Source organism: Flavobacterium psychraquaticum (genome assembly GCF_034497725.1).
Lineage (GTDB): Bacteria > Bacteroidota > Bacteroidia > Flavobacteriales > Flavobacteriaceae > Flavobacterium > Flavobacterium psychraquaticum.
The window spans coordinates 1-57671 of sequence record NZ_JAXKVR010000029.1 but is presented as its reverse complement, the minus strand read 5'-3'; the positions used below and the strand labels follow the sequence as shown (position 1 = coordinate 57671).

Annotated in this window: 50 protein-coding genes, 1 tRNA gene and 1 pseudogene; 43 read left to right on the top strand and 9 right to left on the bottom strand. The window is 31.6% G+C overall.

Features of this window, described 5'->3' with window-relative positions; genetic code table 11:
* Positions 1-143: 143 nt before the first annotated feature.
* The 3 genes from ychF to T1L09_RS08330 all read left to right on the top strand — a co-directional run bounded on the left by ychF (position 144) and on the right by T1L09_RS08330 (position 2829).
* A complete protein-coding gene (ychF, locus tag T1L09_RS08340) occupies positions 144-1238 on the top strand; it encodes a redox-regulated ATPase YchF (RefSeq protein ID WP_322550495.1) in 1095 nt (364 codons plus the stop codon).
* A gap of 173 nt (positions 1239-1411) precedes the next feature.
* Complete coding sequence (locus T1L09_RS08335) at positions 1412-2152, top strand: hypothetical protein (RefSeq protein WP_322550494.1); 741 nt, start codon at positions 1412-1414, stop codon at positions 2150-2152.
* 2 nt (positions 2153-2154) lie between these two features.
* A complete protein-coding gene (locus T1L09_RS08330) occupies positions 2155-2829 on the top strand; it encodes a TIGR02117 family protein (protein WP_322550493.1) in 675 nt (224 codons plus the stop codon).
* Positions 2830-2842: 13 nt separating this feature from the next.
* Here T1L09_RS08330 and T1L09_RS08325 read toward each other — a convergent pair whose 3' ends face one another.
* A complete protein-coding gene (locus T1L09_RS08325) occupies positions 2843-4027 on the bottom strand; it encodes a GAF domain-containing sensor histidine kinase (RefSeq protein WP_322550492.1) in 1185 nt (394 codons plus the stop codon).
* A gap of 151 nt (positions 4028-4178) precedes the next feature.
* On the opposite strand from T1L09_RS08325, the gene T1L09_RS08320 reads away from it, so the two are divergent.
* The 7 genes from T1L09_RS08320 to T1L09_RS08290 all read left to right on the top strand — a co-directional run bounded on the left by T1L09_RS08320 (position 4179) and on the right by T1L09_RS08290 (position 13297).
* Positions 4179-6035 carry a DNA topoisomerase IV subunit B gene (locus T1L09_RS08320; protein ID WP_322550491.1) on the top strand — a complete coding sequence of 619 codons (1857 nt, stop codon included), beginning with the start codon at positions 4179-4181 and terminating at the stop codon, positions 6033-6035.
* A 196-nt stretch (positions 6036-6231) separates the two neighbouring features.
* On the top strand, positions 6232-6642 hold the full coding sequence (locus tag T1L09_RS08315; protein WP_322550490.1) for a nucleotidyltransferase substrate binding protein: 411 nt from the start codon (positions 6232-6234) through the stop codon (positions 6640-6642).
* Positions 6642-6956 (top strand): nucleotidyltransferase domain-containing protein, encoded by a 315-nt coding sequence (locus tag T1L09_RS08310; protein WP_322550489.1) that lies wholly within the window; start codon positions 6642-6644, stop codon positions 6954-6956. Before T1L09_RS08315 ends, T1L09_RS08310 begins: the two co-directional genes overlap by 1 nt.
* A complete protein-coding gene (locus T1L09_RS08305; RefSeq protein ID WP_322550488.1) occupies positions 6943-7275 on the top strand; it encodes a DUF3024 domain-containing protein in 333 nt (110 codons plus the stop codon). The genes T1L09_RS08310 and T1L09_RS08305 overlap by 14 nt, the downstream gene beginning before the upstream one ends.
* Positions 7276-7336: 61 nt before the next feature.
* The gene (locus tag T1L09_RS08300) at positions 7337-10042 is read left to right on the top strand and encodes a DNA gyrase/topoisomerase IV subunit A (RefSeq protein WP_322550487.1); all 2706 of its coding nucleotides are present in this window, start codon (positions 7337-7339) and stop codon (positions 10040-10042) included.
* 79 nt (positions 10043-10121) lie between these two features.
* The gene (locus T1L09_RS08295) at positions 10122-11519 is read left to right on the top strand and encodes an alpha/beta hydrolase family protein (protein WP_322550486.1); all 1398 of its coding nucleotides are present in this window, start codon (positions 10122-10124) and stop codon (positions 11517-11519) included.
* Positions 11520-11623: 104 nt separating this feature from the next.
* Complete coding sequence (locus T1L09_RS08290; RefSeq protein WP_322550485.1) at positions 11624-13297, top strand: formate--tetrahydrofolate ligase; 1674 nt, start codon at positions 11624-11626, stop codon at positions 13295-13297.
* A gap of 156 nt (positions 13298-13453) precedes the next feature.
* On the opposite strand, the gene T1L09_RS08285 is transcribed toward T1L09_RS08290, so the two are convergent.
* From T1L09_RS08285 to T1L09_RS08250, 8 genes are all read right to left on the bottom strand, one after another.
* Positions 13454-14227 carry a TerC family protein gene (locus T1L09_RS08285; RefSeq protein ID WP_322550484.1) on the bottom strand — a complete coding sequence of 258 codons (774 nt, stop codon included), beginning with the start codon at positions 14225-14227 and terminating at the stop codon, positions 13454-13456.
* A gap of 35 nt (positions 14228-14262) precedes the next feature.
* Positions 14263-14634 carry a DNA topoisomerase IV gene (locus T1L09_RS08280; protein ID WP_322550483.1) on the bottom strand — a complete coding sequence of 124 codons (372 nt, stop codon included), beginning with the start codon at positions 14632-14634 and terminating at the stop codon, positions 14263-14265.
* A 1-nt stretch (position 14635) separates the two neighbouring features.
* Entirely contained in the window at positions 14636-14875 is a 240-nt protein-coding gene (locus T1L09_RS08275; protein WP_322550482.1) for a DUF6095 family protein, read from the bottom strand.
* Positions 14875-15342 carry a hypothetical protein gene (locus tag T1L09_RS08270; protein WP_322550481.1) on the bottom strand — a complete coding sequence of 156 codons (468 nt, stop codon included), beginning with the start codon at positions 15340-15342 and terminating at the stop codon, positions 14875-14877. Before T1L09_RS08270 ends, T1L09_RS08275 begins: the two co-directional genes overlap by 1 nt.
* An 8-nt stretch (positions 15343-15350) precedes the next feature.
* Positions 15351-16169 (bottom strand): N-acetylmuramic acid 6-phosphate etherase, encoded by an 819-nt coding sequence (murQ, locus tag T1L09_RS08265; RefSeq protein ID WP_322550480.1) that lies wholly within the window; start codon positions 16167-16169, stop codon positions 15351-15353.
* A 4-nt stretch (positions 16170-16173) separates the two neighbouring features.
* Positions 16174-16554, bottom strand: a complete 381-nt coding sequence (locus T1L09_RS08260) for a PH domain-containing protein (RefSeq protein ID WP_322550479.1) — start codon at positions 16552-16554, stop codon at positions 16174-16176.
* 98 nt (positions 16555-16652) lie between these two features.
* Positions 16653-17387 (bottom strand): ZIP family metal transporter, encoded by a 735-nt coding sequence (locus T1L09_RS08255; protein WP_322550478.1) that lies wholly within the window; start codon positions 17385-17387, stop codon positions 16653-16655.
* Entirely contained in the window at positions 17387-18130 is a 744-nt protein-coding gene (locus tag T1L09_RS08250; protein WP_322550477.1) for an SAM-dependent methyltransferase, read from the bottom strand. The genes T1L09_RS08255 and T1L09_RS08250 overlap by 1 nt, the downstream gene beginning before the upstream one ends.
* Before the next feature lie 110 nt (positions 18131-18240).
* Between T1L09_RS08250 and T1L09_RS08245 the strand changes: the two genes are divergently transcribed.
* The 33 genes and pseudogenes from T1L09_RS08245 to T1L09_RS08090 all read left to right on the top strand — a co-directional run bounded on the left by T1L09_RS08245 (position 18241) and on the right by T1L09_RS08090 (position 57556).
* Positions 18241-19404: a THUMP domain-containing class I SAM-dependent RNA methyltransferase gene (locus tag T1L09_RS08245; RefSeq protein ID WP_322550476.1), complete on the top strand. Its 1164-nt coding sequence runs from the start codon at positions 18241-18243 to the stop codon at positions 19402-19404.
* Positions 19405-19511: 107 nt separating this feature from the next.
* A complete protein-coding gene (locus T1L09_RS08240; RefSeq protein WP_322550475.1) occupies positions 19512-19745 on the top strand; it encodes a hypothetical protein in 234 nt (77 codons plus the stop codon).
* A 164-nt stretch (positions 19746-19909) separates the two neighbouring features.
* Positions 19910-19994: transfer RNA gene (locus T1L09_RS08235), tRNA-Ser, on the top strand.
* 272 nt (positions 19995-20266) lie between these two features.
* Positions 20267-21508 (top strand): site-specific integrase, encoded by a 1242-nt coding sequence (locus tag T1L09_RS08230; protein ID WP_322550474.1) that lies wholly within the window; start codon positions 20267-20269, stop codon positions 21506-21508.
* A 43-nt stretch (positions 21509-21551) separates the two neighbouring features.
* The gene (locus T1L09_RS13820) at positions 21552-21878 is read left to right on the top strand and encodes a DUF6660 family protein (RefSeq protein WP_422718496.1); all 327 of its coding nucleotides are present in this window, start codon (positions 21552-21554) and stop codon (positions 21876-21878) included.
* Positions 21879-21986: 108 nt separating this feature from the next.
* The gene (locus T1L09_RS08225; protein ID WP_322550473.1) at positions 21987-26327 is read left to right on the top strand and encodes a CusA/CzcA family heavy metal efflux RND transporter; all 4341 of its coding nucleotides are present in this window, start codon (positions 21987-21989) and stop codon (positions 26325-26327) included.
* Between the two features lies 1 nt (position 26328).
* Positions 26329-27606, top strand: a complete 1278-nt coding sequence (locus tag T1L09_RS08220) for an efflux RND transporter periplasmic adaptor subunit (RefSeq protein WP_322550472.1) — start codon at positions 26329-26331, stop codon at positions 27604-27606.
* Between the two features lie 40 nt (positions 27607-27646).
* Entirely contained in the window at positions 27647-27976 is a 330-nt protein-coding gene (locus T1L09_RS08215) for a heavy metal-binding domain-containing protein (protein WP_291108034.1), read from the top strand.
* Between the two features lie 139 nt (positions 27977-28115).
* Positions 28116-28523 carry a SpoIIAA family protein gene (locus T1L09_RS08210; protein WP_276976192.1) on the top strand — a complete coding sequence of 136 codons (408 nt, stop codon included), beginning with the start codon at positions 28116-28118 and terminating at the stop codon, positions 28521-28523.
* Between the two features lie 42 nt (positions 28524-28565).
* Entirely contained in the window at positions 28566-29963 is a 1398-nt protein-coding gene (lpdA, locus tag T1L09_RS08205) for a dihydrolipoyl dehydrogenase (RefSeq protein WP_291251510.1), read from the top strand.
* A 28-nt stretch (positions 29964-29991) separates the two neighbouring features.
* Positions 29992-30459 (top strand): MgtC/SapB family protein, encoded by a 468-nt coding sequence (locus T1L09_RS08200; protein WP_322550471.1) that lies wholly within the window; start codon positions 29992-29994, stop codon positions 30457-30459.
* Positions 30460-30491: 32 nt separating this feature from the next.
* Positions 30492-31391: a cation diffusion facilitator family transporter gene (locus T1L09_RS08195; protein WP_291251508.1), complete on the top strand. Its 900-nt coding sequence runs from the start codon at positions 30492-30494 to the stop codon at positions 31389-31391.
* Positions 31392-31639: 248 nt separating this feature from the next.
* Entirely contained in the window at positions 31640-33769 is a 2130-nt protein-coding gene (locus T1L09_RS08190) for a heavy metal translocating P-type ATPase (protein ID WP_322550470.1), read from the top strand.
* A 72-nt stretch (positions 33770-33841) separates the two neighbouring features.
* Positions 33842-34201 (top strand): hypothetical protein, encoded by a 360-nt coding sequence (locus T1L09_RS08185; protein ID WP_322550469.1) that lies wholly within the window; start codon positions 33842-33844, stop codon positions 34199-34201.
* A gap of 183 nt (positions 34202-34384) precedes the next feature.
* A pseudogene (locus T1L09_RS08180) lies at positions 34385-34720 on the top strand (heavy-metal-associated domain-containing protein); the annotation flags it as partial.
* A 132-nt stretch (positions 34721-34852) separates the two neighbouring features.
* Positions 34853-38677, top strand: coding sequence for an efflux RND transporter permease subunit (locus T1L09_RS08175; protein WP_322550468.1), 3825 nt, complete (start codon positions 34853-34855; stop codon positions 38675-38677).
* Positions 38670-39890: a TolC family protein gene (locus tag T1L09_RS08170; protein ID WP_322550467.1), complete on the top strand. Its 1221-nt coding sequence runs from the start codon at positions 38670-38672 to the stop codon at positions 39888-39890. Before T1L09_RS08175 ends, T1L09_RS08170 begins: the two co-directional genes overlap by 8 nt.
* A 2-nt stretch (positions 39891-39892) precedes the next feature.
* Positions 39893-41674 (top strand): efflux RND transporter periplasmic adaptor subunit, encoded by a 1782-nt coding sequence (locus T1L09_RS08165; RefSeq protein ID WP_322550466.1) that lies wholly within the window; start codon positions 39893-39895, stop codon positions 41672-41674.
* A gap of 10 nt (positions 41675-41684) precedes the next feature.
* Positions 41685-41945 (top strand): heavy metal-binding domain-containing protein, encoded by a 261-nt coding sequence (locus T1L09_RS08160; protein ID WP_300058763.1) that lies wholly within the window; start codon positions 41685-41687, stop codon positions 41943-41945.
* 4 nt (positions 41946-41949) lie between these two features.
* Positions 41950-42513, top strand: a complete 564-nt coding sequence (locus T1L09_RS08155) for a helix-turn-helix domain-containing protein (protein ID WP_322550465.1) — start codon at positions 41950-41952, stop codon at positions 42511-42513.
* 176 nt (positions 42514-42689) lie between these two features.
* A complete protein-coding gene (locus T1L09_RS08150) occupies positions 42690-45212 on the top strand; it encodes a heavy metal translocating P-type ATPase (RefSeq protein ID WP_322550464.1) in 2523 nt (840 codons plus the stop codon).
* Between the two features lie 101 nt (positions 45213-45313).
* Positions 45314-46159 carry an RteC domain-containing protein gene (locus T1L09_RS08145; protein ID WP_322550463.1) on the top strand — a complete coding sequence of 282 codons (846 nt, stop codon included), beginning with the start codon at positions 45314-45316 and terminating at the stop codon, positions 46157-46159.
* Positions 46160-46456: 297 nt separating this feature from the next.
* Positions 46457-46744 carry a helix-turn-helix domain-containing protein gene (locus T1L09_RS08140; protein ID WP_322550462.1) on the top strand — a complete coding sequence of 96 codons (288 nt, stop codon included), beginning with the start codon at positions 46457-46459 and terminating at the stop codon, positions 46742-46744.
* Between the two features lie 65 nt (positions 46745-46809).
* Positions 46810-47670: a transcriptional regulator gene (locus T1L09_RS08135; protein WP_322550461.1), complete on the top strand. Its 861-nt coding sequence runs from the start codon at positions 46810-46812 to the stop codon at positions 47668-47670.
* Positions 47671-47923: 253 nt separating this feature from the next.
* On the top strand, positions 47924-48550 hold the full coding sequence (locus T1L09_RS08130; protein ID WP_322550460.1) for a P-loop NTPase family protein: 627 nt from the start codon (positions 47924-47926) through the stop codon (positions 48548-48550).
* A 163-nt stretch (positions 48551-48713) separates the two neighbouring features.
* Complete coding sequence (locus T1L09_RS08125) at positions 48714-49334, top strand: hypothetical protein (RefSeq protein ID WP_300058748.1); 621 nt, start codon at positions 48714-48716, stop codon at positions 49332-49334.
* Positions 49335-49684: 350 nt separating this feature from the next.
* Positions 49685-50416: a DUF6577 family protein gene (locus tag T1L09_RS08120; protein WP_322550459.1), complete on the top strand. Its 732-nt coding sequence runs from the start codon at positions 49685-49687 to the stop codon at positions 50414-50416.
* On the top strand, positions 50409-51452 hold the full coding sequence (locus T1L09_RS08115) for a nucleotidyl transferase AbiEii/AbiGii toxin family protein (RefSeq protein ID WP_322550458.1): 1044 nt from the start codon (positions 50409-50411) through the stop codon (positions 51450-51452). Before T1L09_RS08120 ends, T1L09_RS08115 begins: the two co-directional genes overlap by 8 nt.
* Positions 51453-51455: 3 nt before the next feature.
* A complete protein-coding gene (locus T1L09_RS08110; RefSeq protein WP_322550457.1) occupies positions 51456-52769 on the top strand; it encodes an ABC-three component system protein in 1314 nt (437 codons plus the stop codon).
* Entirely contained in the window at positions 52753-53448 is a 696-nt protein-coding gene (locus T1L09_RS08105) for an ABC-three component system middle component 1 (protein WP_322550456.1), read from the top strand. Before T1L09_RS08110 ends, T1L09_RS08105 begins: the two co-directional genes overlap by 17 nt.
* Positions 53438-55762 carry an AAA family ATPase gene (locus T1L09_RS08100; protein WP_322550455.1) on the top strand — a complete coding sequence of 775 codons (2325 nt, stop codon included), beginning with the start codon at positions 53438-53440 and terminating at the stop codon, positions 55760-55762. The genes T1L09_RS08105 and T1L09_RS08100 overlap by 11 nt, the downstream gene beginning before the upstream one ends.
* On the top strand, positions 55755-57155 hold the full coding sequence (locus T1L09_RS08095; protein ID WP_322550454.1) for an nSTAND3 domain-containing NTPase: 1401 nt from the start codon (positions 55755-55757) through the stop codon (positions 57153-57155). The genes T1L09_RS08100 and T1L09_RS08095 overlap by 8 nt, the downstream gene beginning before the upstream one ends.
* Before the next feature lie 47 nt (positions 57156-57202).
* Positions 57203-57556: a transposase gene (locus T1L09_RS08090; RefSeq protein WP_422718495.1), complete on the top strand. Its 354-nt coding sequence runs from the start codon at positions 57203-57205 to the stop codon at positions 57554-57556.
* Positions 57557-57671: the final 115 nt, after the last annotated feature.

Below are 57671 nucleotides of genomic sequence, written 5' to 3'. Positions count from 1 at the left end.
TAGAATGAATTTATAATATTACATAATTCCCACTTAGCTTACAATCGCGGCAAATTCCTTTAATAGTTATTCGCTTTATCACAAACATTGTAGCTTTCCAACTTTTAAACTATATTTGCAGACTTTTAAAAACACATTCAATAATGAAAGCAGGAATTGTAGGATTACCAAATGTTGGAAAATCAACCTTATTTAATTGTTTATCAAATGCGAAAGCACAAAGTGCTAACTTCCCATTTTGTACTATAGAACCAAATATCGGTGTTGTGAACGTTCCAGACCCACGTATTAATCGTTTAGAGGAATTAGTGAAACCAGAACGTGTGCAAATGGCAACAGTTGATATCGTAGATATTGCAGGTTTAGTTAAAGGAGCAAGTAAAGGAGAAGGTTTAGGAAATCAATTCTTAGGAAATATTAGAGAATGTAATGCGATTATTCACGTATTGCGTTGTTTTGATAACGATAATATTATTCACGTTGACGGCAATGTAAATCCAATTCGTGATAAAGAAACGATTGATATTGAATTGCAATTAAAAGACCTTGAAACAGTAGAAAAACGTTTGGAAAAAACCAATCGTGCTGCAAAAACAGGAAATAAAGAAGCACAAGCAGAAAAAGCATTGTTAGACCGAATTCGCCAAACTTTATTAGAAGCGAAATCAGCGCGTACAATTGTTCCTCAAAATCAGGATGAAGTTGATTTAATGGAAGATTTCCAATTAATTACTGCAAAACCCGTTTTATACGTTTGTAATGTTGACGAAGAATCAGCAGTAAACGGAAACAAATATGTAGACCAAGTTCGCGAATTAGTAAAAGACGAAGATGCTGAAGTTATCATCCTTTCAGTAGGAGCAGAAGCCGATATTACCGAATTAGAAAGCTACGAAGAACGCCAAGTTTTCTTAGAAGATATGGGTTTAAGCGAGCCAGGATCAGCAGTTTTAATTCGTGCAGCTTACAAATTATTAAAATTACAAACGTATTTCACAGCCGGAGTTAAAGAAGTACGTGCTTGGACAATCAACGTTGGCGACACGGCTCCAAAAGCGGCGGGTGTAATTCATACCGACTTCGAAAAAGGATTCATCCGTGCCGAAGTAATTGCATTTGAAGATTTCTCAAGTTTCGGATCAGAAGCAAAAGTAAAAGAAGCCGGAAAATTAAGAGTCGAAGGAAAAGAATACATTGTAAAAGATGGTGATGTGATGCATTTCCGTTTTAACGTGTAATTCTAAAAAACATATTTTTAAAGAAACCGTTGATATTTTTCAGCGGTTTTTTTTTGGGCCTATTTCCAGTTTTCCATTACAATATTTTTCAGGAATTCCTTTTTTTGCAAGCTTTAAAAAGAGCTTCTTAGGTCGCTTTTTTAAAACAACAAAAAATAGGCATTCCTCAAAAAATGATTTCCATTGCAATCTGGGGCAAAACTACTATCTTGGCACAAGAATTGTGTTTCAATCATAAACCTATTTGTATGAGAAAATTATTGGCTATTTTCGTTGTTTCATTCGTCGGTCTTTCTTGTAAAGAATCGGCATTGAACAATAGTTTTATCTATTTTTCAGAAGCACAACCTACTAATGTTGATGCAATTATCGTTTTTCCAAAAAAGTTCATCGGCACTTATTCGTTAGATTATTCGCATCGATTAACAATTGAATCAAAGTTCATTTTCATCAACGAAATTGAGACGCTTTCAATCTTAAAATCAGAATTAGATTCTTTACCAGAAGTAGAATTGCGAAACAATCAAGTCTTCGATAAAGCCGAAAATAAAACCTATAAAACTTTAATCAAGGGCGACACAATTGCCTTCGAAATTGAAAGATTAGACACTATTTTTTCATTTGCCGATAACGAAATCGCAAAAGAATACAAATCTTCATTAGTCTTAAATAAAAAAGTAGACGATAAGTATTTAACGAGCGTCATCAAACTTGCTACAATCGGAATGCAACACATTCAACTCGGAACTAAAAAAGATTTTCAAAAATTGCAAACTGAATTAAAAATCCCTTTTGTAGCAAAAATGAACGAAAAAGACACTTTAAACGTTGTACTAACGCCTTCTCGTGCCGATTTCAGAAAATTACTAAGAAAAGACGGATTTGAATATCAAAGCAATTACTTATTTAAATAGTTATGAAGATCTTTAAAAAAATTTTAAAATATATTGCAATTTTCCTGTTATCATTAATTGCTTATTTGGGAGTGGTAACTTTGCTTTCCTACATAACTGTGGCTGGCGAAATAAGAAAAGTAAAAAAAGACGTTTCCATTTACATCTTGACAAACGGAGTACATACCGATATCGTTTTACCTTTAAAAAACGAACATTTCGATTGGTCAAAGCAAGTGAATCCAGCTGATACCAAATCAAAAGATACTAGTTTTAATTACGTGGCAATGGGTTGGGGCGATAAAGGATTTTATTTAGAAACACCAACTTGGGCCGATCTAAAAGTTTCAACCGCGTTAAAAGCTACAACTGGAATAAGTACTTCGGCAATGCACGTTACTTTTTATAAAAATATGAAAGAGAACGCTTCGTGCAAAAAGATTCAAATTTCTTCCGAAAATTATAACAAGTTAATTGCTTATTTAAATAAATCATTTCAAACGCAATCGGGTAAGTTTTTAAAAATTGAAACCGATGCCGTTTATGGCAAAACCGATGTTTTTTATGAAGCTAAAGGTAGTTATTCGCTATTTTACACTTGTAATTCTTGGGCAAATCAAGCTTTGAAAGCGGCCAATCAAAAAGCTGCACTTTGGACAATTTCAGATAGTGGAATTTTTAGACATTATTCAAAGTAGTGTTTTATTCCTCTTAGTTTATGTCAGTTAATGTAAATGTAGAGCCAACGCCAATTATCGAATCAATTGCTATTTTATAATTAATTTTTTTCGCTAGATTAGCAACAATCGACAAACCTAAACCTGTTCCAAAATTTCCATAGCGGTCTTTTTTGGCTAAAGTGGTGTTGTTTTCAAAAATAGTTTCAAAATATTTTTTTTCAATACCAGTACCATTATCAATAATTTTAATAATTGATTTTCCATCAAACATCTCATATCTAATGGTTATAATCGGATTTGCTTGCATATTGTATTTTATGCCATTTGAAATTAAATTCAATAAAATCTGAGACAACGCCATTTTGTCGGTAGTCAGAAGAGTAGAGCTATCAAAATCATAAACAAATTTAATTTGATTATCAGAAGTAACCATTTGTTCAATTTCAGTTACTAAATCTTTAAGCAAAATTTTATTTTTGTTTACCACTAGTGATTCCGATTGATAGTAGGTTAATAAATTGCTTACATAATTTTTCAATTGATAAGAAGATGTTACTAATAATTCCAAATATTCGGAAGTCGCCTTTTGATTTCCTTTATCATCATTAAGCAATGTGATTAATGAAATAATATTATTAATTGGCGATTGAATATCGTGAGAAATTGTATTCGAAAATTGTTTTAATTCAGAATATTTTTCTTTTAAATCTTGATAATTTTTATTTAACTGAATATTTTTCAATCTAATTTTAAACAACTCTTCAACCTGCTTTCCTAATATTTGTAATGCTTTTATTTGATCTTGGTCTAAATTTTTACTTTCATAGTCAATTACGCATAAAGTTCCCAGCGCAACTTCATCATCATTGAAAAGGGTTACAGCGGCATAAAAGCCATTTTTTTCTAAACCATTTAGTTTTCCAATTTTACTAAATTCTGCATCTTCCATCAGATTAGGAACTACGATTACATTTTTAGATTTTGAAATTGATAAGGCACAAAATGACCGATTGAGAGGAGTTTCAGAATGCTCAAAGCCTATTTTAGATTTAAACCACTGTCTTTTGTCATCTAATAATGTAATGGTTGAAATTGGCGTATTGCAAATTTTGGAAGCCAAAAAAGTGATATTATCATATTCGATTTCAGCGTCAGAATCAAATAAGTAATAGTCTTCTAAAACTTCAACAGCATTTTTTTGGGGTAGATTTTTCAATTGCCAGTTTTAATTAGTAGTAAGCTATAAATATACAAAATAAACCGCATTATTGAAAATATATCTACCATTTATTAACCAAAAAATCTACTATAATTAGTTTTAAAATTAGAGTATAAATCTTACCTTGCACAAAATCCCAAAGTTATCTATGGTAGAGCAAAATCAGTATAACGAAGACAATATCCGTTCTCTCGATTGGAAAGAACATATTCGTATGCGTCCCGGAATGTATATCGGAAAATTAGGCGATGGTTCTTCGCCAGATGATGGTATTTATATTCTTTTAAAGGAGGTGATGGACAACTGTATCGATGAATTCGTTATGGGTGCCGGAAAAACTATTGAAGTTACTATCAAAGATAAATTGGTCACCGTTCGCGATTATGGTCGTGGTATTCCATTAGGAAAAGTGGTAGATGTGGTTTCTAAAATGAATACAGGTGGAAAATACGATTCTAAAGCCTTCAAAAAATCAGTAGGTTTAAATGGTGTTGGAACGAAAGCAGTAAATGCACTTTCAAACTTTTTCCGTGTAGAATCGGTTCGTGATAACCAAATAAAAGCAGCAGAATTCTCAGCCGGAAATCTTACGATTGAAGAAGATGTGCAAGAAAGTACAAAACGCAAAGGAACAAAAGTTTCTTTCGTAGCGGACGAAGCTATTTTTAAAAACTATAAGTATCGCAATGAGTATATCATTAAAATGCTTAAGAATTACTGTTACCTAAATCGTGGTTTAACGATTTATTACAACGGCGAAAAGTATTTTTCTGAATATGGGTTAAAAGACTTATTAGAAGAGAATATTGCAGAAGAAGATATGGTTTATCCAATCATTCACTTAGAAGGTGAAGATATTGAAATTGCCATTACACATAGTAAATCGCAGTATTCTGAAGAATATCATTCGTTTGTAAACGGACAAAATACAACGCAAGGTGGAACACATTTAGGAGCTTTTCGCGAAGCAATTGTAAAAACCATCAAAGAGTTTTACAACAAACCTTTTGAAGCGTCAGATATTCGTAAATCGATTGTTTCAGCCGTTGCTGTAAAAGTTGAAGAACCTGTGTTTGAATCGCAAACGAAAACCAAATTAGGTTCTACAGATATTGGTCCAAATGGCCCTTCAGTGCGAACGTTTGTGAATGATTTTATTAAAACTAAATTAGATAATTTCCTGCATAAAAATCCAGAATTAGCTGACGCTTTATTACGAAAAATTTTACAAGCCGAACGCGAACGTAAAGAACTTTCTGGAATTAGAAAATTAGCCAAAGACCGTGCAAAAAAATCAAATCTGCACAATAAAAAATTACGCGATTGCCGAGTGCATTTAACCGATGCCAAAAATCCAAGAAGTTTAGAAAGTACGCTTTTCATTACGGAGGGAGATTCGGCTTCGGGTTCTATTACAAAATCCCGTGATGTAAATACGCAAGCAGTTTTTAGTTTACGTGGAAAACCTTTGAATTCTTATGGAATGTCGAAGAAAATTGTTTACGAAAACGAAGAATTCAATTTATTGCAAGCCGCATTGAATATCGAAGAAGATATGGGCGATTTGCGTTACAACAATATCGTAATCGCAACCGATGCCGATGTCGATGGAATGCACATTCGGTTGTTGCTAATCACGTTTTTCTTACAGTTTTTCCCGGAATTAATCAAAGACGGCCATTTGTATATTTTACAAACGCCCTTATTCCGTGTGCGAAATAAAAAGGAAACCATTTATTGTTATTCGGATCAAGAACGTGTGGATGCAATTGAAAAATTAAAACCAAAACCAGAAATTACCCGATTTAAAGGATTAGGAGAAATTTCTCCGGATGAGTTCAAGCATTTTATTGGAGAAAGTATTCGATTAGATCCTGTAATGTTAGATAAAGCAACTCCAATTGAAATGTTATTAGAATTCTATATGGGAAAAAACACGCCGGATCGCCAAACATTTATTATCAATAATTTGAAAGTGGAATTGGATGTGATTGAGAAAAATTAGTTATGAAAAAAAATATTTTAATTTTAGGATTAATTCTAATAGGAACGATAACAGCATTAATTTTTATTCATTTTTCAAATGATCATAAAGAATGTGATACAGTTACAAACAGTCTAACAGATTCAAACGGAACTAGTGTAAAAACTGAAGAACACATTTGTAATGAAAGGTATAACTTTTAAAACTAGTGAAACTTATGGAAAATCAAGATATTCGCTGGAAGCAACGTTTTGAGAATTTTTTAGGAGCCTTAAAACAGCTAAAAAATGCAAACGAGCTAAGAAAACAAAGACCTTTTACAGAACTTGAATTGCAAGGTGCTGTGCAAGCTTTTGAAGTAACTCAGGAACTTTCTTGGAAGGTAATGAAAGATTTTTTAGAAGCCGAAGGAAGAACAGATTTGTTTGGAAGCAAAACCGTAGTAAGAGAGGCTTTTAATCTTGGACTTATTTCCAATGGTGAGCAATGGTTGAATACAATTGAAAGCAGAAATAAAACATCTCAGATTTATGATGAACAAGAGATTCTAAGGATCTTAGAGATAATTTTCGATAATTACGTACCGCTTTTTACTGATTTCGATTTAAAAATGAAAACTTTTTTATAGTGTTCGGGTTGTACCCAAATTCATATAAAGAAATGCAAGCAATTTTTCAGAAGTATGAAGCTATTGAAAAAGTTGTTATTTATGGATCTAGAGCAAAAGGGAATTATAAGGAAGGTTCTGATATTGATGTAACACTTTTTGGAGATTTGAATTATGATCTTATAATCAAGTTGAAGCACGAATTTGAAGATAGTAATATCCCTTATTTAGTTGACATATCAATTTATAAGGACTTGCAATCTGAAACTTTAAAAGAACATATTGATAGAGTAGGTAAAGTTTTTTATGAAATAAATAGGAATGAAAATAATTAGTATTTTAGAAAACAATATAAAAGCAAATGTGGAAAAAATGCGTCCACCAATTGAGATTAGAAATCAATTAGATTTAGGATATTCTTTTGAAAAAAACGTGTTAATCTTGTTTGAGATTCGTCCTAGTTTTATGGATGAATCTATAATAATGAATATAGAATTTGCGAAAGCTCGTTACTTCAAATCTCAAGAAAAGTGGAAAATTTATTGGAAACTTGCCAATCAAAAATGGGAATTGTATGAAGTTGAGCAAGTCAGCAATATAGACGATTTTTTTAAAGTTGTAAATGAAGATAAACACGGTTGCTTTTTTGGTTAAATTATAAATATTAAAGAATACTAATTCTGATAAAGATTCAGAACAAGTAAATTCAGCACAAATGAACGAAGACGAAGATAACATCATTCCAAACGAAGACGAAAATTTAGACAACCAAGACGAAGCAGCTAACGAAGCTGGTTTTGAGGATATTCGTGTTACAACGGGACATCATTTTTACGAAAACAACGAAAATCCAGAAGAAACCATTACCAAAGTTACAGGAATGTACAAAGATTGGTTTTTGGATTACGCTTCTTACGTAATATTAGAACGTGCGGTTCCGGCTATTGAAGACGGATTTAAACCGGTGCAACGTCGTATTATGCATTCAATGAAGGAGTTAGATGATGGTCGTTATAATAAAGTAGCGAATATCGTTGGCCATACGATGCAATATCATCCACACGGAGACGCTAGTATTGGTGATGCAATGGTGCAAATTGGTCAGAAAGAGTTGATCATCGATATGCAAGGAAACTGGGGAAATATCCTTACGGGAGATAGTGCCGCTGCTTCTCGTTATATCGAAGCTCGAATTTCAAAATTAGGTCACGACATCTTATTCTCACCAAAAATTACCGAATGGGGAACTTCATACGATGGTCGTCGTGCGGAACCCGTAAATCTTCCGGTTAAGTTTCCTTTGTTGTTAGCACAAGGAGCAGAAGGAATCGCAGTGGGTTTATCAACAAAAGTTTTACCGCACAATTTCAACGAATTAATAGATTCATCGATAAAAATATTAAAAGGAAAACCATTTACGTTATTTCCTGATTTCCCAACAGCCGGAATTGCCGATGTATCGAATTACAACGATGGATTGCGTGGCGGACGCGTTCGTGTACGAGCTAAAATTGCACAATTAGACAAGCAAACGTTGGTAATCAATCAAATTCCATTTTCTACTAATACTTCAACTTTGATTGATAGTATTTTGAAGGCCAACGAAAAAGGGAAGATTAAAATTAAGAAAATTGAAGACAATACGGCTGCTGAGGTGGAAATTTTAATCCATTTGCCAGCAGGTGTTTCACCCGATAAAACGATTGATGCTTTGTATGCTTTCACGGCTTGTGAATCGTCAATTGCACCTTTAGGATGTGTGATTGAAAACCATAAACCTTTGTTTATTGGCGTTTCGGATATGTTGAAAATTTCGACACATCGAACAGTTGATTTACTGAAACGTGAACTGGAAATTCAACTAGACGAATTAGAAAATAAATGGCATTTCTCTACGTTGGAAAAGATTTTCATTCGTGAAGAAATGTATATTGATTTCAAATTGTATTCCGACAGAGAAACGCTTTATGTTTATATGTACGATCGTTTTGAGCCGTTTTTAAAATCTTTTGTAAGAGCAATTAACGATGACGATTTGCAGAAATTAACGCAAATTCCAATGATTCGTATTACGCGATTTGACTCGGATAAAGCCGACGAAGGAATTGCGAAACTAGAAGCGGAAATGGAACGCGTAAAACACGATTTAGATAATATTATCGATTATACGATTGCTTTTTTCCAAATGTTGAAAGACAAATACGGAAAAGGACGCGAACGCCAAACGGAATTAAGAAGTTTCGATAATATTGAAGCTACAAAAGTGGCACTTCGAAACACAAAATTATATGTAAACAAGGAAGAAGGATTCTTTGGAACAGGTTTAAAGAAAGACGAATATGTCACTGATTGTTCGGATATCGACGATGTAATTGTGTTCCTTCGCGATGGAAAAATGATGATTTCCAAAGTAGACGATAAGAAATTCGTTGGAAAAGATATCATTCACATTGCGATTTTCGACAGAAATGACAAACGTACCATTTATAATATGATGTATCGTGATGGAAAAACGGGTTCTACTTTCATCAAGCGTTTCAATGTTTCTGGGGTTACACGTGATAAATTTTATGATTTAACACAAGAAAAACCAGGTTCAATGGTTTCTTATTTTTCAGCAAATCCAAATGGAGAAGCGGAAGTAGTAACTATATTATTGCGTCAAGTTGGAAGTGTGAAGAAACTGAAATGGGATGTCGATTTTTCTGATATTGCTATCAAAGGAAGAGCTTCCCGCGGAAATACCGTTTCAAAATATCCAATCAAGAAAATTGAATTAAAAGAAAAAGGAATTTCCACCTTACGACCAAGAAAAGTATGGTTTGATGATACGGTGCAACGTTTAAATGTCGATGGGAGAGGTGAATTATTAGGCGAATTCCGTCCGAATGACCGCTTGTTAATCGTAACGCAATCTGGAAAAATAAAAACAATTATTCCAGAAATCACTACGCATTTTGATGAAGATATGATTGTTTTGGAAAAATGGAATCCAAATAAACCGGTTTCGTGTATTTATTATGATGGTGAAAAAGAACGTTATTTTGTGAAACGTTTCTTAGTTGAAAACGAAAATAAAGAAGAAATTTTCATCACAGAACACGAAAAATCGCAATTAGAAATCATTTCTACAGATTGGCGTCCGGTTGCTGAGGTTATTTTTGCGAAAGTAAAAGGAATTCAAAAAGAGAATCAAATAATTGATTTAGAGCAATTTATTTCGGTAAAAGGAATCAAAGCTTTGGGGAACCAATTAACAGCCGATAAATTAAAACAAATTAATTTATTAGAATCTTTACCTTTCGAAGAGCCTGAAGAAGTTGTTCCAGAACAAATCGAAGTTTCTGGGGAACAAAATGTTTCCGAGGACATCAATACAGAATTAGACGACGACGGACAAATCACATTATCGTTAGATTGAATTTATAGAAAGACCTGTGAGATTATAAAATCTTGCAGGTCTTTTTTTTATTTCAACTTAAATTCTTAATACCAAGAATATGAAAACTTTTTCAATTTTATTAATCGCATTTTTAACGTCAATTCCATTGACAGCTCAAGACATTTCCGGTCAATGGAATGGTGCTTTAAAAGTGCAAGGAACACAATTGCGACTTGTAATTAACATCACCAAAACAGCGGATGGCTATTCGGCAACGATGGATAGTCCGGATCAAGGAGCAACTGGAATCCCAATAAACAGCACAACTTTCGAAAATTCGAAATTATATTTTGCGATTCCAAATGCTACGATTGAATATAATGGTGATTTGAAGGATGATGAATTTATCGGAACGTTTAAACAAAATGGACAAGAATTTCCAATGAATTTATCAAGAAATGCTATTGAAAAATTGGTTGTAAAAAGACCGCAAGAACCGATTAAGCCTTATTCTTATTATTCGGAAGATGTTACTTTTCAAAATAAAAAGGCGAATATTTCTTTAGCAGGAACATTAACGCTTCCCAAAAAAGAAGGAAATTTCCCAGCTGTAATTTTAATTTCGGGAAGTGGTCCTCAAAATAGAGATGAAGAAATATTGGATCATAAACCGTTTTTAGTGATTTCTGATTATTTAACGAAGAATGGAATTGCAGTATTGCGTTATGATGATAGAGGCGTCGGAAAATCAACTGGAAACTTTAAAGCGGGAACTTCAGCAGAGTTCGCAACGGATGTTGAAAGTGCGATTGCTTATCTAAAAACACGAAAAGAAATTAATAAAAAGAAAATTGGACTAATTGGACATAGCGAAGGCGGATTAATTGCTCCAATGGTTGCTTCAAATTCAAAAGATGTGGCTTTTATTGTTATGTTGGCTGGTCCTGGAATTCAAGGAAATAAAATATTATTACTTCAAAAAGAACTTATTGAGAAGGGGATGGGAGTTTCTGAATCCGAAATAAATAAAGGACTTGAAACCAATGCGAATTTATTTGATGTAATCATTAAAGCTACTGATGGTCAACAATTAAAAGCTGTTTTAACGACTAAATTAAATAAATTGCTTGCTAATGATCCTACTGCTGAAATTCCAAACGGAATGTCAAAAGAAGAATTTATAGCTGTGCAAGTGGATCAAATTGCAACACCTTGGATGCAATATTTCATAAAATATGATCCGGCTCCGGCTTTAGAAAAAGTAAAATGTCCTGTTTTAGCACTTAATGGAGCTAAAGATTTACAAGTTCCTCCAAATGAAAATATATCGGCAATTGCAACGGCTTTAAAAAAGGGCGGAAACATGAAAGTAACTACTAAAATATTTCCTAATCTGAACCATTTGTTTCAAGAATCAGATACGGGAATACCATCGGAATATGGAATAATTGAGCAAACAATTGCACCGATCGTTTTGGAAGAAATTACGAGCTGGATAAAATTACAAACAAAATAAAAGCCGAAATTTTTGTTTATTTACAGCAAATAAATATGATTTTCATTCTGTTTTATTCAATTAAATACTACTAATTTCGATAACTAATACAAACACAACTACGAATGGCAACATTTCCATCAGACATTGAAATTGCACAAAATGCAACAATGCTACATATTAAAGAAATCGCAAAGAAAATTAATATTGAAGAAGATGATTTAGAATATTATGGCAAATACAAAGCGAAATTACCTTTACAATTGCAACACGAACATCCAAAAGGGAAACTTATTTTAGTTTCGGCAATGTCGCCCACAAAATATGGGGAAGGCAAAACCACAATGTCAATTGGATTAACCGACGGACTGAATTATATTGGTAAGAAAGCAATTGCGGTTTTACGCGAACCTTCCTTAGGTCCGGTTTTTGGTTTAAAAGGTGGTGCCGCTGGTGGCGGATATGTTCAGGTTTTACCAATGGAAGATATCAATTTGCATTTTACAGGTGATTTTTCTGCGATTGAAAAGGCGAATAATTTACTTTCGGCTGTAATTGACAATAATCTTCAAAACACAAAATATACTTTAAACTTAGACCCAAAATCAATTGCTTGGAAACGTGTAATTGATATGAACGATCGTTCGTTACGCCAAATTATTATTGCAACAGGATCGAAGTCAAACGGCACAATGCGTGAAGATGGTTTTAACATCACTGCGGCTTCTGAAGTAATGGCGATTTTATGCTTAGCAAAAGATTTAGAAGATTTAAAATTCCGTTTAGGAAATATATTTGTTGGAAAAACTTTGGATGGCAAAGCGATTTTTGCTCGAGATTTGAAAGTAGTAGGAGCAATGGCCGCTTTATTAAAAGATGCGATTAAACCTAATTTAGTGCAAACCATCGATGGAAATCCGGCAATTGTGCACGGCGGACCTTTTGCTAGTATTGCACAAGGAACAAATACTGCAATTGCGACAAAAATGGGAATGTCGTTAGGCGATTATGCGGTTACAGAAGCCGGATTTGGTGCCGATTTAGGTGCGGAGAAATTCTTGCATATTAAATGTGAGCAAGCGGGTTTGAAACCTGATGGTGTTGTTTTAGTCGCAACGATTAGAGCTATAAAACATCACGCTGGATTAAATGCAGAAGATTTTAAAACTGAAAGTATTACAGCCATAGCAAAAGGTTTTTGTAATCTTGAAAAACATATTGAAAATATTCAAAAATTCGGGTTGAATCCAGTGGTTTGTATCAATGCTTTTCCCGATGATACTCAATTAGAGTATGATAAATTAATTGATTTGTGTGCTACAAAAGGCGTGGTTGCAATTGTGAGCACTGCTTTTGTTGCTGGTGGAAAAGGTTCGGCTGATTTAGCAAAAGAAGTAATTGCTGAAATTGAAAAAGGAACGGCTAATTACAAACCTTTATACCAACCTTCGGACAGTATTGAACATAAAATTAATACGGTTGCTAAAGAAATTTATGGTGCCAATTCGGTAGAATTCTCGGCAAAATCAAAAACACAATTGAAGATGATTAATGAACTGGGTTTTGGTCATTTTTCGGTTTGTATGGCGAAAACACCCGCTAGTTTTTCAGACAATGACAAATTAATTGGTCGCCCCACGAATTTTGACATTACGGTTCGTGAATTTGAAATTGCAAGTGGAGCCGGATTCATAGTTCCGCTTTTAGGAGATGTAATGCGAATGCCCGGTTTACCAGCGGTTCCAAACGCAGAACGCATTGATATTGATAACAATGGAGTGATTTCGGGATTGTCTTAAAAAAGGTATTCAAAGATTCAATACTAAACCTAACTAACCCTGATGGGAAAGGAAATAAAAAATGTCCCGATTGTTTTTTCGGGACATTTTTTATTGTAATGGACAGCAGGAATAGGGATTACCGATAAAGCCCAAGCCATTCGTTTCAGAGAAAAATTATTGTTTTCTTTTTCTCATTTTCATATTTAAAAACTCGGTTGCTAGTGAAAACGCAATAGCAAAATATAAATAGCCTTTTGGAACAGCTCCTACGTGTTCGCCAACTAATTCAGCATTTGACAAGTGCATACTTTCGGTAATTAGCATAAAACCGATTAAGATTAAAAACGCTAAACCTAAGATTTGAATTGATGGGTTTTCATTAACGAAATTTCCTACAGGAACTGCAAAAATCAACATTACGCCAACCGAAATAACCACTGCTGTAACCATAATTATTAAAGCACCTGGAACACCATTTGTCATCCCAACAGCTGTTAAAATACTGTCGACAGAGAAGATAAGGTCAATTAATAGAATTTGACCAATTACACTTCCAAAAGACTTTGTAGCTGTAGATTTTAATGTTATTTCTTCTTCACCTTTATGATCTACTTTTTCGTGAATCTCTTTGGTACTTTTATAAATTAGGAACAAACCTCCTAATAATAAAATCATTGCTTGACCCGTAATATCGGCTTTAAACCAACCGAAATCAAAACTAAACCAAGGAGCTTTCATTGCAATTAATAACGTAATTCCGAATAAAAGTCCAATTCGCATAAACATTGCTAAGAATAAACCAATGCGAGTGGCTCTTTTGCGTTCTGCTTCCGGTAATTTTCCAGTAACAATGGAAATAAATATAATGTTGTCAATCCCTAAGATAATTTCTAGAAAAGTTAGGGTTAATAAGGCTATCCAAGCATCGGGATTTAAGAATACTTCCATTCGTTTTTTATTGTTTTATCTTACTTATACGTGGATTATTCTATTTTTGTTACAGTTCCGCGTTGTTTTTTTGGATCGCCTACAAAAGAATATTCAAAAGTATACGAATTATCAGTCGTAGTTAAGATTTTCATTTGCACTGGTTTTTTTTCTTCTCTATTTTTTGGATGCCTATTTTGGATGATGTATTCGCAATCATTGGTCCATCTCAACTTATAAGTATCTACTTTTCCTTGGTAAGATTCTGTTTGAATGGTATCATTCCGTTCAAAAGTACTCGTATATTTTACGCCATCAATTATGGTTTCGGAAGTGAATTTTCCTGTTTTAAAAGTAGTACAATTCCGTTCTTGGTTGTAACATGAAACTAATAAGAACATAGCAAATAAGGCAAAAATGGTTTTCATATTAAGAATTTTGGTTTTTATCTCCATCGAAGAAACTTTTTGTAATTGTGGTAACACCTTTAAATAATAAAAACATAGCAAACATGGAAATGATAATTCCCAATCCTAAAATATAAGGATATAATGGATTTTCTTTGTTTTTAAAAGCGCTGTTGATTATAACTGGGCCTAAAAACAATAAAGGTAAAGTACCAGACAAATAGCGGATTCCTTGTCGTAATGTTTTTCTATCTGCGGCCATTAGAAGTTAATTTGAAGTCCAAAACCATTGGAATTATTGACCATATTTAGCTCGAAATTTCCGCCTAGCGTTTTATTTTGTTCTTGTAAATTGGAATTGTATAAATCCACACTTTGTTGAACCAATTTTTTTCTTCCGGAAAGAATTGGAATAGAAACGGCCATTAAACCAATTCCAGCATACGTGATGGCAGTCGGATATTTTTTATTTGAAGTGGTTGCTCCCATTACTAAATCGGCAACAGTTGCACCAATTCCTAAGCCTAAAATAAAACCGCCAAGCGATTCTTTGTTTTTTGCTTTTTTAAATAAATACATAGCTTTTAAATCAGATTCCATAATTTTTTTAGTTTCAAATGTCGATAATTGGACCTCTTCTTGATATATTTTACCGTTTTTATATTCTAATTTTTGAGCAAATGTGATTGAAAATCCAAGTAACGTGATAATTAATAAAAATTGTTTCATAGTATTTTTTATTTATTGTTGTTGTAAAAAGTAACGGCATTTCTAACGCTTCCGTGGGAAGTTAAAAGTCGATTGGCTTCTTCATAATTAACCGGAATTTCTTCCATAATCATTCGCGTGCCACGATCAATTAATTTGGTATTGCTCAATTGCATATCGACCATTTTATTTCCTTTGACTTTTCCCAATTGAATCATTGTTGCGGTTGAAATCATATTTAATACTAATTTCTGAGCGGTTCCGGCTTTCATTCGACTACTTCCGGTTACAAATTCGGGTCCGACTACGACATCTATTGGGAATTTAGCTGTTTTGGATAGCGGACTCTCGGCATTACAACTAATACTTCCGGTTGCAATATTATGTTTGTTACATTCTTCCAAACCTCCAATAACATAAGGAGTTGTTCCCGAAGCTGCAATTCCAATCACCACATCATTTTCACAAATATTCCAATCTTTTAAATCTTTCCAAGCTTGCTGGTTATCGTCTTCTGCAAATTCTACGGCTTTTCTAATAGCTGAGTCGCCACCGGCAATAATTCCGATTACCAAATCGAAGGCAACACCAAAAGTAGGCGGACATTCCGAAGCATCGACAATTCCTAATCGGCCTGAAGTTCCTGCTCCAATGTAGAATAAGCGACCGCCTTGTTTCATTTTAGATACAATTTCAGTTACTAAAATTTCAATTTGAGGTAACGCTTTTTCAACCGCTAAAGGAACGGTTTTGTCTTCATTATTGATATTCGTCAACAAATTAGAAACCGACATCTTTTCTAAATGTTCGTATTTTGAAGCTTGTTCAGTGGTTTTTGTAAAATCCATACGATTATTTTAAAACGTGATGTGCTAAAACATTTTGCACGTCATAAACATTCACACCTTTATTGAATTGTTTCACAATACTAGGATTGGTTTCACTTGAAACCCAAATTTTTAATTCGGCTTCGAGGTCAAATGTTCCGGCAGTTTCTACACTAAATCGTGAAATACTTTTATAAATTATGGATTTATATTCGACTTTACTACCTGTAATTCCTTGTTTTTCAATGAGTATTAATCGTTTATTTGTAAAGATAAAAGTATCACGAATTAATTTGAAACCCAATTCAATTTCTTCACCAGTAATTAATAGCTTGCCATAATCTTTAACTAAAGTTTCCTGATTTACAGCACCAGCATTTCCAAGTAGAGCAGAAAATAATCCCATATAAATTGTTTTAAAAGTTCTTCAAATTTAATTAATAAACTTAGAATAGACTAAATTAAAACTTATAAAATATTTCTTCTTGATTTCTCGGTTTGTTTCTAATGCGAATGCCCCATTTCAATAACATAAGCCAATGCAAATCCGATAACAATCATTGTGATTTTTGCCAAGTTGAATTTATGTCCTTCGTTACTTTCGAAAATAATTGTGGAAGAAATATGGAATAAAATTCCGACTACAACCGCTGAAATTTCCTTTGAATAATGTTCGGCAAAATGCATTTGGTCTGCTAATAAAGTACCAAGTGGTGTCATTAAAGCAAATGTAAACATAAAGGCAAATATTATAAATTTATTCATTTTTGCATTTACAAAAAACAAAGTCAAAATGATGGCGATAGGGAAGTGGTGAACCGCAATTCCATACGCTAAATTATGATTTTGATGAATCGGAAAGCCTTCTAACAAAGCGTGAATACAAAGACTTATGAAAAGCAACCAAGGAATCTGGTGTAATTCATTGTGTTCGTCTGTATGCACGTGAACGTGACCGTGTTCGGCTCCTTTAGAGAAAAATTCCAGTAAAATTTGGAACAAAATTCCTATCATAATAAAAACACCAACTGGTAATGTTTTGTGCTCGTGTCCAACTTCGTGTGCGTGATTATGCCCGTCGTTAAATAATTCAGGAAGTAAATGCAAAACAGTCAATGATAATAGAAAAGCACCGCTGAAAGCAAGCAGTAACTTGATATTCTTTTTCTTCTGTGGTTTTAAAAATAAAGCGATTAAAAATCCAATGATAACCGCTGAAAAAGTAATGATGTATTCCATTATTTAAAAATCATAATTAAACGTTCCGATTGTGTTTTGAAGAATTTACGCAATTTATAATCGCCAAAAATATCCAACAGATAAATACCCGCTTCTTCCATCATTTTTTCAAAATCGGCTAAGCGAAGTGCTTGAACACGTTCGGTATATTGGTGTTTTTTGCCTTTGTCTTCGAACGAAATCTCTTTAAAAATATAACCGTCTTTGTAAATTCTTTTGATATGAAAATCGATTCCATCAACTGTTTTTATTTCTTCGGGAACTAAATTTTCAATCACATAATCGGCATTCATAAAATCAATTACGGCAAAACCAGTTTCTGTTAAACTGTTATGAATTGCTTTTAAAGTTTTCAAATTATCAGCATCTTCATCAAAATAGCCAAAACTCGTGAACAAATTAAAAATCGCATCGTATTTTTCGTCACAAGTTTCACGCATATCGTGCACTTTGAAATGTAGTTTTTCATTGGCATAAGCCGAAGCTTCTGTGATGCTGTTTTCAGATAAATCAATTCCTGTTACATCATAACCTAACGAGTTCAAATATATAGCGTGACGTCCTTTTCCACAAGCTAAATCTAAAATTCGAGCCTCCTCTGGAAGATTTAAATATTGCGTCAAATTGTCCATTAACAATTGAGCTTCTTCATCGTTACGTTCTTTATATAAAATATGATAATATTCGGTATCAAACCAAGATTCGAACCAATCGTTCGAATTGGAATTTGTAATTTCTGACATTAATTGGCTTTTAAGTTGAATGCACTTGCAAATTTAATGTATTTTTGCAAAAGAATGTCTTAATTATTGAAAATGCAATTCATTTTTGCACAAGACCTTGAAATTGAATAATGGAAAATTTTAAAATGACTGCCAAAACCTTTTTTGGTTTTGAAGAAATGTTGGCTAAAGAATTAACTAATTTAGGAGCCCAAAGAGTCGAAATAGGAACGCGAGTAGTTAGTTTTTATGGCGATAAAGGATTTATGTATAAAGCGAATTTAGCACTTCGTACGGCCATCAAAATCTTAAAACCGATTAAGACTTTTAAAGCAATAAATGATAAAGCTTTGTATGACGGCGTTAGAACCATAGATTGGTCTGATTATTTGACGGAACATAATACTTTTCTTGTTGAAACTACTATGCATTCTGAAAATTTCAACCACAGTCAATTTGTGGCTTTGAAGACAAAAGATGCGATTGTGGATCAATTTAGAGATGTGAATGGAAAACGTCCGAGTATAGATAAAGACTTCCCAGATTTACAAATTCACGTACATATTGATAGAGATACGGTGACGGTTTCTTTAGATTCTTCAGGTGCTTCGTTGCATCATAGAGGGTATCGAACGGCTACGAATATTGCACCAATTAATGAGGTTTTAGCTGCTGGAATGTTAATTTTATCGGGCTGGGACGGAACAACCCATTTCTTAGATCCGATGTGTGGAAGTGGAACTATTTTAGCCGAAGCAGCGATGATTGCTTGTAATATTCCGGCAAATATCAACCGTAAAGAGTTTGGATTTGAAAAGTGGAAAGATTGGGATGCCGAATTATTTGACGCTGTTTTAGAGTCGTTATTGAAGAAAACGCGAGAATTTCATTATACTATTAAAGGCTATGACAAAGCACCAAGTGCGGTTGCAAAAGCAAAAGATAATATTAAAAACGCAAATTTAGAGGAGTACATCACGATTACAAACGATAACTTCTTCGATTCAAAAAAAGAAACAGACGGACCACTTCAGATGGTTTTTAATCCACCTTATGGCGAACGTTTGGATATTGATATGGAACGTTTTTATAGAGAAATTGGCGATACTTTAAAGCAAAGTTACCCGAACACAAATTCTTGGTTTATTACCGCAAATTTAGAAGCTTTAAAATATGTAGGTTTACGACCGAGTAGAAAAATCAAACTTTTCAATGGTAAATTAGAAACCCGTTTTGTGAAATACGAAATGTATGAAGGCAGTAAGAAAGGAAAATATATGAATACGGAAGAGTAAGCAGTATTTTGTATTTAAATCACCCATATAATAAGAATATAATAAGAATATAATAAGAATATAATAAGAATATAATAAGAATATAATAAGAATATAATAAGAATAAAATGAGCAAAAAAGTAAAAGCATTTTTATATAATTTTTTAGGATTTAGTATTATTTATATACCAACATATTTCGCCGTCATAAATTTCACGCACTTACAGGGCTATTGGATTGCTGGAACTTCTTTTATGATTGCCTTGTTAGCAGCACCGAAATTTCAAGCTATACGTACAAATGAAGGCGAAAAACTATTTATGAAATGGCTTTTTATCAAAGGAGTTAAAGAAGTAAATTAGTTTTTAAGTTTTTTTTGAAACTATTTTTTTACATTATGTATTGAAGTTCAAACTCTTGTAAAAAACTTCAAAAAAAATATTATATTTTGTCTTCAAAAGGTTTGTAGAAATAAAAAAAGATTCTATATTTGCACTCGCAATACGGAAACGTTTGCAGTCTTACTGGAGAAATGGCAGAGCGGTCGAATGCGGCAGTCTTGAAAACTGTTGACTGTAACAGGTCCGGGGGTTCGAATCCCTCTTTCTCCGCGAGCTGAAAAGCAAATTGAATTAAAACCCTTAAAATCGTATGATTTTAAGGGTTTTTTTATTTTTACAACCTTCAAAACATTCATTAATTCGTGAACCTAAAGGGATAAATTCGGTTACCCTAAAAAACTCATATTTTGGGTAACCGATTTTTAACTTAACCTAATGTTCATAGGATGTTACAACCAGTTCAATAACCAGTTTAAAACTTGTACATCTTGTGAACCTTGAATATTAAAATTAAATTTAATACTAATAAAAAGGTCACCATTATGAAAGCAAAAGTTTCTATTCTTTTTTATGCTAAAAAAGCAAAAGCCAATGTTAACGGTTTAGTTCCAATCTACACAAGAATTACAGTCAATGGAAAAAGGATTGAGTTAAGTACCAATAGATTTATAGAAACATCTAAATGGTGCACTAAATCCAACAAAATTAAAGGTAATTCAGAAGAGGCTCGTTCAATAAATAGCCATCTGGATATGTTGAAAATTCAAATAATTGATACCCAAATGGAATTAGTCCATAAAAAAATTACAATTACTGCCGAGAGTTTTAAAAGTTTGTTACTTGGAGTTAATGAAAGAGCTAGAATGTTAGTTCCTATATTCCAAGACCACAACAACAAAATAAAAGAATTGGTAGGTAAAGAATATGCACCAGGAACATTAGAACGTTATACCACTTCTTTAAAACATACCATTGAGTTCATGCAGTGGAAATACAATGTTACAGATATTGATATTACCAAGATTGATCACGCTTTTATAACCGATTACGAATTCTGGTTGAGAAGTGTTAGAAATTGTGCAAATAACACAGCTGTAAAATACATCAAGAACTTCAATAAAATTATCAAGATATGTTTGGCCAATGACTGGCTTGACAAAAATCCTTTTGCGAACTACAAATCCAAAGTAAAAGAAGTAGAACGTGTTTATTTATCTGAAGTTGAAATTCAAAGTATTATCGAAAAGGATTTCAAAACAGAAAGACTCTCTTTAGTTCGTGATATATTTCTTTTTAGTTGCTTTACTGGTTTGGCTTACATTGATGTCAAAAACTTAACAAAGTCCCATATAAGCTTCGGTATTGATGGTGAGAAATGGATATTTACACATAGACAGAAAACAGAAAGTGCTTCTAAAATTCCAATCCTGCCAGTTACACAAATGATAATCGATAAATACGAGAATCATCCACAAAGTAATAATCAGGAAAAATTACTTCCTATTCTGTCCAATCAAAAAATGAATGCCTATTTAAAAGAAATAGCAGCTGTTTGCGAGATTGAAAAAGAATTAACCTTCCATATTGCTCGACATACATTTGCGACAACTGTAACACTTACAAATGGTGTACCTATTGAAAGTGTAAGTAAAATGCTTGGACATAAAAATTTGAGAACTACGCAACATTACGCAAAAGTTTTGGATAGAAAAGTTAGTGAGGATATGCGTATTTTGAAAGATAAATTTAGTTATAGTTTTAAGTTGAATACTAAAGAAGCGTAAAAAAACGTAAAAACTAAAAAATAATTTTACTACTTTTACAGCTGTGAAATTTTTAAGCTACATATTATCAATCTATTTAGTAATACTTTCATGTTTGCCCTGTGCAGATGTGGAAACAATTAGTTTTACTCATACTTCTAGTATAATAGATACAAACCATGATAATCATTCACACGACCAAGAAAATGATGCATGTTCTCCTTTCTGTATATGTAATTGCTGTGGTCAAACTACTTTAAACCATCAAGAAATATACGTCTATAGTTTTCTTATCCACACAGTAGAAATAAATAATTTCAATTCAAAGTACCATTCTAGCCTAATTCCAGTTTTTTCTGGTAGTATTTGGCAACCACCTCAAATAGTATAACGAAGCCCGTCCCTTTATAGGGTTTAGGGTTAGAAAAATGTGTTCTTAAAACACAAATAATTGCGAATTTTTTATTTGCGAAATTCTAATTTATATACTTATTTTTCAATGTTAGATAAAATCATACATTTCAGTATCCATAATAAATTTATTATTGGTCTATTTACATTTGCTTTAATTATTGTAGGAAGTTATGCGGCATATACGTTGCCAATTGATGCACTTCCAGATATTACCAACAATCAAGTTCAAATTATTACTACTTCACCAAAATTAGCCACTCAAGAAGTAGAGCAATTTATCACATATCCAATAGAACTATCTGTAAAATCAATTCCAAACATTGTTGAACTTCGTTCAATAAGCAGATTTGGTTTAAGCGTTATTACAGTAGTTTTTGAAGAAGATGTGGATATATACTGGGCAAGAGCTCAAATTTCAGAACGACTTAAGGAAGCCGAAAACACAATCCCAAAAGGCGTTGGCGTTCCCGAAATGTCGCCAGTTTCAACAGGATTAGGAGAAATCTATCAATATGTCGTTTTTCCTAAAAAAGGGTTTGAGGATAAATATGATGCCACTGAATTAAGAACTATTCAAGATTGGATAATAAAACCGCAACTTATTGGAACTAAAGGTGTAGCAGAAGTGAACACTTTAGGCGGTAATTTAAAACAATATGAAGTTGCTGTGCAGCCGGATAAGCTGAAAAGTATGAATACCTCAATCTCTGAAATTTTTGAGGCACTAGAAAATAATAATGAAAATACAGGTGGAGCATATATAGATAAAAAACCGTATGCTTATTTCATTAGAGGTATTGGAATGGCTAGTTCAATTGAAGACATTGAAAAAATTGTAATTAAAAATCAAAATGGCATTCCTGTTTTAGTTCGTGATGTTGCTAAAGTGCAAATTGGTAGTAGTATTCGCTATGGTGCAGTAACCAAAGATGGTAAAGGTGAAGAAGTGTCTGGAATGGTGATGATGCTTAAAGGTGAAAATGGCGGTGAAGTTATTCAGACGGTTAAAGCAAAAATGGAGCAAATCAAAAAATCTTTGCCCGAAGGAGTAGCTATTGAACCTTTTATGGACAGGTCTATTTTGGTCAATAAAGCAATCGGAACGGTTGAAAAAAACTTAATTGAAGGCGCTTTAATTGTCATTTTTATATTAGTATTACTTTTAGGAAATTGGCGTGCTGGTCTAGTTGTAGCATCTGTAATTCCATTGGCTTTATTATTTGCCATTTCAATGATGCGTTTATTTGGCGTAAGTGGAAATTTAATGAGTTTGGGTGCTATTGATTTCGGGCTTATTGTAGATGGTGCCGTAATTATTGTTGAAGCAATTGTGCATCGATTGCAGGTAAGTAAAAAAGGTAAACTTACTACAGCTGAAATGAATGAAGAAGTATATCAAGCGTCATCGAAAATTAGAAACAGTGCAGCTTTTGGAGAAATAATAATTTTGATTGTCTATTTGCCTATTTTAGCATTAGTAGGAATTGAAGGAAAAATGTTTGGTCCTATGGCACAAACAGTTTCATTTGCAATATTAGGTGCTTTTTTATTATCCCTAACCTATGTGCCTATGATGACGGCTTTAGCTTTAAAAAAGCAAACCGGACACAAGAAAAATTTTAGTGACAAAATAATCGAAAAACTACACAATTTATACGAACCTCTTTTAGAAAAAGCTTTAAAAATAAAAGCAATAATCCTTTCAATTGCAGTAGGATTATTTGTAATAGCACTACTGGTTTTTAATTCTCTTGGCGGTGAATTTATTCCAACACTAGACGAAGGAGACATTGCTACGCATTTAATTATCGCATCGGGAAGTTCGCTTTCACAAGAAATTGAGACAACTACAAAAGCAGAACAAATCTTAAAAGAAAAGTTTCCAGAAATTAAAATGATAGTTACTAAAATTGGTTCAGCAGAAATTCCAACAGACCCAATGCCTATTGAAGCAGGAGATATGATTATTTTATTAAAAGATAAAAGCGAATGGACAACTGCTGAAACAAAAGAAGAACTAATGGAAAAAATGGAAGAAGCTCTTGAAGTAATTCCTGGCGCATTTACCGAGTTTTCGCAACCCATTCAAATGCGTTTTAATGAACTAATGACTGGAGTCAGAAGTGATGTGGCTATTAAAATATTTGGAGAAGATTTAGATGTATTAGTTAGTAAAGGTGACGAGGTTGTACAGTTAATCAATTCTATTGATGGTGTTGCAGAAGCCAAGGCAGAACGTGTTGCTGGTTTGCCTCAAATAACTATTCGCTACAATAAAGATAAAATGGCAGCTTATGGCTTAAAAATAAATGATGTAAATAGAGTCGTAAGAATGGGATTTGCAGGTGAAGCTGCAGGTGCCATTTATGAAGGAGAAAAGCGTTTTGATTTAGTCGTTCGATTAGACAGTAGTGCTAGAACAGATATTGATAACTTAAAATCTTTGTTTGTAACCTTACCTAGTGGCAATCAAATTCCTTTAAGTCAAATTGCCGATGTAAATTTTGAAGATGGTCCAATGCAAATTTCGCGGGAAGATGGAAAACGTAGAATAGTGGTAGGATTTAATGTTCGTGATGCTGATGTGAAAACAGTAGTTCAAAATATTCAAACCAAACTAGAATCAAGTTTGAAATTACCTGATGGGTATTATATAACTTATGGTGGTCAGTTTGAAAATTTGGTACAAGCTACTAAACGACTTTCTATTGCAGTTCCCATTGCATTGTTATTGATTTTTGTTCTACTTTATTTTACTTTTAAATCAATAAAACAATCTTTATTAATTTTTACAGCTATTCCACTTTCGGCTATTGGAGGTGTTTTTGCATTGTGGTTGCGAGATATGCCTTTTAGTATATCAGCAGGAGTTGGTTTTATAGCACTTTTTGGTGTTGCCGTTTTAAACGGAATTGTTTTAATAGGATACTTTAATCAATTAAAAGCAGAAGGAATGGAAAATGTCTATGACCGAATTAAAGAAGGCACAAAAGTGAGATTACGTCCTGTAATAATGACGGCAGCAGTAGCTTCGCTTGGTTTTTTACCAATGGCTTTAAGTAGCAGTGCTGGTGCAGAAGTGCAGAAACCATTAGCAACGGTGGTAATTGGCGGTTTACTTACGGCTACTTTATTGACCTTAATTGTACTTCCTATTCTATATTATTATTTAGAAAAAGGAATTAAAAAATCGATTAAAGTCAACTCTAATATAGCAACAATTCTAGTTGTTTCGCTACTGTCTTTTAGTGCTAATGCACAAAATAAACAAGAATTAAATTTGGATAAAGCTATTGAAATTGGACTGCAAAAAAATAAAAATATTCAAGCATCAATTTTAAATGCGAAAAGCAGTAAACAGTTGACAAAATCAGCATTTGAATTGCCGAAAACAGAGTTTACAGGAAATTTTGGTCAATTGAACTCTTTCGAAAAGGATAAAAATTTTAGTGTGAGTCAAAGTTTCAATCCGTTTCAAATTAACGCACGCAAAAAAATGCTGAATGAAAACAGTAATGCGAGCCAAACGCAAATTAATATAGCAAAACAAGAGCTTACCTATTCCATTCGTCAAGCGTGGAACAATATGCTTTTTCTAGAAACTCAAAATAAACTATTCAATGAGCTAAACAGTGTATATCAAAAATTTGTAAAAGCAGCTACTTTACGATACTCCGCAGGTGAAACTAACGCTTTAGAGAAAAATATTGCTAATGCAAAACAGCAACAATTAGAACAAAAATTAAAACAAACTACAACCCAAATTGAAATTGAAAAATCAAAAATTAAAGTGTTTTTGGATTTAAAATCAGATTTTAATGTGCCAGATACTTTGTTTGTCGCTAATACTATAATTGCAGATTCTGTTTTAATACAGCAAAATCCAAATATTAAATTAGCATTTAATCATATTGAAGTAGCAAAAGCAAATCAAAAATTTGAAAAATCAGCCCTTTATCCTGAATTTTCAGCGGGTTATTTCATGCAATCTCTAGTTGGGACACCAGAAAACAATAGCAATACACTAGCGAATAACTCGCTTCAATTCAGTGGTTTTTCGGTTGGAATTGCACTACCTATTTTTGCAGGAAGTTCTATAGCAAAATCGAAAGCAGCTAAAACTAAAATTGAAATGGAAGAAATGAATTTAAATTATATGCAAATGCAAATACATAGTCAATTCAGCCAGCAAGTAGAACAGTTAAATACTTTCAAATCAAATCTACAGTACTACAAAGAAACAGCTTTGCCTAATGCAAACGAAATTTTAAAAAATGCTGCAAAAGAATATCAAAATGGTAATATCTCTTATTTAGAATATGCAAACAGTTTAGAAACTGCATCTGACATACAACTAAAGTACAATGAAGCTATTTTGAACTACAATCTAACAATTATCAACCTACAATATTTAACAAATCAATAAAATGAAAAAATCTAATTTATTATATATAGCAATAGTTCTAATTGTTTTGAGTAGCGTTCTATACTTTGCCTTCCGCGATAAAAACGATGTCAACCACGAAGGTCACGATCATACTGAAAAAGAGGTTTCAGAAAAAGAAGAAGTTGCTACAATAAAAGAGGTAGAACTGAACGATGCACAATTCAAAGCTGCAAATATTCAACTGGGAACATTTTCTAAAAAGAATTTAAGTGAAGTTATTGAAGCAAACGGTTATACGAAATTGCCTCCTCAAAATCAAGCAGATGTTTCAGTACAAACTACAGGAATAATTAAATCAATTTTATTTAAAGAAGGGCAATATGTAAACAAAGGCCAAACTTTAGCCACTATTGCAAGTCCAGAATTTGCAAGGTTACAAGAAGCCTACTTAACGTCAAAAAGTAATTTAAACTATTTAAAATTAGAGTTCGATAGGCAAAAGACCTTGAATGAGGAGGAAGTAAATTCAAGAAAAACGTTTCAAAAAACAAAGTCCGATTATGAAATAGAGAAAGCACGTTATAATTCTTTACAAATGCAATTAAATGTTTTTAATATCAATGCAAATGGCGATGCCACGGCAACTGTTGGTGTTAGAGCACCCATTTCTGGATATGTAACGACAATAAATATTAAAATTGGTAGTAATGTAGAAATTGGAAAACCATTACTTTCAATTGTAGATAATTCAAAATTACATGTAGACTTATTAGTTTATGAGAAAGATTTGTATAAAATTGAAGTTAATCAAACAGTGCGTTTTATATTTACAAATCAAAACCAAATAGAAATTACAGGAAAAGTGTTCAGCATAGGAAAAACATTTGAAAATGATACAAAAGCAGTAGCAGTTCATGTAGAAATTGCTAATAATAATCAAAAATTAATTTCAGGAATGTACGTAAATGCTCTAATTAATTTAGGAACTAAAGAAGTTTTTGCTTTGCCAGAAGATGCTATTGTTAAAGCAGATGGTAGAGCGTATATTTTTGTATTAGAAGAAGGTCACGAAGAAGAAGTTGCACATGACGAAAAAGAAGGACATAATCACGAAGATGGAGATAAGCATGAAGAAGCTGAAGGAAAAACATTCCATTTTCAACGTATTGAAGTAAAAACAGGAACTACACAATTAGGATATACGCAAGTAACATTACTTCAAAAAATAGAACCTAATGCAAAAATTGTACTAAAAGGAGCGTATTATGTACAAAGTCATTTACTAAAAAGTGAAGGCGGTGGCGGACACGCACATTAATAATATTCAACAATAATTCATCTAAATAAATAAAATTATCATGAAAAAATCAATTTTAATTTTGGCTTTTACCATTGCAACATTAAGTGTAGTTTCTTGTAATAAAAATGAAAAAACAGAAGTTACAACTGAACACGAAGGTCATAATCACAAAGAAGGCGAAGCTCATAAAGTAGCTTATGAATGTCCAATGGATTGTGAAAAAGGAAAAACATACGATAAAAAAGGAACTTGTCCAGTTTGTAAAATGGACTTAATAGAAGCCAAAGCAGATAATCACGAAGGACACGACCATTCGAAAGAAAATCATGATGGACATAATCATTCAGAAGAAGGTTCTGAGAAAAGCCATGAAGGGCATGACCACTAATTAGCTTAATTATAATGAAACTTAAAACAAATATAGATAAATTAGGTACAATAGGGCTTTTCATAACAGCCCTATTCTCCCCGTGTTGTTTCCCTTTTTATCGAACAAAAAGATTCTAAACTTTAAAAATAGTTGAATTATGTTACAGCTTTTAGATTTTACTGGAGAAAATATTATTGCTACAAGAGCGAATGACTTATTGGGTATTAAAGATTATGAAAAAATTCATCCGTTTATTCATAATATTATAAGCACTGGTAGAAAAGTGCGATGGTATTTTGAAATGGATGATGGCTCTGGTTCAGATTCGACTGGTTTTTGGGAAGACGGTATAATTGAAATTGATTATGGCAATATGAAATTTACTCATTCCGATGATATAGAAACTATTGCAATTGTGGGTGATAAAAAGTGGGAAAAGTGTATGCTTTCAATAATGAAACCATTTACAAAGGCAAATCTGAGATATTTTGAATTATCGGAAAAAGAAAAAGCGAAAGAATGGATTATAAATGAAGTAAAATCGAACGAAATTATAACTAAATAAAAATTAGTTTTCTTCCAAATAATATTTATTAAAAATACAAGTATGCAATACAATTTAGCAATTATAGGTTCTGGACCAGGTGGATATGTAGCCGCAATTAGAGCCGCACAGTTAGGATTAACTGTTGCCATCATCGAAAAATACAGTACTTTAGGCGGAACTTGTCTTAATGTAGGATGTATTCCATCAAAGTCATTACTCGATAGTTCCGAGCATTTTTTTAACGCAACACATACATTTGCCGAACATGGTATAAAAACAGGTGCTTTAGAAGCCGATATTGTACAAATGGTAACTCGCAAAAATGGGGTAATCAGAAAAATTAATGACGGAATTAATTATTTGATGCAAAAAAACAAAATTACAGTTTACAATGGTTTGGGTTCTTTTACAGATAAAAATACCATTAAAATTATAAAAACTGACAATACAGAAGAAAGCATAACTGCCGACAATGTTATTATTGCAACAGGTTCAAAACCAACAATTTTACCTTTCATTCCATTAGATAAAAAACGAATTATTACTTCTACAGAGGCATTAAGTCTAAATGAAATTCCTAAAAATCTAATTGTCATTGGTGCAGGCGTAATTGGAGCAGAAATGGGTTCGGTATTTGCCAGATTAGGGTCAAAAATTTCCTTCGTTGAATTTGCAGATGCTATGATTCCTACAATGGATAAAACGATGGGAAAAGAATTGCAAAAATCGATGAAAAAAGATTTCGCACCTAATTTTTACTTCAGTCATAAAGTTATAAAAGTTGAGAATACAGGTAACGAAGTAATAATAACAGCCGAAATTAACGGACAAACTGTAGAAATAAAAGGCGATTATTGCTTGGTAGCAATAGGCAGAAAGCCTTATACAGAAGGTTTAAACATAGAAATACTCGGGATTACTTTAGACAAAGGAAAAATACCTGTAAACGAAGCAACATTAGAAACTGATGTAAAAGGCATTTATGCAATTGGCGATGTAATTCGTGGAGCAATGCTAGCACACAAAGCATCAGAAGAAGGCGTTTTGGTTGCCGAGATTATTGCAGGTCAAAAACCGCATCTCAACTATAATTTAATACCTAACGTAATCTATACTTGGCCCGAAGTTGCCTCTGTAGGTCAAACCGAAGAGCAATTAAAAGAAAAAGGAATAAATTACAAATTAGGAAGTTTTCCTTTTAAAGCGCTAGGTAGAGCCATAGCCAGTGGAGACGAAGATGGTTTGGTAAAAGTTTTAGCCGATAAAATAACTGATGAAATACTAGGTGTTCATATTATTGGAGCAAGAGCAGCAGATATGATTTCAGAAGCGGTTTCTGCAATGGAATTTAGAGCATCTTCTGAAGATATTATAAGAACCAGTCATGCACATCCAACTTATACTGAAGCATTTCGTGAAGCGTGTATGGCAACAAACAATAAAGCAATTCATATTTAAGATTAAAAATTACTGAAACTTTAAAAATATGGATATAAAAATTGAATTAATTATAGTTTCCAAACTTATTGTTTCCTTCCTTTTAGGAGCATTCATTGGTTTAGACAGAGAAAGACACGGTAGAGATGCTGGAATAAGAACTTATGCGGCCGTTTGCATTGGCGCAACATTGTTTACGGCCATTGCAACACATATAATTAATGATACTGGAGCTGCTTCAAGAATTATTGCAAACATTATCACTGGAGTGGGTTTTCTTGGAGCTGGTATAATATATCGCAATAACAGTTTAGGAACATCGCATGGATTAACAACTGCAGCTACCGTTTGGTGTACATCAGCCGTAGGTGTTGCGGTAGGATTAAATATGTTTATCATAGCAATAGTAGGAGCTTTGGTATTATATTTTTTACTTTCATTACACCATCAACAATGGTATGCAAAATGGAAACAAAAAATGATTCATAAACATGGAGAAGAAAATGAGAATGATTAATACCAGAAAACTATAATTTGAATAAAATAAATATGTCAACAGAAACAACAACATCAGCAGGTAATAAACACAACAAATCCTTAAAAATTGTCTTTTCAATAACATTAGTATATTTCATCGTTGAAGTAATTGTGGGGTTCATGTCAAATAGTTTAGCCTTACTTTCAGATGCCGCACACATGCTCACAGATGTGGCTGGACAGGTATTGGCACTTTTTGCAATTTGGATGGCATCTAAACCTCGAAATAGTAAAAAAACATATGGTTATTTAAGAACTGAAATATTTTCTGCTTTGATTAATGCAATTGTGCTAATATTTATTTCTGGTTATATTTTGTATGAAGCCTGGCAAAGATTTCAAGATCCACCAAAAGTAGCAGGATTCTCAATGTTAATTGTTGCTTCAATTGGATTGATAATCAATTTAATATCTATGAAAATTCTTAAATCGGGTTCAGAAGAAAGCATAAATATTAAAGGAGCATTCTTAGAAGTTGTAGCTGATATGCTCAGTTCTATTGCGGTTATTATTGCAGGAATTATTATTTTGTCAACAGGATGGCTGTTAATCGACCCAATCATAAGTGCGCTAATTGGTTTATTTATTTTGCCCAGGACATTTGGTTTACTAAAGGAATCAGTTGATATTCTGTTAGAAGGTGTACCCAAAGATGTAAACTATGATGCAGTAGAAAAATACATTTCAAAAAACCCGGGTGTCGATTCCATTCATGATTTGCATATTTGGTCACTAACCTCTGGTGTAAATGCGTTGAGCGGCCATATTATTATGAAACCGGAAACTACCATCACAGAAATGAATGACATCATTTTTAAAATCAAAAAAGAATTGAATTCCAGTTATAAAATAAGTCATACCACATTAGAAGTCCATATAAATAAAGAAGATTACACATCAAATAGTATCTGATCGTCGCCAAAATTCATTATACGGAAACAATGGCATAAAAATTGCATATATGAATCATAGAAATAACATAAAAAATTTAAAAGATGAACAACAGGCTCAATTGCTGGAAATGTGTATTAATGCTATCTGCTTTAATTGGATTGGTTACAAGTTTTCAGGCATAACATTTCGTAAATAAACAAGTTTAGGTTGTAAATAGTAAATAACTATTTTGCAACCTTTTTTTATATAATTTAATAAAGTATAAAATGATAAATAAAGACCCAAAACACGAGCACACTTATGATGCACAAGGTAAAATGATGTGTTGCTCACAGGAAGAAAAAATAAATAAATTAGCGGATAGACCTTTAAAAAAGAAAGTCCAAAAAGAAAGTTGTTGTGGCGATGAGGATAACTCAAAAATAGTAAAAAAACAAAGAGAGGTTCACAATGATGGTCACGATAATGACCAAAACAATCATGAAGAGCATTCAGATGATGATGGACATGACCACGATCATTCAAGCGAGGGAAAATCAACCTTTCAAATGTTTTTACCAGCAATAATAAGTTTCGTTTTATTATTAGTTGCCATTGGTTTTGATAATTATTTTACACAATCTTGGTTTACAGGTTGGGTACGAATTGCTTGGTATCTTGTAGCTTATATTCCTGTTGGAGTTCCTGTTGTTAAAGAAGCTTTTGAAAGTATTAGAAAAGGTGATGTCTTTTCAGAATTTCTGTTAATGTCAATTGCAACAATTGGAGCATTTGCAATAGCTGAATTTCCTGAAGGTGTTGCCGTAATGTTATTTTATGCGGTTGGAGAAGTATTTCAAACTCTGGCAGTTCAACGAGCCAAATTAAATATTAAGGCTTTATTAGACCAAAGACCTGATGAAGTTACTATTTTAGAAAATAATGTAGCTAAAACAATCAAAGCTTCAACCGCAAAAATTGGAGATATTATCCAACTTAAAGCAGGTGAAAAATTAGGTTTAGATGGTGAATTACTTTCTGATACTGCTTCTTTCAACACCGCTGCATTAACAGGCGAAAGTAAACCAGACACAAAAGCAAAAGGAGAAATAGTTTTAGCAGGAATGATAAACTTAAATTCGGTTTGTCAAGTAAAAGTAACTGTTGCTTATACGGATAGTAAATTATCAAAAATTCTTGAAATGGTACAAGATGCAACGTCTAAAAAAGCACCAACAGAATTATTTATTAGAAAATTCGCAAAAATATATACTCCAATTGTAGTTGCTTTAGCCGTTGCAATATGTGTGTTGCCAATGTTTTTTGTTTCAGATTACCAATTTAATGATTGGTTGTATCGAGCATTAATTTTCTTGGTTATTTCTTGCCCTTGTGCTTTAGTTATTAGTATTCCTTTAGGATATTTTGGTGGAATTGGAGCAGCTTCTAAAAACGGAATTCTTTTTAAAGGAAGTAATTTTTTAGACGTAATGGCTTCTATTCAAAACGTGGTGATGGACAAAACAGGAACAATGACCGAAGGTGTTTTTAAAGTACAAGAAGTCGTTTTTAAAGCTGATTTTGACCAAAATGAAATACTTCAATTAGTAAATGCTTTAGAAAGTCAAAGTACGCATCCAGTAGCAACTGCAATACATGATTTTGTTGGAGAAATAGATAGTAAAATCAGTCTTAAGGAAGTAGAAGAAATTGCAGGACACGGTTTAAAAGCAAATGCAAACGGAAAAGAAGTATTAGTTGGTAATTTCAAACTAATGGATAAATTTTCAATTAAATATGATATTGATCCATCAAGTATTGTCTATACGCTAATTGCTGTTGCTTACGATAAAAAATTCGTTGGTTATCTTACCATTGCAGATAGTATAAAAGAAGATGCACAAATAACAATTGATAAATTAAAAGCATTAGGAATCAAAACTACTATGTTAAGTGGAGATAAAAATAATGTGGTACAATTTGTGGCTCAAAAATTAGGAATTACAAATGCGTTTGGTGATTTATTACCAGAAGATAAAGTAAATAAAGTCAAAGAAATTATAGCCAAAAACGAAACGGTTGCTTTTGTGGGTGATGGTGTTAATGATGCTCCAGTAGTTGCTTTAAGTAATGTGGGTATTGCAATGGGAGGTTTAGGAAGTGATGCAACAATAGAAACTGCTGATGTAGTAATTCAAGACGATAAACCTTCAAAAATTCCAATGGCAATAAATATCGGAAAACAAACCAAGAAAATTGTTTGGCAAAATATCACTTTAGCTTTTACAGTAAAAGCGATAGTTTTAATTCTAGGTGCAGGTGGTTTAGCAACTATGTGGGAAGCCGTTTTTGCGGATGTGGGTGTAGCATTATTAGCAATATTAAATGCTGTGAGAATCCAAAGGATGAAGTTTTGAGCTTGATTTTTAACATTTTCTTGATAATAATTAATTTATTTTGATTAACTTTGGTATGTTTTAGAACAATAAATGAAAAAATCTTACATCATAATAATTTTGTTTTTAGGAATATTTTTTATTCCTAATAATACTTTTGCTTGTGGTAGTGAAAAGCAATCTTGTGAAAAAGAAGTTTCCACTACTAAAACAAAAGAGAAAAGTTGTTGTGATAGTAACAATAATTCTGATGATAAAGGATGTAATGGTAGTTGTGGTCACTCAAACTGTACTACTGTCTCTTCTGTTGGTTTTAGTTTATTTATTTATAATGAAATAGAATTTACAAATAATAATTTTGATTTTTCTACAAGTAAATCAAAATTTTACCATTCTGAAAATTTACTTTCAGATGGCTTTCCTTCTATATGGCTTATACCTAAAATAAGCTAAATTTAAAATTTGACAGCCATACTTATGTCAAATTTATAGCATTTGCTATTTTTTTATAACAGTTTTGAATCTTAAATTATACATGTTTAACATGCGTATTTAATTCATTATAGCTGCTATTCAATTTAAATTTATTTCAAAAATTAATTCAAAAAATCTTTTTGAACACTAAAATCATATAAAATGAAAAAATCATTATTAAAAATAATGATAGCAATCACTGTATTGTTATCAACCACAATGAACGCACAAACAAAAAACACAAAAACAGAGGAAGTGAAAGTTTCAGGTAATTGTGGAATGTGTAAAAAAACGATAGAAAAAGCAGGAAACATCAAAGATATTGCTACAGTAGTATGGAACAAAGAAACTAAAATAGCAACAGTAACTTATGATGAATCTAAAACAAATAAAGAAGAAATAGCAAAGCGTATAGCTTTAGCTGGATATGATTCAGAGCTTGTTAAAGCAAAAGATGAAGATTACGACAACCTTCCGGGATGTTGTCAGTATGACCGCGAGTAATTGTACTTTAATAAATTGTAATTAACCTATTCCTCTAAAGTATTTTCTACTTTAGAGGAATATTCAACAAATATTCATCAAAAACCTTGATAAATATTTTTTGTTGGTTGTAAATATTATATTCAGATGTTAAATAAAATAATAAAATATTTCCTAGAAAATAGATTAGTAACTGTACTTATTCTAATGGTGCTAATTTTATGGGGTATTGCTACAGCTCCATTTAACTGGAAAATACCTTTCCTGCCTTCTGATTCAGTTGCGGTAGATGCTATTCCTGATATTGGTGAAAACCAACAAATTGTTTTTACACAATGGCAAGGCAGGTCACCTCAAGATATTGAAGACCAAATCTCTTATCCTTTAACTACTTATTTATTAGGTATTCCAGGGGTAAAATCAATTAGGAGTAATTCTATTTTTGGTTTTTCAAGTATTTATATAATCTTCGATGATGATATTGAATTTTACTGGTCTAGATCCAGAATACTTGAAAAATTAAATTCATTACCTAACAGTTTATTACCCGAAAATGTAAAACCATCACTTGGTCCAGATGCAACAGCATTAGGGCAAGTTTATTGGTATACTGTTGAAGGTAGAGATAAAGATGGAAAACCTACAGGTGGTTGGGATTTACAAGAAATAAGAACAGCACAAGATTTTTACATTAAATACGGACTAAATGCTGTGCAAGGAGTTTCAGAAGTAGCATCTATTGGTGGTTTTGTAAAAGAGTATCAAATTGATGTTAATCCTGATGCATTGAAAGCATATAATATTAGTTTGATGCAGGTAATGACTGCAGTACAAAAATCAAACAAAGATGTTGGTGCAAAAACCATAGAAATCAACCAGGCCGAATATTTAGTTAGAGGTCTTGGTTATGTGAAAAAAGTGGAAGATATTGAATTAGCAGTTGTTGCTGTTAAAGATAATGTACCTATTCGTGTAAAAGATATTGGTGTAGTCGCTTTAGGTCCAGAAACTAGAAGGGGTATTTTAGATAAAGGTGGTGCTGAAGCTGTTGGTGGTGTTGTCATTGCCCGCTATGGTTCTAATCCATTAGAAGTCATTAACGGAGTAAAGGCTAAAATTAGTGAAATTGCATCTGGTTTACCTAAAAAAACATTGGCTAATGGTGTAGAAAGTCAATTAACAATTATTCCTTTTTATGATCGTACAGAATTAATACAAGAGACTATTGGAACTTTAGAAACAGCTCTTTCTCATGAAGTACTAATCAGTATTATTGTTGTTTTACTTTTGGTTTTAAATTTAAGAGCCTCTTTAATTATTTCCAGTTTACTTCCTGTTGGAGTATTAATGACTTTTATTGTCATGCGATATGCTGGAGTAGATGCAAACGTTGTGGCTTTATCAGGTATTGCTATTGCTATTGGAGTAATGGTAGATGTTGGAGTCGTCTTTGTCGAAAATATTATTCGACATCTCGAAATGCCGAAGAATAAAGGAGTAAAAGGAAAACAATTAATGCTAGTAATTTATGAAGGAACTACTGAAGTTGCATCAGCTATTACAACAGCTTTAGCAACAACAGTTGTTAGTTTTATTCCTGTTTTTGCAATGGAATCTGCTGAAGGTAAATTATTTAGACCTTTAGCATTCACAAAGACTTTTGCACTGTTAGGAGCTTTTGTATTAGGAATTGTAGTACTTCCTTCTTTAGCTAACTATTTGTTTGGAATTGACTATGATAAGAAAAGAGTAAAACGTTTTTGGTCGTATGTATTTATTTCAGGTGGTATTTTACTAAGTATTTATTTCAAAATTTGGCTTCCGTTGGGATTAACCTTAATGGGATTATATGACCTGTTTAATCATAAAATTCCTGAAAAATTCCAACTTTATACAAAGCATTTCAACTTAGTTATAGTAGTATTTATTGTTTCTTTCTTTTTAACTCAAGAATGGATGCCTTTAGGCCCACAAATTAGCGTTATTGGTAATTATCTATTTGTAATTGTTTTGTTAGGAATAATAATAGGAGCACTTTTATATATTGTCAGTTCTTATGAAAGAGTGCTGCGTTGGTGTTTAGAAAATAAAGGTAAATTCATGTTGTTACCCATAGCGACATTACTTTTTGGGGTTTTAGTATGGATTGGTTTTGAAAGCACTTTTGGTTTTGTGGCTAAAGGATTTGATAAAATAGGTTGGAACATCAAAACTTCAAAAGTATGGTCAGTTCCATCTCACACTTTTCCAGGCATTGGTTCCGAATTTATGCCAACACTTAATGAAGGAAGCTATCTTTTAATGCCAACATCTATGCCTCATGCAGGTGTAGAACAAAACAGAAAAGTAGTGGGTCAATTGGATATGATTCTAAACCACATTCCCGAAGTTGATATGGCAGTTGGGAAATTAGGACGTGTAGAAAGTGCTTTAGACCCTGCTCCAATTTCAATGTATGAAAACGTTATCAATTATAAGCCAGAATATATTTTGGATGCTAACGGACATCGAATGCGATTTAAAACCGATAATAAAGGTCGTTACATTACAAAATCTGGTGATACACTTTCACATGATGAAGCACTAAAACAGGCAATTACTGTAAAAAATTTAATACCAGACGAAGATGGTTCTTTCTATAGAAATTGGCGCGATATAATTCAATCACCCGATGATATCTGGAATGAAATTGTAAAAGCATCTAAAATACCAGGTGTTACATCTGCTCCTAAATTACAACCTATCGAAACTCGTTTGGTTATGCTTCAAACAGGAATGAGAGCACCTATGGGAATAAAAGTTTTTGGACCCGATTTAAAAACTATTGAAGAATTTGGATTAGAATTAGAAGCCATTATTAAAGAAGTTCCTTCTGTAAAAAGCGAAGCTGTTTTTGCTGATAGAATCGTAGGAAAACCTTATTTACATTTAAATATTGATAGAGAAAAAATTGCTCGATTTGGCTTAAATATAGAAGATGTTCAACAAGCTATTGAAACAGCAATTGGAGGAATGAAAATTTCTTCAACTGTTGAAGGAAGAGAACGCTATCCTATAAGAGTTCGCTATCCTAGAGAATTAAGAGATAGCCCTGAAGCATTAGGAAAAATATTAATAGCTACTCCTACTGGCGCACAGATTCCGTTAGGTCAATTAGTTCAGTTTGAATATAAAAAAGGACCTCAAGCCATTAAAAGTGAAGATACTTTTCTGGTTGGTTTTGTCTTATTCGATAAAAATGATGGCTATGCCGAAGTTGATGTAGTAAATGATGCTCAAAAAGCAATTCAAACTAAAATTGATTCTGGGGAATTAAAAGTTCCTCAAGGAGTTAATTATAAGTTTTCAGGAAGTTATGAGAATCAAATTAGAGCTATGAAAAGGCTTTCTATTGTAATTCCAATCTGTTTGATAGTTATTTTCTTATTACTATACTTTCAATTCAAGACTGTTATTGCATCGTCAATCCATTTCTCTGGAGTATTTGTTGCATTTGCAGGTGGATTTATAATGCTATGGTTATACGGACAAGATTGGTTCATGAATTTTGCTGTTGCAGATGTAAACATGCGCGATTTATTTCAAATGCATCCCATCAATTTAAGCGTTGCCGTTTGGGTAGGTTTCATAGCCTTATTTGGAATTGCTACTGATGATGGAGTAATCATGGGTTCTTATATCCACCAAGTTTTTGAAGAAAAAAATCCACAAACAATACCTGAAGTTCGGGACGCTGTAGTAGAAGCCGGAAAAATGAGAGTTAGACCAGCAGTTATGACAACTGCAACAACAATTATTGCTTTACTTCCTGTTTTAACCTCAACAGGGAAAGGTTCAGATATTATGATCCCAATGGCTATTCCAACTTTTGGAGGAATGACCATTCAAATTATGACCATGTTTGTAGTGCCAGTATTACAAGCGTATTGGAGAGAAACAGTAATTAAAAATAAAGAAAAGAGAAATGCGTAAAATACTAATAATATCAATTCTATTTATGGCGTATAATGTTGTAGGCCAATCTATAAACGACTATTATACTATTGCGGCAGAAAATAATCCAGAATTAAAAGCAAAGTATAAAGAGTTTGAAGCAGCCATGCAAAAAATACCACAAGTGAGTTCTTTACCAGATCCTAATCTTTCTATGGGTTATTTTATTTCACCCGTAGAAACAAGACTTGGTCCTCAAAACATGCGATTTTCATTAACTCAAATGTTTCCTTGGTTTGGTACTTTAAAAGCTCAAAAAAATGCAGCAACTTTAATGGCAGAAAGTAAATACCAAGCCTTTTTAAATGCTAAAAATCAATTGTATTCTCAAGTTGCTACTGCTTATTATCCTTTGTATGAGCTATTAAAACTAAAAGATATTGAACAAGAAAACATCAAAATTCTAGAATCATACAAAAACATTGCCAATGCGAAATTTGAAAATGGTAAAGGAAGTTTAGTAGATGTCTTGCGTGTGGATATTATGATAAAAGATGCACTAACTAATTTAGATATTTTAACTAAAAAAGAACCTGCATTAACATCTTGGTTGAATAGTATATTAAATAGAAAGTACAATGAAAAAATTGTTATTTCTAAAGATTTGCAAATTATGGAATTACCAATGGAATACCGCAAAGATTCTATAACCACTAACCCAATACTACAAGAGCTTGAATTAAAAAAACAAGCTTCAGAAGTAGCTATTGAAGTAGCCAGAAAGCAAGGTTTACCTAAATTAGGTCTTGGTTTAGATTATGTTTTGGTAGGGAAAGGAATGAATAATTTTCCAGATTCTGGTAAAGATATTATCATGCCAATGGTTTCTGTTAGTTTGCCAATCTTTAGAAAAAAATACAATGCAGCAACGAAAGAAGCAAAACTAATGCAAGAAAGTTTTTCTTTTCAAAAAGAAGCGTATGAAAACAAACTAAACGGTACATATTATAAACTTGTTTTTGAATTAGAAAAGGAAAGAGATTTATTAAAATTATATGAAGGTCAAGTAATAACACTCTCCAAAAGTTTGAATCTATTATTTGCTTATTACAGTAATGCAAACAAAGATTTTGAAGAAGTATTACGCATGCAACAAGAGCTTTTAAAGTATCAAAAAATGCAGTTGTCAAGCATTAGTACTTTTTATATAAAATTAGCGGAATTGGATTATTTAACAGCAAAACAATTTTAATCATGAACATAGATAAAAAAACAAAAATACTATTAGCAGTAACTTTATTAGTCGGGCTATTATTAGGTGCTCTATTCTTTGGTGGAAGCACTAAAGAAGAAGATAATAAAACTGAAGTCAAATCAAAAGCAGAAGTTTGGACGTGTTCCATGCACCCACAAATTAGACAACCGGAACCAGGAGATTGTCCTATTTGTGGAATGGATTTAATCCCGTTAGAAGCTGGTAATGAAGATATTGACCCAGACGCAATTAGTATGTCGGAATCAGCCATGATTATTGCAGGAATTTCTACTTATAAAGTAGGAAATACGGATGGTATCAAAGAAATAGCACTGAATGGAAAAATTGAAGTAAATGAGAAAACAGTTTACAGCCAATCCTCACACATACCAGGTCGTATTGAAAAAATTCAAGTTACTTTTGTAGGCGAATATGTAAAAAAAGGTCAAGTAGTAGCTTATGTGTATTCTCCAGAGCTAGCTAGTGCACAACAAGAACTTATTGAAGCCTATAGTGTAAAAGAAATTCAGCCACAATTATTTGAATCGGTAAAAATGAAATTGAAAAACTGGAAAGTTTCAGACGCTACCATAAACAGTATTATTTCTTCAGGAAAAACACAAGATAGATTTCCTATTTATGCTGATGTTTCAGGATATATTATTAAGAAAAATGTAGAGCTTGGCGATTATCTTCAAAAAGGGCAAACCTTATATGATGTTGCTGATTTGTCAACCGTTTGGGTACTTTTTGAAATTTACGAATCGGATATGAGTTGGGTTAAAAAAGGAGATAAAATTAACTATACAGTAGCATCTTTTCCAGGAGAAACATTTTCAGGAACAATTGCATTTATTGACCCATTTATAAACCCAATGACACGAATCGCAAAGGCAAGAGTTGAGGTAGCTAATTCTGGATTAAAATTCAAACCGGAAATGTTTGCAACGGGTACTTTAAAAACTAAAGTAGTTGGTAATAAAGCGACATTAAGTGTTCCTAAATCAGCTGTGATGTGGACAGGAAAACGCTCGATTGTTTATATTAAAAATGAAACAGATAAAGGAATAACATTTAAACTACGTGAAGTTACATTAGGACCACTTTTGGGGAATGATTACATAATTGAAGAAGGTTTAGAAGTTGGTGAAGAAATAGTATCAAATGGTACTTTTAATGTAGACGCTGCAGCACAGTTAGCAGGAAAACCAAGCATGATGAATCTTGAAGGTGGCAGAGTAAGCACAGGTCATAATCATGGAGGTGCAACAATGCCAATGAATGAAGATAAAAAAGCAGCATTAAAAGCAGACAAAACAACGATTAGTGCTGAAGCTAAAAAGAGTTTACAACCAATATATAAAGATTATTTTGAATTGAAAGATGCCTTAACAAAAGATGATTTTAATGCGGCTAAAAAAGCTTTGTTAGCATTTGAAAAATCACTTGACAAAATAAATATGAGTATATTTAAAGGTGATTCTCATAAAGTATGGATGAATTATCAAACAGAGCTGAAAAAACAGACACTTCATGCTACACATATTAAAAACATTAAAGAATTAAGAATGACTTTTGAATCATCTATATCAAATGTTATGATAGCAATGACAAAAGCTTTTAATCCTTTAAACGAGAGTGTATACGTTCAGTTTTGTCCTATGGCAAATAGTGATAAAGGAGCAAATTGGTTAAGTAAAGAAAATAAAGTAGTTAACCCATATTTTGGAGCTTCAATGATAAAATGTGGTGAAGTAAAAGAAACAATTAATAATCAATAAATATAAACAAATGAAAAAAGTAATCGGAATTTTAGCAGTAGCTTTAGTAAGCGTAACAATCTCTTGTAAAGACAACAAAGTACAAGAAGAAGGAACAATGCATAACAATGAAATGCAAACAGAATCACATGAAGGGCACGATCATTCTAAAATGGAAGAAACAGCTACAATGTATTATTGTCCTATGAAATGTGAAGGAGAGAAAACCTACGACAAAGCGGGTGAATGTCCAAAATGTGGAATGGATTTAGTGGTTGTAGAGAAAGAATAAGTTTATGGTCAAGTTACACATCAAAAACATGGTTTGTAATAGATGTATTATAGTGGTTAAGTCTGAGTTAGAAAAACTTGGGCTTAACTATCTATCTGTTGAGTTAGGTGAAGTTACCTTTAAAAACGTAATATCTCAAGAAGATAAAATAAGTATATCTAAACATCTTAAAGCATTTGGATTTGAAATTTTGAACGATACAAAAAGTAAAACGATAGAAAAAATTAAAAGTACTCTCATTGATTTAATTCAAAATAAAAACAACAACATAAAAGATAATTTTTCCGTTTTTCTAAAAGAAAAAATACAGCAAGATTATAGTACCTTAAGCAACTTATTTTCTCAAATTGAAGGAATTAGTATTGAAAAATATTTTATCAATTTAAAAATCGAAAAAGTAAAAGAATTAATTTTTTATGATGAATTATCATTATCAGAAATAGCCTACTCTTTAAATTATAGTAGTGTTTCGCATTTAAGTCATCAATTTAAAAAAGTTACAGGCTTTAGTCCTACCTATTTCAAAAAATTAAAAGGAAATAAACGAAAAGAAATAGACCAATTATAAAATTGTACAAATCATATCCATAATTATACAAACAGAAGTGGCTTTAGTTTTCGAAATTTGTACTATTAAAATAATAAAATTTTGAAAGCGCTATTATCAGACAGTTTATGTAAGCAAACACCATTGTTTAAAAAAGCGACTCCATATGTACTAGTTAAAAAATAAAATTTAAACAGATGAAACACACATATACAATTACAGGAATGACCTGTTCAGGTTGTGAAGCTAAAGTTAAAAAAGATTTGTCGAATGTTGAACATGTCACAGAAGTTGCAGTTTCTAAAGAAGACAAAGCAGCAACTATTATCATGTCTAAACATGTTGAAATAGAAGTTTTACAAAATGCTTTAGGAGGAAAAGATAGTAAATATCAAATTACTTTATCAGATAATTCTAGTAAAGAAGTAGTTCAAAAAAGTTGTTGTTCTACTGGAGAAAAAAAGCACAAACATGAAGAAATAAAGCACAACCATCAAGCAGGTAAATATTATTGTCCCATGCATTGTGAAGGTGACAAAGTGTATGATAAGGCGGGTGATTGTCCTGTTTGTGGAATGGATTTAGTACAACAACCAACGGTAATTCAAAACACACAATATACTTGTCCCATGCATCCTGAAATCATTCAAGACAACCCAGGAAGTTGTCCTATTTGTGGAATGGATTTAGTGCCAATGGAACCAACCCAATCTGAAGAAGATAAAACCTATCAAAAGTTAGCACATAAAATGAAAATTGCTACAATTTTCACCTTGCCTATTTTTATTATTACCATGTCTGATATGATTCCAAATAACCCATTATACAAAATTATGGAATTGCAATATTGGAATTGGATTCAATTTATATTAACGATTCCTGTTGTTTTCTATGCTTGTTGGATGTTTTTTGAAAGAGCGTGGAAATCCATTATCAACTGGAATTTGAACATGTTTACCTTAATTGGTATTGGAACTGGAGTCGCTTTTGTTTTTAGTATTATCGGATTATTATTTCCAACTGTTTTTCCTGACCAATTCAAAACTTCAGAAGGAACTGTCCATTTATATTTTGAAGCTACAGCTGTAGTTTTAACCTTGGTATTGTTAGGGCAATTGTTAGAGGCAAAAGCACACAGCAGAACAAGTGGAGCTATTAAAGAGTTATTAAAATTAGCACCAACCGAAGCTACCTTAGTGATTGATGGTGAAGAAAAAGTAATTTCAATTCACGACATTAAAAAGGGAGATATAGTTAGAGTAAAACCTGGAGAAAAAATTCCTGTAGATGGAATCATTACAGAAGGAAACAGCACCATTGATGAATCAATGATTACTGGAGAACCTATTCCAGTAGATAAAAAAATGGACGATAAAGTAAGTTCTGGAACCATAAACGGAACAAAATCTTTTTTAATGATTGCCGAAAAAGTAGGTTCAGAAACTTTATTATCACAAATCGTTCAAATGGTTTCAGATGCAAGTCGTTCAAGAGCACCCATTCAAAATTTAGTAGATAAAATTTCAAAATATTTTGTACCCATTGTAGTTTTAATATCAGTTATTACCTTTTTTGTTTGGTGGATTTTTGGACCAGAACCTAAATTGGTTTATGGATTTGTAAATGCAATTGCGGTCTTAATAATTGCTTGTCCGTGCGCATTAGGTCTTGCAACACCTATGTCAGTTATGGTTGGAGTTGGTAAAGGAGCAAAATCAGGTGTATTAATTAAAAATGCAGAAGCCATTGAAAAAATGGATAAAATTGATGTTTTAATAACCGATAAAACAGGAACACTAACTGAAGGAAAACCATCAGTTGAAAAAATTATTACAAAAGATGTAGATGAAAATACCACCTTAGGAAAAATTGCATCTCTAAATCAAAATAGCGAACATCCATTGGCAACAGCAGTTGTAAATTTTGCTAAATCTAAAAACACTACTTTTTTTAAAGTAGAAAAATTTGACTCTATAACAGGAAAAGGAGTAATAGGATTTATTGACAATGAAAAAGTCAGTTTAGGCAACAAAAAACTTTTAGAGCAAGAAGGAATTAAAGATTTTTCAAGTATAGAACAAGAAGTAATTGAAGAACAAAAGCTAGGTAAAACAGTTTCTTACATCGCTTTAGATAAAAAAGTTGTAGGATATATTACCATTACAGATGCTATAAAAAAATCAAGTTTAGAAGCTATTAACGAGTTAAAGCGACAAGGAGTTCAAGTTATTATGCTAACAGGTGATAATGAAAATACAGCAAGAGCTGTTGCCTCTGAACTTAATTTAACAGATTTCAAAGCAAGTTGCTTACCACAAGATAAATTAGAATACATCAAAGAGTTACAAGCCAAAGGTAAAATAGTAGCAATGGCAGGTGATGGTATAAACGATGCTCCAGCATTAGCACAATCTGATATTGGAATCGCAATGGGAACAGGAACCGATGTTGCCATCGAAAGTGCAAAAATTACTTTGGTAAAAGGAGATTTAAAAGGAATTGTAAAAGCAAAAAACCTAAGTCATGCTGTAATGAAAAATATCAAACAAAACTTATTTTTTGCTTTTATATATAACGTTTTAGGAATTCCAATTGCTGCTGGTGTTTTATTTCCAGTTTTTGGTTTATTACTTTCTCCAATGATTGCAGCTTTAGCAATGAGCTTTAGTTCTGTATCAGTTATTGCTAATGCATTACGATTAAGAACTATAAAAATTTAAAAGACAAATTTATTTATTTAAACAACTAAAAATAATTAGCTATTTTAACAATAATTTTAACACAATGAAGTTTTATACAAACTAACCTAAATTGTATTAAAATGAATGAGTATTGTCTGAATTTTTTTAGTGAATTTGAAAAGGAGTATCAAAACATTAAAACTACAAATTCAGACAGTATTGTTATTGCACATAAAGTCACAGAATTAATTGAAACTAGAAGTAAGGAATTATTCAAATGGCTAAAAAAACATAAATTTAGTTCTCCAGAAGAAGAAATATATTTTTTCAAAGACTTGAAACCTATATTTATATCAAAACTTATCTACTACAAAACAGTTTTAAGTATAGAAACGAACTTACCAACTTCAAAAAAGAATAAGATTAAATTTTATGAAGATGCTTTAAATTTAATTCAAGAAAACACCAATAAGAATAGAAAGTTCTATGAATATTATAGAGCAAGAGCTTCACATAAAGACAAAATTTATTTCTTGAGAAATTGTGATGCTAACATTTTAAAAAGAGATTGTTCTTTGATCAATTACGATGTAAAATTATGTACTACGCATAATTACAATATGGCTGTGATGATTGCCAACGATACATTGACCAACTATCTAGAAAATAAAATAGAACAATTAGAAAATAATTGTACAATAGTTCATCCATCCATACAACAAACTGTTAATTGGACTGGTACTAAAATTGATTTAATCGAATTAATTTATGCCTTACACCATTCCAAAAAATTAAACAATGGTAACACTGATATAAAAGAATTAGCAGTATTCTTTGGTAAAATTTTAAATCAAGATATTGAAGAAAATATTTATCGTTTTTACATTGATATTAAAAACAGAAAAACAGGTCGTTCCAAATTCATCAATCAACTTTCAGAAGTACTAGAAAAGCAAATACTAGAAGAAGAAAATGAAAGTAAATAACCTTTTTTACTGATAAATATTTTCCAAAAACACACAACTTGTGTTCAGGTTGTGAATTAGCTTAAAAATGCCATGATTTTCACCTAATTTCCCACATTGAATTTTAAAGCTGAAAGGAATTCAATTCAATAAAGCTAGAAAACAAAGCACTTTGTACTATTTTAATAAAAAATCGTACACAACTTGTGTTTAGGTTGTGAAATAAAATCAATCAAACTTCACAAATTTGTATTACCGATTTATTAAGGTCATTTTTTGATGTTAATCGGTAATGTATAATAATCTAAAACACAAGTTATGGCAATCGAAGTTATTACTCGTGAAGACTTAAACGAATTTCGTAGTCTTCTTCTAAATGATTTAAAAGAAATCATTCAATCCAAACCGCAACAAACAAAACAGTGGCTCAAATCCAAAGAAGTCAGAAAACTGTTAAACATTTCTCCAGGAACATTACAAAACCTCCGCATCAACGGAACACTAACATATACTAAAGTGGGTGGCATCATGTATTATGACAATTCAGACATCGATAAACTTCTAAACAGAAATAAAGTAAATGCAGTTCCAACCCTATTCAAGTAATGTCATTGCGAGGAACGAAGCAATCTTTTCTACTCACTCTTCACTAATTACTAATCACTAGAAAAATGAACTACATAAAACACCTAACCGGCTTTTTCGAAAAAGTAGCAATAGACAAAACACTTAATCCAACACACGTGAGTTTATACATAGCTTTATTCCAATTCTGGAATTGCAATCGCTTTAAAAATCCAATCAGCATTTCTCGTGATGAGGTAATGCGTATCAGTAAAATCAGTTCTAAAGCAACCTATCATAAATGTCTTAAAAATTTACACAGTTTAGGATATATCAATTACGAACCATCCTATAATCCATTCAAAGGAAGTCATGTGTATTTATTCAATTTTTCAGACGATTTAAAACCCATTCAAAAAAGCGAAAGAAAACCAAAAATTGAACCTCTTTTTGAACAAGTTGATGAACAAGCTCTAAACAAGTCTTGTACTAGTGATGAAACAAGTAGTGAACAAGCACTAGTACCTTCTATAAACTATATAAACAATACAAACAATTTAAACATTGAAAACGTTTCAAACTTAAACAAGCAAGCAAAAAATTTTGAAGAAATAAAAAATTTTCAATTAAAAAACGAAAATTTAAAAGAAGAAAAAAGTTCCGCTAAAAAAGAAGAAAAAGAATTTGTCGTCACTTCGAGCATAGTCGAGAAACCAAAATTAGAAGAAGTCAAATCCTACTTCCAAGAAAACAACTTTCCGGAACTAGAAGCACAAAAGTTTTTCAATTACTTCTCAAGCAACGGATGGTTAGTTGGTGGTAAAACACCAATGGTCGATTGGCAAGCAGCAGCACAAAATTGGATATTAAACAGCATTAATTTTAAAGACAACACCACCAATTCACCACCTAATCGAGCAAAACACCTCAACACAGGAACAGACAAAGACTATTCAGAACCACTTTAACCTGAACTTGTTTCAGGTTCTTTTCAATTTTACGCAGAACTTGTTTGTGCTGAATTCATTTCAATATCTCAATCTATGTGATTAAAAAAATCCGTGTAAATCCGTCAAATCTGTCTCATCAGTGTTCCAAAAACTTCGCTTTAGCGAGAAAAACTATGATAAACTATCCAGAGCAAAGCGACTTTTTTAAAATAATAATTCTATGCTTCGAGCCTGTACTGAGCCTGTCGAAGTATGGTTAAAAAAATAAAAAATGGAAACACAAATAAAAACCCACTACAACTACCCAGAAATAATTAATAAGCTCGAAGCAAAAGGCATCGAACTATACGGCAATCATTTCAAAATACAAGAAGCAGATTATCAAATCGTTTACAAGCTAATCGCTTATTTCCTCAAAGATGAACCAACATGCTTTCAATACAACCTCAACCTCAACAAAGGAATATTACTTTCTGGACCAATAGGCTGTGGAAAAACATCACTGATGAACCTAATGAAATATCTGGCACCAGCAGAAAACAAATTTTCAGTAAAACCATGTAGAGACATAAGCTTTGAATTCATACAAGACGGTTACGAAGTCATACATCGTTATTCCAAAGGAAAACTATACCAAGCTGAACCAAGAACCTATTGCTTCGACGACTTAGGAACAGAAAACAACATCAAGTATTTTGGAAACGAATGCAATGTAATGGCAGAAATTCTATTAAGCCGATACGACCTATTCATCTCCAAAAAACTCCAAACACACATAACCACAAACCTATCAGCGTCAGAAATTGAAAAAAATTATGGCAATAGAGTTAGAAGTCGCTTACGTGAATTGTGCAATTTAATAGCATTCGACAATGTGGTTAAAGATAAACGTAAATAAATGCATAATCATGAACACCAAAAAAATAATAACAACGCGTGAGTAAATGATAAATTTAATAGCATTTGAAAAAACAACACTAGATAAGAGATAAATGTCACACTGAGCTTGTCGAAGTGCTTCATTGTAAACTTAAAACCGTTAAATATAAACCATTAAATAAATGAACCAAATAACCAACTTCTGGAACGACTTCCAACAAAACAATTTCGTTTTCTTACTCCTTACAGAAATCCCAAAAGACGAACTAAAAATTCAATTCGATAAACTATTATATTATTTACACCAATACAACAAAGACCTAAACCTCATAATAAAAAACAAAAAGACTAATGCCGAACTAATCATCACAGCAAATGGGAATCCCTATCTTTTCAAAGAAGTAGAATTATTAGTCCATCATGCACCAGTTTTAGAACGCTGGAAAATAACCGCATTCCTCCAACCAGAAACCAACCTCGATAAATACGAAAACGGCACCGATAAACCATTAGACTATTACGGCATCAGCTTAAGAATAAGTGAAATGTATTTCATACCACTAGAAAACCCAAACAAACCAGCCGATTTAGGAATTAGAGTCTTACTCAATAACTACATAGTCCATAAAGAAGACCCTAAACTTAAAGAAGCAGTTTACACACACATTGAACATTTAATTGGAGAAAAGTCTTTTGCTAATGATATTGCATTTATTCAAATAGCCCAATTACAAGGAGACCAAGAGGATATAATCGAATTATACAATTTAAAATCATACATAGATACAGAATTGAATAATTAAGTTTCGGCAACAAAACTAATTTACTGCCAAAGCTTAATTAAAAAAAAATGACGTTTCATAGTTAAATAGTGAGATATAAACTCACATACTCACTACAAATCATAAAACAATATCGAAATATGAAATTGCCATTAACAACAAGTTTTCTTAAATACAAGCATTCAAATAAATGGCGATAACAAATATAACCTATGACAAACAAAAATTTACATATACGAAATAGTTGTCCCAATTATGCACCAAATATGGGACATAAAGGCAAATTAACTTTCGGCAATAAAACTATTTTACTGCCAAAACTTAATTTATAAAAAAAAAGCAGTATCTTTCACGAAACAAATAAAATCAAAGTGACAAAAACGATAGAAAATACAATACAAAGTTACTTCAAGTCGCTAAATCAAATTTCTAGAGAAAAACTCGGCAACTTAATCAAAAAAGACTTTCCAGAACTTTCGGAAGGCACAATTTCTGTTTACCTATCAAAACTAAAAAAAGCCGGAATAATAAATAATCCAGAAAGAGGCGTTTATTCTATTACAGACAAAGAAGTTTTCAATCCAGAAATAAATCAAAACTTAAAAAAAATATACAACAAAATACATAAAGAATTTCCATTTGTGGATATATGTGTTTGGAATACTAAATGGTTAAATGACTTAATGCGACACCAACCATTTAAATATTACACCGTCATAGAAGTAGAAAAAGAAGCGGACGAACAAATATTTAATGCAATAAGTGAATGGAATAAAAATGTATATTTCAATCCAGATGAAGAGATATTAGAACGCTATATAAGTTCAAATTCAGAAGAAGTTACAATCATTAAAAATTTAGTAACAGAAGCACCAACTAGTAAAAGCAATAAAATAGAAATCCCAACACTGGAAAAGATATTGGTGGACATCATTATCGACAAGGAACTTTTTGCAGCTCAACAAGGAGAACTCGATTTTATATACAGTACTGCATTCAAAAAATACGCAATAAACACAGCAAAAATGAAACGGTATGCCATCAGAAGAAATAAAGAAAGTGAAGTAGAAAAAATGATAAGTACAGTCGTATTAGATGATTAATAAAGAAACCCATACAGTAGATTGGATTTTTGACTTAAAAAGTAAGTTAGGAAAACGCATCGATCCCAAATTAATTGAAAAAGTTATTTGGGCACTTACACTATTGGAGCAATTAAAAATAAAGGGCTTAAATTTTACTTTCAAAGGCGGAACAGCTTTATTATTAGCCACCGAAAAACCAAAACGATTCTCTATTGATATTGATATAATAACTGAACATTCAGAAAAAGAGATAATAACCATTCTACAAAAAATAGTAGATGAAAAAATATTTTTAAGTTGGGAAGACGACAACGACCGTAAGCATACACCCGATGCTCCAATCGGACATTTCAAAACCTATTACAAAAGTGTGGTTGATGGTAATACAGAACCCATATTATTAGACCTGCTCTATACACCAAATCCTTACCCTGAAACACAAGAAGTAAAAATTAAGCATCCTTGGTTATCAACAACAGATGAAGAATCGGTTATTACAATGCCAACCTTTGATGCTATACTAGGAGATAAGTTAACCGCATTTGCTCCCAAAACAACAGGTATTTTATACAGCAAAGATCGTCCAGTAGAAATAATAAAACAGTTATACGATATTGCATTCTTATTCGATAACATAAACAATTTAGAGATAGTAAGAAGCAGCTACAACAATGTCGTTCAAGAAGAAATAGGATTTAGAAAGTTAGAAATTTCAGCAACAGAAGTTTTAGAAGATACTTGGCAAGCTTGTTACACCTTAGCAGAAAGAAATACAAAATCTAAAGAATTTGACCATCTTCAATTAGGTATTCGCAACTTTACCAACTTTACAATTGACAGGTTTAGTATTGACGAAGCCATAACAGCAGCAGCAAAAGTCGCATATCTAACCAAACTATTGCAATCCGATAAAGAAATAAAAATCGAAAGGTTCAAAAACCCATTAGAAATAAAAGATTGGCTAATTGAAGACCCACAATACAACAAACTAAACAAGTTAAAAAAGAACAACCCAGAAGCTTTTTTCTATTGGTTATTAGCATTTAAAAAATAATTTATGATTCAACTAATAAACCCTAATGATATTCATTCAGCAGCTGATACTTGGAATGGATTTATATATCAAGGTAAAGTTGCTTTATATCATGTATTAAAATTAATAAACGAAAAAGATAGTGTTGATGGATTGCATTTACAACTTGATTCATTAGAAGATTTTGCGATAATACGATATGAAAATAACGAACCCAAACCAGTAACGCTACACCAAGTAAAAGCTGTCAAAAGCCATTATTATTCTAGATATAAAGAAGCTTTTGAAAAATTAGAACAAAGGAAAGACAATTTCCCTTGTGATGATGAAGCCTATTTTCATTTAGCAATAGAGAATGAAGAAACAAAAGCAGATATTGAAGCTAAGCATGCAAAGCTTAAAATTTATGAGTATGATGGTAATCCATATTGTAAAATTGAAGAGTTGCAAGACAAAATAAAAGTTCAAGCTAACAATTGTTTAAATAAATTCGGATTAATACATTTATCAAATAATAATTACTTGGAAATTTTATGTAATGAACTAGAATCTTTAATAACAAATAATATTGTTTTAATTCATGCCCAAAATCATTCGCCAAACGGAGATTCTATAAATAAATCTGCATATTATAGTACAATTTCATTGAATAGATTTAGAGATATCCTTATTGCAGACTTAACTAGTATTCAGCAAGATAAAAACTATTTTATTAAGAAACTTAAGATTGACTTAAACAGATATTACCAAGAATTTTGCCTTGAATACGAGGATGAAATTGATTATGAAGCTCAAATAAAACTACATCAATATTTGGTGTATTTTAATAGTTTGAATAATCCACAATTTGAGGGATTTATGCAAAAAATAATGCCTCATAGACATGTGAAATTTTCAACACTTCAAGAATACAAAGATAATTCCCTGCTAATAAATGAAGTAAAAACAGCTTTTTTAAGTATTCTTAATGGGATTAGAAGTCCTGATGAAATAAATAAAATAGGTTGGACAGATAGTCAAACTAAAAAATATTTTCCTTCAAGTATTATTGTTTCAAATTCATCAGTAAGTAAACAAAATATTTCAATAGATATACTAAACACTGCATTAGATACATTGATTGAAGTGCCTTTTAATTCAGACTACATAATTACTGAAGGATGTAACGTAACATCTGTTATAGAAGAAGTAAATAAATCAACTAGAATAAATCAATCGGATATTGATATCTTGAATAATTCTACATCTTCAGAATATGATAAAATTACTAATTGGAAAAAGATTTCGTTGATTGATTTAGAACAAGCAAAACATAAACTAAATGAAAACAATAATTAATAACTTATTTCATCAAATTGGTCTAATAAATAGAGAATTAGATTGTGGAGTATTGCACTTTTTTGAAGAAGAAAATAAATATTCATACTGGTTAGTAAATGAAACTGATAATTTAACAGAGGTAATTGAAAAACAATCTGAATACTTTGCTATGGCTAAAGAAGTAGCCAACAATGAATGGTTTGATAAAAACGTAAGTATGATAATTCTACATAAAGTTGAAAGCTTTGTCAATCTCCAAAATTTAATTTTAGAAGTAGAAGAGAATCCATACCTTTTTAAAAAACAAATTATTTTATATAGGGATGAGGAAGTAGAAAAATTAAATCAAGCTTTAAGTTCTAAAGAAATAACAATTAAAAATTTTATAGAAAGTAAAATTTTAGAGGAAGAAACATTTAAAATACATAAAGAGAATATCAATAATAATGATTATGAATCTCTTCTTTACCGCTTAACTCATAAAATTCCATTAATAAAACTAAATATTATCCAAAATAATGGTTTAGATGCTTTAACAGATAGTAATAGACAAAAAATTGAAACTGGTTCATTTGGAGAGCTTAATAATTTGATTAATCAAAATTTTTTCAATAGAAGTGATGATAGTATTGATGAAATTAACTCAGATATTATATATGATTTTTTATTAACAACATTGAATTCAGATGAAAATTAAAAGAATAGAAATACATAATTTTAAAGTTTTTCAAAACATAAATATAGATTTTGAATCTTCTGATTTAATTGTTTTTGATGGCCCTAATGGATTTGGAAAAACATCAATTTACGATGCAATCGAATTACTTTTTACAGGTAAAATAAGGCGATTCGATGATTTAAGAGGTAGACTGATTGATGGTAGAGAAAGTTTTTCCGAGCACCCATTTTTATGTGATTATGCTGATGGTGATATATCAATAACAATTGAATTTCTAAAAGATAATACTTCGCATATCCTAGAGAGAGTTGCAAAAAGAGACGATTTAATAAACTCAGTAGATTTTAGTTTCTATAAACTATACTTTAAGAATGAATTTAGTTCTGAAGAAAAAAGTTTAATTCAAAATGAAGAAGAATATTTAACCCAAATTCTAGATTCAAATTACAGACAGAATTTTCAGTTTTTAAATTATATTGAACAAGAGGACAGTTTGTTTTTATTAAAGAGCCAAGACAAAAACAGAAAACAACATATCTCTCACTTATTTAATGTTTATGAATTTGAAAACAAAATAACAAAAATTGATAAGCTAAAAAATAAAATCAGTGAATTATGTAATTCTGTTAAAAAAATAGAAATTGATGAATTAAAGGAATCGATAAAGAAAATCGAAGATTTTTTAGCAACCGAATTTAATAATACAGAGTACTTAAAGTTATTTTCTGACAGAGAAATTACGTGGGATTTAGAGGAGTTCAACTATCAAAGTAATAGTTACGAAAACCTTTTTAATGAAGACGGTATAATTTCAAGGTTAAAAAAGCTCATTGAAAATAAAGTATTATTTAAAAGTTATATCCGAAATGAAAAGATTAATAGCTTAATTATTGATACAGAAAGAATAGAAAACTTTTTATTATATTATAAATTTCTTCCTCAAAGAGAAACTTTAAGAATTCAAAAAAATGAATATTTAAGCATAAATAAAATTATTGATACTCTAACAGAATTTTCTATTGATAACATTAAGGATGATTCTTTTGAATTTGAACTCGAAGATTTTGATTTTATTGAAGTAGATTTAATATCGGATTTAAATGAAGGATATGAATCATTAAGCGGCAAATTAAAAGAGTTAGATGAATTAGAAAGTATTTATTCCAAGATAAAAGAATCTAGAGAAAAATTAGTTGAAAATATCCAAAAACTAAAAGATGCCGAAGATATAGAAACAACTGGAGCATGTTTTTTGTGTGGCTATAATTGGTCTGATATTGATAATTTATTAGAAAACATCGAAATTCAATCAGTTAATCTGGAAGAAATGACTTCATCAAAAAGTAGAATATTTAATGAGGAATTAATTAGTTTTAAGGAAGATAGTATAATTCCTACGATAGAAATTTTAAATCAGAAAATCGCTGAAATTAAAGTTGATGTTGTTTTTATAAATAAGTTTTTGTCAATTGATGAAGTGTTTTTTAATACGGTAAAAAAGGAATTTGAATATATTGATTTTGATTTTAAAGAATATTTAAACGAAACATTAAGCAGTGAAAGTGTAATTGATATAGAAAGTATTGCACCAATATTAAATTTACTTAAAATAGAAATAGAATTAGACGGTATTGAATCATATTTTAAAGAGTTTTTCGCTCAGTATTTTGATAATAAGTTTGATTTATTAAACACTATGCAGATAGAAAATTTAATCCAAAAAGAGAATTACCTAAAGTATAAATATTCGTTATTACAAAACGAAACTTTGGACAGAAACAAACTCGAATTACTTAACAAAGAAGGTAAGTTCAATAATGCAAAAACATTAGAAGACAACTTGAAAAACTTGAACAACACTTATAAGAAATCATTAAAAGAGTATCAGAAAAAAGTAATCAAAGACATTGAAATTATATTTCATATTTACTCAGGAAGAATAATGCAGGATTTCCAAGGTGGTTTAGGATTATTTATTTATTCAGATAAAGATGGTATAAGATTTCAGACTAATCCATCCAAAACTTTTGATGCAGTTTTTTCCATGAGTTCTGGTCAGCTATCTGCATTGATTATTTCTTTTACTTTAGCATTACATAAAAAGTATTCTCAAAACAAGATTATTTTGATTGATGATCCAGTTCAAACTATGGATGAAATCAATATCGCTGGATTTATAGAATTACTAAGAAATGAATTTTATTTAAATCAATTAATAATTTCAACTCATGAAGATATGGCTTCAGCTTATATGAGATATAAATTCAAAAATTATGGTTTGGCACAAAAAAGGATTAATTTAAAATCTTATTCAGTAAATAATAATGGCTAATTACGATTTTTCAACTTTAAATGATAGAGACTTAGAGGAATTGACAAGAGATTTACTTTCAAAAGTATTGAATGTAAATTTTCAGTCATTCAAACCAGGAAAAGATAAAGGAATTGATTTAAGATATTCAACAGTAAATGATGAAAATGAAATAGTAGTTCAAGTTAAACATTACTTAGGTTCTGGTATTGTTAAATTAAAAACAGATTTAAAAAAAAAGGAAATTAAAAAAGTAGTTTCTTTAAACCCTAAAAGATATATATTCTGCACTTCATTACCATTATCACCACAAGACAGAGAAGATCTTAAAAATATTTTCAATCCTTACATTCACTCTACATCAGATGTTATTGGTAAAGAAGACCTAAATAAGTGGTTAGATGATTATCCTGATATTCAAGAAAGACATTTTAAACTGTGGCTATCATCTATTGATATAATCAAGAAAATAGTAAAAAATGGAGTCAAAGGCAGATCTGAATTTTACAAAGAAAAAATAATAAAAGAAATTACAGTTTATGTTCCAAATAAGACGCACAGTGAAGCAGTTAGTGCACTAAACAAAAATCATTTCATATTAGTTACTGGTGCTCCAGGTATTGGAAAATCAACCTTAGCCAATATGCTGACTTATCAATTTTTAGCTGAAGATTTTGAATTAGTATATGTTAGGGAAATTACCGAAGCAGAAGAAGCTTTTTCTCCTGAAAAAAAACAAATATTTTATTTTGATGACTTTTTAGGTGCAATTACTTTGGATTTATATAGTTCAAGGAATGCCGACTCTGCAATTGTGAATTTTATTGAGAGAGTAAGAGATGATAAACATAAAAGATTAATATTGACTTGTCGAACAACAATTTTAAATCAGGCAAAAAATATTTCTGATAAAATTGAAAATTCTAACATTGATATTTCAAATTATGAAGTTAAAATCGAAAACTACACGAATTGGGATAAAGCTAGAATTTTGTATAATCACATATATCTTTCTGATTTATCAGATGATCAAAAGTTAATTTATTTTCAGAATGATTTTCATTGGAAAGTTATTAAACATCGATACTATAATCCTAGATTAATTCAAGGTATCACTAGTAAAAGTAATGTAGTTGATTCAGAGTATTCAGAAAATTTTGTTTTAGAAATACTAAATGATCCAAATAAGATATGGGAAAAACCATTTAATATACAGATTTCAAATGTTTCCAGATTGTTGCTACTTACAATGTACTCATTGAGTGGTGGAATTTACTATGTCACAGATGAAAGACTAAAAGAAGCTTTTAACAATAGAATAAACCACGAAGTATTTCATAATAATTATCAAAAAAAAGGAAATGAATATAATTTTGCTTTATGTAAATCGTCAGCAAAAAGTGGACTGATTTAGACAAAAACTAAGAGAGTGTTTTCAAAAATTATTAACTTTGAAATAGTATGAAAACATCTAATAAAAAAACAGCAGAGAATTTCATCAAGGAGATTCGTAGAAATACACGAAGAATCTTTAGTTCCGAACAGAAAATCCAAATTGTCATGGAAGCTTTACGAGCAGAAATGTCAGTTGCAGAATTGTGTAGAAAGTATTCCATTAATGAATCTCAGTTTTACAAATGGAACAAAGAGTTTTTAGAAGCTGGTAAAAAGCGTTTAGCAGGTGATACCACAAGAGAAGCTACCAGTGATGAAGTAGTAGAACTCAAGAAAGAAAATCAGGCTTTAAAAGTCATGATTGCCGATTTAGTTTTACGCTACGATATTGTAAAAAAAAGCTTGGACATGCTGGATTAACTGAAAAGTTTAAGAAATATATGCGACTTACAGTATCCGAAAAACAAGAAATCATTCACATGGTAACGCGTTCAGAAATTGGCGTAAATCGAACACTTCGGGAGATTGGAATCAA

Bases quoted from the DNA above. Each gene is read 5' to 3' on its own strand.
- ychF (WP_322550495.1), top strand. From the start codon at position 144: ATGAAAGCAGGAATTGTAGGATTACCAAATGTTGGAAAATCAACCTTA.
- T1L09_RS08335 (WP_322550494.1), top strand. From the start codon at position 1,412: ATGATTTCCATTGCAATCTGGGGCAAAACTACTATCTTGGCACAAGAA.
- T1L09_RS08330 (WP_322550493.1), top strand. From the start codon at position 2,155: ATGAAGATCTTTAAAAAAATTTTAAAATATATTGCAATTTTCCTGTTA.
- T1L09_RS08320 (WP_322550491.1), top strand. From the start codon at position 4,179: ATGGTAGAGCAAAATCAGTATAACGAAGACAATATCCGTTCTCTCGAT.
- T1L09_RS08315 (WP_322550490.1), top strand. From the start codon at position 6,232: ATGGAAAATCAAGATATTCGCTGGAAGCAACGTTTTGAGAATTTTTTA.
- T1L09_RS08305 (WP_322550488.1), top strand. From the start codon at position 6,943: ATGAAAATAATTAGTATTTTAGAAAACAATATAAAAGCAAATGTGGAA.
- T1L09_RS08300 (WP_322550487.1), top strand. From the start codon at position 7,337: ATGAACGAAGACGAAGATAACATCATTCCAAACGAAGACGAAAATTTA.
- T1L09_RS08295 (WP_322550486.1), top strand. From the start codon at position 10,122: ATGAAAACTTTTTCAATTTTATTAATCGCATTTTTAACGTCAATTCCA.
- T1L09_RS08290 (WP_322550485.1), top strand. From the start codon at position 11,624: ATGGCAACATTTCCATCAGACATTGAAATTGCACAAAATGCAACAATG.
- T1L09_RS08285 (WP_322550484.1), bottom strand. From the start codon at position 14,227: ATGGAAGTATTCTTAAATCCCGATGCTTGGATAGCCTTATTAACCCTA.
- T1L09_RS08280 (WP_322550483.1), bottom strand. From the start codon at position 14,634: ATGAAAACCATTTTTGCCTTATTTGCTATGTTCTTATTAGTTTCATGT.
- T1L09_RS08275 (WP_322550482.1), bottom strand. From the start codon at position 14,875: ATGGCCGCAGATAGAAAAACATTACGACAAGGAATCCGCTATTTGTCT.
- T1L09_RS08270 (WP_322550481.1), bottom strand. From the start codon at position 15,342: ATGAAACAATTTTTATTAATTATCACGTTACTTGGATTTTCAATCACA.
- murQ (WP_322550480.1), bottom strand. From the start codon at position 16,169: ATGGATTTTACAAAAACCACTGAACAAGCTTCAAAATACGAACATTTA.
- T1L09_RS08260 (WP_322550479.1), bottom strand. From the start codon at position 16,554: ATGGGATTATTTTCTGCTCTACTTGGAAATGCTGGTGCTGTAAATCAG.
- T1L09_RS08255 (WP_322550478.1), bottom strand. From the start codon at position 17,387: ATGGAATACATCATTACTTTTTCAGCGGTTATCATTGGATTTTTAATC.
- T1L09_RS08250 (WP_322550477.1), bottom strand. From the start codon at position 18,130: ATGTCAGAAATTACAAATTCCAATTCGAACGATTGGTTCGAATCTTGG.
- T1L09_RS08245 (WP_322550476.1), top strand. From the start codon at position 18,241: ATGGAAAATTTTAAAATGACTGCCAAAACCTTTTTTGGTTTTGAAGAA.
- T1L09_RS08240 (WP_322550475.1), top strand. From the start codon at position 19,512: ATGAGCAAAAAAGTAAAAGCATTTTTATATAATTTTTTAGGATTTAGT.
- T1L09_RS08230 (WP_322550474.1), top strand. From the start codon at position 20,267: ATGAAAGCAAAAGTTTCTATTCTTTTTTATGCTAAAAAAGCAAAAGCC.
- T1L09_RS08225 (WP_322550473.1), top strand. From the start codon at position 21,987: ATGTTAGATAAAATCATACATTTCAGTATCCATAATAAATTTATTATT.
- T1L09_RS08220 (WP_322550472.1), top strand. From the start codon at position 26,329: ATGAAAAAATCTAATTTATTATATATAGCAATAGTTCTAATTGTTTTG.
- T1L09_RS08215 (WP_291108034.1), top strand. From the start codon at position 27,647: ATGAAAAAATCAATTTTAATTTTGGCTTTTACCATTGCAACATTAAGT.
- T1L09_RS08210 (WP_276976192.1), top strand. From the start codon at position 28,116: ATGTTACAGCTTTTAGATTTTACTGGAGAAAATATTATTGCTACAAGA.
- lpdA (WP_291251510.1), top strand. From the start codon at position 28,566: ATGCAATACAATTTAGCAATTATAGGTTCTGGACCAGGTGGATATGTA.
- T1L09_RS08200 (WP_322550471.1), top strand. From the start codon at position 29,992: ATGGATATAAAAATTGAATTAATTATAGTTTCCAAACTTATTGTTTCC.
- T1L09_RS08195 (WP_291251508.1), top strand. From the start codon at position 30,492: ATGTCAACAGAAACAACAACATCAGCAGGTAATAAACACAACAAATCC.
- T1L09_RS08190 (WP_322550470.1), top strand. From the start codon at position 31,640: ATGATAAATAAAGACCCAAAACACGAGCACACTTATGATGCACAAGGT.
- T1L09_RS08185 (WP_322550469.1), top strand. From the start codon at position 33,842: ATGAAAAAATCTTACATCATAATAATTTTGTTTTTAGGAATATTTTTT.
- T1L09_RS08175 (WP_322550468.1), top strand. From the start codon at position 34,853: ATGTTAAATAAAATAATAAAATATTTCCTAGAAAATAGATTAGTAACT.
- T1L09_RS08170 (WP_322550467.1), top strand. From the start codon at position 38,670: ATGCGTAAAATACTAATAATATCAATTCTATTTATGGCGTATAATGTT.
- T1L09_RS08165 (WP_322550466.1), top strand. From the start codon at position 39,893: ATGAACATAGATAAAAAAACAAAAATACTATTAGCAGTAACTTTATTA.
- T1L09_RS08160 (WP_300058763.1), top strand. From the start codon at position 41,685: ATGAAAAAAGTAATCGGAATTTTAGCAGTAGCTTTAGTAAGCGTAACA.
- T1L09_RS08155 (WP_322550465.1), top strand. From the start codon at position 41,950: ATGGTCAAGTTACACATCAAAAACATGGTTTGTAATAGATGTATTATA.
- T1L09_RS08150 (WP_322550464.1), top strand. From the start codon at position 42,690: ATGAAACACACATATACAATTACAGGAATGACCTGTTCAGGTTGTGAA.
- T1L09_RS08145 (WP_322550463.1), top strand. From the start codon at position 45,314: ATGAATGAGTATTGTCTGAATTTTTTTAGTGAATTTGAAAAGGAGTAT.
- T1L09_RS08140 (WP_322550462.1), top strand. From the start codon at position 46,457: ATGGCAATCGAAGTTATTACTCGTGAAGACTTAAACGAATTTCGTAGT.
- T1L09_RS08135 (WP_322550461.1), top strand. From the start codon at position 46,810: ATGAACTACATAAAACACCTAACCGGCTTTTTCGAAAAAGTAGCAATA.
- T1L09_RS08130 (WP_322550460.1), top strand. From the start codon at position 47,924: ATGGAAACACAAATAAAAACCCACTACAACTACCCAGAAATAATTAAT.
- T1L09_RS08125 (WP_300058748.1), top strand. From the start codon at position 48,714: ATGAACCAAATAACCAACTTCTGGAACGACTTCCAACAAAACAATTTC.
- T1L09_RS08115 (WP_322550458.1), top strand. From the start codon at position 50,409: ATGATTAATAAAGAAACCCATACAGTAGATTGGATTTTTGACTTAAAA.
- T1L09_RS08110 (WP_322550457.1), top strand. From the start codon at position 51,456: ATGATTCAACTAATAAACCCTAATGATATTCATTCAGCAGCTGATACT.
- T1L09_RS08105 (WP_322550456.1), top strand. From the start codon at position 52,753: ATGAAAACAATAATTAATAACTTATTTCATCAAATTGGTCTAATAAAT.
- T1L09_RS08100 (WP_322550455.1), top strand. From the start codon at position 53,438: ATGAAAATTAAAAGAATAGAAATACATAATTTTAAAGTTTTTCAAAAC.
- T1L09_RS08095 (WP_322550454.1), top strand. From the start codon at position 55,755: ATGGCTAATTACGATTTTTCAACTTTAAATGATAGAGACTTAGAGGAA.
- T1L09_RS08090 (WP_422718495.1), top strand. From the start codon at position 57,203: ATGAAAACATCTAATAAAAAAACAGCAGAGAATTTCATCAAGGAGATT.